The organism is Methanofollis sp. W23, from assembly GCF_017875325.1.
GTDB lineage: Archaea > Halobacteriota > Methanomicrobia > Methanomicrobiales > Methanofollaceae > Methanofollis.
The window spans coordinates 1-57,671 of record NZ_JAGGMN010000001.1 but is presented as its reverse complement, the minus strand read 5'-3'; the positions used below and the strand labels follow the sequence as shown (position 1 = coordinate 57,671).

Sequence of the window (57,671 nt, the reverse complement as noted above, 5' to 3'; positions counted from 1 at the left end):
GGAGTCCCTGCCATGGGGCAAAGTTCCCGACAAAGCAGAGATATCTAAAATCCTGCGAGAGTCCCATATGAGCCCGTGCATCGGCAGGGTCGCCTGGTCTGAAGAGGTCGGTGTTTGCTCCGTTTTCGATGACGCTGATCCGATCCGCTTCGGCCAGGCCTCCTTCCACGATCAGGCGCTTGATCCCCTCGGTGACCGCGACGACTCTGGCGGCGTGACCGAGGAGGTAGCGCTCTGACTTCTGGCAGATCTCAAGGTTGATCCGGTCTTTGATCGTGGTGGAAGAGCGGTTCTTGTTGATGAACTCTATTTCATCTGCAAAAAACCCATTTACCTCACATACTATCGGTTTTGCACCGAAAATTCTGGATATTGAAGAGGAGAGAGCCCCAAAAAGCGAAGTCCTCGAATATATCACGTCGACCTGGCCTGCACCAAACAGCCTGAAGAGTGCGCCCACGACACTGGCGTACATCGTGGTGAGGTTCGTATCGTCGATCGCAAGGCATGTGATAGATCCCTGGCCTGAGAACTCTGGTTCCTGCCCGGACAGGACATAGACCTGGTGACCAGAGCGTGCAAGCCCCCTGATGATCTCGTAGACATGGACCTGCCTCCCATTTATCGGGTCAGAGAGATCGAGCGGGTCGGCAATGAGGATCTTCAAGGGCTGACTCTCCTGGGATTTCATCTTCACCAGGCACCAATGCCCCCGACCTTCAGGTCGGGAATAGGATGCTCGATTCACCTCCGGTAGCGTTTTGCGATAGGGACCATGACAGAGAGGCGTACACACCATGGATGCCCCTCTTTCCTGGAGAAAACGGAACAGAGCCTTTTCCTGGCGCCAGAAATGCAGGTCTCCTCTTCATGCTGACCTCGCTGGAGTTTGAAAGATCGCCCTGGCAGGGAGCTTACCCGGCCAAAGAGAACTCTCTCATACGAGGGGGCCTCCAGGCCCGGGTCATCCAGGGTGGGGACGCACGCCGCCATAGGGGCAGGTCCGACCCATAGATGAAATACATAAAGCAATATATATATCTTATCCCATATACACTACGGTTCCAGGAGCCATATTCTGTTTCAAGATTGGAGAAAAATGCAATGGCCCTGGATGCGAGAATACGGACGTGTACTCCCTATAGTCGGTACAAGGCACCCGGACCGATCGGTCCTGCATCCTTATATGGTCTGGTGCACCAGGTGGGGGTTGATCATACCGGCTTTGTGGCTTCCTGACCAGAGAAAGAACTGGAAGAGAATGACAGATGCGTCTTGATATGGCCCATGGACTGCTCATCCTGATCATTGTCGTGCTCGCCCTGATGGTGGGCTACGACCTTCTCTCAGAGATCATCCTGTATGGGAGAGAGGAGAGACTGGAGAACGCGATCGTCATCGCCCCGGTCGGGTCTCCCTATGAGAACGAGGCTGCCTATCTCTGCGACGGGACCGACGATCAGGTCGAGATCAATGCCGCCCTTGAAGCGCTCCCCGAATCAGGGGGGCAGGTCTACCTGGTGGAAGGCACCTATCATTGCTCTGACTCGATACGGCCAGGGGCAAATGCGGTCCTGACCGGCGAGGGGGCCGACCTCACGGTGCTTCAGTTCTCAGGCTCGGCGTCGGTTGCGCTCACCAGAGGAGACAATGTCACCCTCTCCAGTTTTGGCGTGACCGGGAGCGGCCGGGTCTATATCTCCACCTCGCACAACCTGGTCGAGGACGTGGCAGTGACCGGGGTCGATGATTCCTATATCGCTTCATTCATGGTCTATGCGTACGACGAGGTGATCGAAGACGTCGCATTTGTCAATTGCGAGGCGGTCGACGGGGACAGATGGGGATTCGTCCATGACGGCGGGGGGACGACACATAGAGTCCGTGACATCACCTACACCGACTGCCGGGCCGTCAACTGTGGCCGATATGCCCAGTATTATGGGGAAGACCAGGAGCACACCGAGGCCTGGGATGTCGGGTTCGACGTTGCCGAATCACTCCAATCGGCAGAGAATATCACCTATATCGATTGTAGTGCAAGCGGATGCTGGGAATCGGGATTTCATGTCGAACCCGACACGGTGCTCCGTTCGATCCGGTTCATCGGGTGTGAGGCAAGAGATAATGGTCAGAAACAGAAGAGTGGCGGAGGGACTGCGGATTTCGGGGCGGGGTTCCTTATCAACGAGGAAACAACGCTGGAAAGATGTCTTTCAGCCGACAACCTGGTGGGGTTCGACTGTTCGGCGGCGGACGGGAGTGTCCTGGTCGAGTGCAAGGACGAGCGATCAGAAAAAGGGTTTCGGATCCACAGCATCGGTGAGAAGGGCCTGACACTCCGTTCGTGCCAGACCGAGGCTACCGAGTATCCGGTCTATATCTGGACCGGCACGACCAGGAATGTCCTGATCGAGGGGATGACAATCCACTCTGCGACGCCGCACCCTTCACCTGCCATCACCATCGACGCCCTTGCAAAGGACCCGGCCGAGATCCTGATCACCGGCTCCAGGATAGAGGGGTATGCCCTGGGGGTGAAGAATGAGGCAGAGATACGGGGACAGGTGAGGGTGGAGAATCTCATCATAGGGGAGGCGACAGAGGACTGCATCGGGTGCGCCGGCACCTCGATCCCTCTCTTCCCTGAGGCGGGAGGGCTGTAGGTCGTCTTTCACCGCCGCCCTGAACCCCGGCTTACAGGGCCGGGCTTTTTTTGGCGGGAGAGCGGGCAGGGGTTCACGCCATCGGCACAGAGTATTTTTCGATGAACATATCCCCACATCGCTCCTGGAGTGAGCATCTCCTCGGACCTCAGCGCCTCCTTCCAGATATTCCGGCGTTGTAGATCGCCTCTTGATGGTTCTCGCTACGGGGGGCTGGCCGCCTCCCGCACCCCCGCGAATGAAAATTGGCGGGGGAACCGCATCCTGTCTTCACGATCATCACTCTGTCCTCCCGCCCCATTCGCCATCCCAGAGGGTCAGGGGGCGCAGCGCCCCTGGCGCGGTGGTAGGGGAGGGCATGAACCCATAGGTGGGTAACGAATTTTCAGGGAGTGAGAAAGCAGGAGAGTGTTTGGATGACCTCCATAACCAAAAATTGCATTTTATGAGTACGATCCTGAGATCGGCTCATGACAGGGCCAAAAGACCGGTCTCAGGCGGTCGCCCCAGGAGCATTGACCTGAAATTCTGGGGACGAGATCCTGTACCGCCACACCGGACATATTTCGATGCAGCGCGGTTTTGCGCGTTATTCTTCATTTTTAATGCCCCCATTCACGTCCTTCCCCCATCCAGGACTGCATGACGATGTATTCGAGAAAAAATGATCAGTCGCGAGATTTAAGGGGCACTATATAATTCCCGAATTATACCCAAATTCCATCATATTTTGCATAATACTTACAGGGGATTGAAATATAAATTGGAATAATTTATATCCGATTAAATGATCAGATTATGTGCAATCATTCCATCAAAATTCCAGACAGCACGCCAGAAATCCACGAATTAACGGAGCATCCATGAAATCAGGACTGCAATTAATACTCATCATGTGCTCGATACTCGTATTGAGCCCGGTGAGTGCAATGGATGACTTTTCGCTCGTTGTTGCTCCAAACGACAGCAGCGGATTAGTAAAAAGTCAGGCTGACTATGTATGTACAGGAAATGACGATCAAAATGTCATCAACGCCGCGATTGCCGCCCTTCCCTCCACGGGCGGGAGCGTGCTCCTGAAAGAAGGCACCTATCACCTGACCGGCAACATCAAACCCAGGAGTTACATGACCCTGAAGGGTGAAGGTGACGAGAACACCGTCCTTCACTTCATTTCATCAGGGTCTGTGGGACTCACCACCGGACATGACGTGACCCTCTCAGACTTCCGGATCACCGGGACCGGCCGGGTGTACATCAGCACGTCCCACAACATCGTCAAGAATGTGACGGTCTATGATGTGGACAACTCGTACATGGCGGCCTTCATGGTCTATGCCTACAACGAGGTGCTCGAAGACATCCAGTTTATTAATTGTAATGCAATCGACGTCGACCGCTGGGGCTTTGTCCACAATGGGGGCGGGTCTCCAATGGCCGTCAAAGACATCACGTACGAGAACTGCCAGGCGATCAACTGCGGCAAGTATGACCAGTATTATGGCACCAGCCACCAGTACAGCGAGGCCTGGGACGTGGGCTTCGATGTCGCAGAATACCTTGACTATGCCCAGAACATCGTGTACATCGGGTGTATCGCAGAAGGATGCTGGGAATCTGGCTTCCATGCCGAACCTCCCCCGGCACTGAGCAGCATCAAGATGATCAACTGCATCAGCCGTGACAATGGCCAGAAAGAAAAGTCCGGCGCACCTTCGCCTGACTTTGGTGCAGGATATCTGGTCAACGAGAACACGTATCTTGAAAATTGTGTCTCTGAAAGGAACATCGTCGGTTACCAGTGCGACTTCTCCGACGGAGCGACCCTCACCGGGTGTACAGACACAGGATCACTGAAGGGCGTGCGGGTACTCGCGATCGGTGAGGCCGGGCTGACCCTTGAGGACTGCACGATCACAGACTCCCCTGACCCGGTGTACATCTGGACCGGCACCACGCACAATGTGGCGATCCGCGGGATGACCATCGACACCTCCACGCCTCGCTCCACGGCAGGCGTCACCGTCTACTCGCTTGCCAAGAACCCGTCTGAGATCACGATCGCGGACTCGACGATCTCGGGGTATGCAATCGGCGTCAACAACCTTGCCTCCTCGAAAGGCCTTGTCTCGGTCTACAATGTGGCCGTGAACGATGCCAGAACGCCGTTTGTCGGGTGTGATGTGGAGAACACCGGGCCAACCCCGACCCCCACACCAACGCCCATCCCGACACCGGACCCAACCCCAACACCCATCCCAACCCCAGACCCAACCCCGACCCCCACCCCGGTCCCAGGCAAGAATGTCCTCCTGGTCGCGGGCACTGCCGGCCTGAACTCTGGTGACCAGGCAATCAAGGCCCACCTCGAAGACCTCGGCTACGCGGTCACGGTCGTCGACGACGGGGCGTCTTCCACCTCTGATGCAGAGGGCAAGGATGTCGTCCTGATCTCTTCGAGCTGTGGCTATGGCGTCTATGACACGTTCCGTGACGTCACCGTCCCGGCACTGGTCTGGGAGGCCTGGGTCTTTGACGATATGAAGTTGACCGGCACGTCGATCAACAAGGACTATGGGGCCGTCGCCGCCCAGACGCAGGTCGAGGTGGTCGACAGCGGACACGAGATGGCGGCCGGGCTGAGCGGCACCGTGGCCGTGGCAACCACTGCAGGCTATGAGATGTTCGGGGCCCCCACGACAGATGCCGTGAAGGTCGCCACCATCGCCGGCCAGCCAGACAAGGCAGTCATCTTCGGCTACGAAGAGGGCGACGAGATGGCCGGCATGACCGCCCCGGCACGCCGCGTCGGGCTCTTCCTCTCCGACAACACCGCCGCCTCCATGACACCCGAAGGGTGGAAACTCTTTGATGCGGCACTCACCTGGTCGCTTGACGCGGGTACGACGCCCACGCCGACCCCAACGCCAACGCCCACACCAACACCGACACCCACACCAACGCCAACGCCAACGCCAACGCCGACACCGACACCAGATGAGGAGGGCACGGTCCTCTTCGTGACGCACAGCACCTCCCTGAATGCCGGGGACGCTGCGGTGAAGGCCCACCTCGAGGAGCAGGGCTACATGGTCATGGCCATGGATGACGATGCGGTCTCCGCCGCCGACGCAGACGGCAAGGACCTCGTGATCATCTCCTCCAGCACCTCGAACCTTGGCGCGACCTTCCGCGACGTGGCTGTCCCGGTCGTCAGCTGCGAGGCCTGGGTCTTTGACGACCTCAAGATGACAGGAGGCTCTCGCGGCACCGACTACTATGCAGAGGCAGACCAGACGCAGGTCTCGATCGCCGATGCAGGTCATGCACTTGCCGGCGGACTGAGCGGCACCGTCACGGTCACCGGCACTGCAGGCTGGGAGATGTACGGTCTCCCGTCCTCAGACGCCGTGAAGGTCGCCACCATCGCCGGCCAGCCAGACAAGGCGGTCATCTTCGGCTACGAAGAGGGCGACGAGATGGTCGGCATGACCGCCCCGGCACGCCGCGTCGGGTTCTTCCTCTCAGACCTCGTCGCAGACTCCATGACCACAGACGGATGGAAACTCTTCGACGAAGCCGTCGAATGGGCCACTGAGGAGCCAGGCGTACCGACGCCTCCACCCACAACGCCGGGTGACGGCACGGTCCTCTTCGTGACGCACAGCGCCTCCCTGAATGCCGGGGACGCCGCGGTGAAGGCCCACCTCGAGGAGCAGGGCTACATGGTCATGGCCATGGATGACGATGCGGTCTCCGCCGCCGACGCAGACGGCAAGGACCTCGTGATCATCTCCTCCAGCACCTCGAACCTTGGCGCGACCTTCCGCGACGTGGCTGTCCCGGTCGTCAGCTGCGAGGCCTGGGTCTATGACGACCTCAAGATGACAGGGGGCTCTCGCGGCACCGACTACTATGCAGAGGCAGACCAGACGCAGGTCTTGATCGCCGATGCAGGTCATGCACTCGCCGGCGGACTGAGCGGTACCGTCACGGTCACCGGCACTGCAGGCTGGGAGATGTACGGTCTCCCGTCCTCAGACGCCGTGAAGGTCGCCACCGTCGCCGGCCAGCCAGACAAGGCGGTCATCTTCGGCTACGACAAAGGCGACGAGATGGTCGGCATGACCGCCCCGGCACGCCGCGTCGGGTTCTTCCTCTCAGACCTCGTCGCAGACTCCATGACCACAGACGGATGGAAACTCTTCGACGAAGCCGTCGAATGGGCGTCAGGCAGGTCCTGACCTCAAAACTCTTTTTTTATTCTGGCCCTGAAGATCTGCCGCCCATAACGCGGACACACGCTTCAGAGCAATTTTCATCAGGAGCATATCCAGGAACATTCTCGGGGTGACCACCTCCTCGAACCCGAGTGCTTTCTTCCAGAAATTCGAAACCCTCTCCTCCGCCAGGGGAGCGTGCCGCCCCCCAGACCCTCCGCCGATGAAGGGTCGCGGGGGAGGCGACAGATGCAGGGGTCTCTTCATCAGTGAGGACGAGGGCGTGAGCGTTCTGGGATAACTCCCAGATAGACTTTGAACCCCCTGGTCGCAGAAACACCTGAAGAGCAGATCCCAGTCCTCGGCGCACCATCCCGACGCGGTGGGGAGAGGGCCAGTTCAGACACCCCTCCAGAAGAGGAATTCCTCTAGACCAATTTTTCAGGGACTCTGCCGTGTTCAGGGGGACAGACCCGCTACAATGCCCCGGGCCGCACGCCCCGGCATATTCATCGCAATATATTGTGGGAAAAATAAATATACCGGAATGATCATTTCTTCGACAATCCCATACGGGGGGGACGGCCTGGATGCACCACTGCATCGCGGCGCCATACCTGATCCACACCGTGACATTCCAGAGATATGGCCCGCTCCAGACCGGAATGCTTTGTCAGAGAAAAAAATCCCGCAAGACGTGGCCCCTTGGAGAGACCAGACCCTGATCCCCATCATGCGCGATCGCCCGCCCTGGCGGAAACCCCGGAGAAGAAGACCTGATTTCACCTCTCAGGGTTCTGGAATCTCTGCGCTTTAAGGGAAAACCCACCTTTCGGGGCAGAGGTAATGATCCATGAAGATCCTGCAATGTGTCCCATACTACCTGCCCTACCATGGAGGGCAGGAGTCATATGTCCACAACCTGAGCAAATCTCTCATCCAGAGAGGCCATGAAGTCGACGTGATCACCTCAGACTACCCTGCAGTCCGCGGCATGGACGAGATCGACGGCGTCCAGATCTTCAGACACCGGTGTCTGGCCCGGCCGTTACGCAACCCACTTACGCCCGGTTTTTTCCATCTTACCAGGGAATACAAAGACTATGACCTGGTCCACACCCACAACGAACATAGCACCGCCGCAATCGCCACCTCACTTGGCCGGATGTTCAACGACCTCCCGGTGCTCCTGACCTGCCATGGACGGTTGATCTTTGGAGACCACATCAGGGACCGCCTGGAACGACTCTACAGCCTCACTATCGGATGGAGCATCTTCGCCCGTGCCGACGGGATCGTGGTAAACTCTGTCGACGACCGCGCCTACGTGCTCTCGATCCATCCCCATGCCATGGACAAGATGTTTGTCGTGCATAACGCCGTCGACCCCAGACAACTTGATGCGGTCCCAGAAGAACCGCCGGCAGGCATGCCGTCCAGCGGGTTCATCCTTCTCTATGTCGGGAGACTTATCCGGCGAAAGGGGCTGGAATGGCTGATCCGTGCCATGGCCACCATCAAAAAGACCGACCCCACCACAGACCTGAGATGCATCCTGGTCGGCGAGGGAGAGGACCAGGACTATTTCACCGAATTGATCAGAGAACTCGGCGTATCAGATTCTGTTTTTCTCATGGGGGCGGTGACCCAGGCCGAACTCGTATACCTGTATCGTCATGCCGATCTCTTCGTACTCCCCTCGCTTTCAGAAGTCTGCCCGACGGTCGTCCTTGAGGCGATGTATTTCGGGCTGCCGGTCATCACCACCGACATCCCCGGGGTCCGCGACCACTTCTCGTGCTGCGCCTCCCTGGTCCCGCCGCGAGACGAACAGGCCCTTGCAGAAGCGATCCTGACCGTTTCTGGAGACCACGCCCTCAGCCAGCGGCTTTCCAGGATAGGCCAGAACCTGGTCAGGACAAAATACACCTGGGAGACAGTGTCGAAGAACTACGAGTCGATCTACCAGAAGGTCGTGAACGGGAAATGAAAATCATCATGTATACGACAGACTTTCCCTATAAACGCCCTTTCAACGACGAGATCCCGCCCGGAGGAGACTATGTGAGAAGCGGCGTCGGCGAAGTGGTCTATCACCTGGCCCTGGAGATGGACCGGAAAGGGCATGACGTCGTGATCTCCACCACCTCCGCAGACCAGGACGACCTCCATGACCGGTACCGGAATATTGCCGTCCTCAGGCATGGCAAAAATTTCAAACTCGCCGAAACCGACATCTCCCTGGACTATCTCTTCCACCCCCCTGACAGGGACGCCGACGTCATTCACCTCCATGCCGGGTCACCGCCTGCCACCATTGCCGCTCTCCGCTCGGCGCGACAGACCAGGACACCCCTGGTCGTCACCCACCATCTTGACCCCGACCGGGGGGCGGGGGGGTTGGCGCGGCGTGCACTGCTCTCAGGCTACACAAAACTCTACCTGCAACCCGCCTTCACACACAGTGCCCGCATCATCGCCCTTTCAGACGAGATGATCGCGTCTTCGCCCTACCTGGGGCCGCACCTGGAGAAGGTCAGGGTGATCCCGAATGGGATCAATCCTGCCGAGTTCCAGACCAGGTCGCCACAGGTGGCCTGCAGAACCGCACTTGGCCTCCCTGAAAATGACCCTCTCGTCCTCTTCTTCGGAAACCTCGTGCCGCGGAAAGGTCTGGCAGTCCTGCTCTCGGCGATGCCGGCGGTGCTCAGGTCGGTGCCAGACGCCAGGCTGGTGATCGCCGGCATGACAACACCGTTCGGGGAGAGACTCAGGGACACCGCAGAGACACTGGGGATTGCAGACTCGGTCATCTTCACCGGCGTGGTCAGGGAAGACGAGAAACCGGCCCTGTACCATGCCGCCGACGTCTTTGTCCTCCCCTCGTACGCAGAGGCATACCCGCTTACCGTCCTCGAGGCCGCCGCCGCAGGGGTGCCGGCGGTCGTGAGCAGCATCCCGGTCTTCAGGGCCCTGGTCCAGGACGGAAAAAACGGCCTTGTCTCGAAGACCGGGGACGCAAAGGACCTGGCGGCGCAGGTGATCAGGGTGCTCACAAACCATGAGGAGAGAGAGGCGATGGGGCGCCAGGCACGGGCGGGGGTGGAAGGGAGGTCGTGGGCAAAGGTCGCAGAACAGACCGAAGCCCTGTATCAGGAGATCGCATGAAGATATGTCTGATCGGTGCACTGTCAGGCGATCCTGACGAAGGCTACCGGAATGTCACGGGAAGACTCTCCCACCACCTGGCCCCCTCCCACGAGGTGCTCCCTCTCGACGGGCAGGACGTCCATACCCCCGGGTTCTGGCACCGCCTGCGGGGCTTCGACCCCGAGGTCGTGCACTGCATCTCGGCGCCGACCGTCCGCAGTTTCATCCTGTTGCGTGCCGCCAGATCGCTCTGCCAGGGCCACCCGTCATGTGTGCTCTCGGCACTCCATCCCCATGGACTCTCGCTCCTTGGCAGTCCCTGGTTCCAGCGCCTGGGTCCTCCCCTGGCGCCCGACCTGGTGCTGACACAGTCCAGACAGGCCGGCGACCTCCTTGCCAGGGCCAGAATGCGGACCGCCTATCTCCCACACGGGGTCGACCTCACAAAGTTTGCCCCGGTCTCGCCGGCGCAGAAGGCGGCACTGAGAGCGCAGTATGGTCTCCCAGAAGACCGTTTTGTCCTCCTGCATGTCGGCCACCTGAAACCTGACCGCGGGCTTGCAGTGCTTAAACAGGTCCAGGCAGAGGTGCCTGCATGCCAGGTGGTGGTCGCCGGGGGGTCCAGGTTCAGAGCGGACCCTGGGGCTGTCGAGCGGTTGCGGCAGGCCGGATGTATCGTATGGCACCGGTATTTTGCGCGGATCGAAGAACTCTACCAGATGGCCGACGGGTATATCTTCCCGCCCGGGACGACGCTGTTTCTCCCGCTCACTATTCTCGAGGCGATGGCCTGCGACCTGCCGGTGATCACGCACGGGTTTGACGGGGTCAGCCTATTTCTGGAAAAACACGAGGGAGTGACCATCGTCGAGGACGGGCAGGGCTATGCCGGAGCGGTCAGGGGCCTGATGGAGAGACAGGAGGAACATGTCGGGACCAGGCAGATGGTGCTCCCCTATGACTGGGACCTGGTCGCCGGCGAGGTCTCGGCGCTGTACACCGGGCTGCGGGAGGAGATGCAATGAGAAAAGGAACGATCATCTGTTTCACCGGGATCGACGGGTCCGGCAAGACCACGCTGGCACGAGACCTCGTCGAAGAACTGCAGAGCCGCGGCATTGATGCCGCATATGTATATGGACGCTACCAGCCCGTGCTTCTCAGGCCGGTGATGTATCTCGGGCGTCTCTTCTTTTTCAGGGACAAAGACGCCTTTTCCAACTATGGAGAGTACGCCGGGTCCAAACAGCAGGCATCCAGGGACCACACCGTGCTTGCGACCCTGTACCAGCGCCTCGCCCTCTGGGAGTACACCCTTCAACTCCTCGTCCAGGTCTCCCTCCCGGTCGCCTTCAGGCGGCGCACCCTCATCTGCGACCGCTATGTCATGGACACCGTGCTCACCGATCTTGCCGTCGACTTCCAGTACTCTGAGGAGGCGATCAGGTCGACGATACACAGGATGCTGGACCGGTTTCCAAGCCCTGACCTCACCTTTCTCATCGACCTCCCCGAGGAGGTCGCGTTGGCGCGCAAGACCGATACCCCGTCGGTCGAGTACCTGCGCGAGCGCCGGCACCTCTACCTCAGGGCGGCCGAGGCGATCGATGCGGTCGTCCTCGACGGGACGCGTCCACTCGACGAGATCAGGGCGGCCGTCATCGGCCACGCAGGAGGGGGGAGATGACGCGGCTCCTGGTCCTCGGGATCGACAGCATGGACGCCAGACTGGTCGACCAGTTCATCGACGACCTGCCTGCCCTGCAGGCGATGAAGGCGCGTTCATCTCCGTATTCTCTTCACTCGGTCTTCCCGCCCGACTCAGACACCGCATGGGCCAGCATCCATACCGGCGAGAACCCGGCCAGGCATGGGGTGGTGCATTTCGTCGACCCGCTGGAAAAGACCTCGATCTACCTGGGCAATCACCTTGACTCGTCCCTGCTCAGGGGCCGCACCTTCTGGGACACGGCCGGGGCCGCGGGCAGGAGGGTCTGCGTCGTCACCCCTCATATCGGCTTCCCGGTCTGGCCGGTCCACGGGGCCATGGTCGCCAGGAGCCCGGCCAACGACCAGGTCGAGACCTTTCCTGCACCCCTCGACCTCGGGACCGAGGCGACCGGGCTTCTGATGCCGACCCGCATCCCTGACTCAGGGCCCGAGTACCAGACCTTCCTGGACCGGCTCGGCGGGGTGGTGGACGCCGAAGTCGCATGTGCCAGACACCTGCTCGGCTCAGAGCCCTGGGACCTCTTCTTCTGGTACTCGTCGGCACTGGACTTTGTCCAGCACATCTTCTGGAACTTCTGCGACCCGGCAGACCCCACCTTCCCTGGAGAGGACAACCCCTACCGTCATGCCATCCGCGACTTTTATCGGCGCTACGACGCCGCCATCGGCACCCTGACTGCCGCCGCCGGAGACGAGATGGCGGTGATGGTGGTCAGCGACCACGGCCACATGATGCGCCCGATCAGGCTGGTAAATGTCAACGAGATCCTGCGGACCGCAGGATTCCTCGCCGCACGGGAAGGGGCCGTCACCCCCTTCCTGCGGACCGGCGAGAAGGCGAAGCGGGCGGCGGCCGACCTCGTCCAGAGGACAGGGCTGCGGGGGACCGCACTCCGCCTGCTCAGGAGGCACCCGGGGATCAAAGACCTGTACACCACCCCTACGTCCATCGATTTCGATCGGACCGTTGCCAGGTGCACCGACCTCTCAGGGATCAAGGCCTACAATTATGGCGGGATTCTCATCGAGAGAGCGCACCTCCAGAACGGCCAGGACTACGACGAGGCAAGGGCGGCGATCCTCTCTCTCCTCCAGGCCTGGACCCACCCCTCGACCGGGGACCCGGTCTTCGAGTGGGTGACCACCCGCGAGGCCCTGTATGCCGGCGAGTTCATCGACCGCTACCCTGACATCCTCTTCAAACTGAAAGAGGGCCTGGGCGCGGGCTGGGAGATCGAAGGCCCGGTCATCTCCACCTCCTCCACCCACAGTTTTTATCCTGGTTCCCATCGCGGCGACACCCCGGTCTTCTTCCTCAGCCTCCCTGACCCCCGCCGCCCTGCCAGGACGCACCTGGGCCTCATGGACATCAGCCCCACGGTCCTCGACATCCTGGGGGTGCCAGGGACCGGGGGGGACGACGGGACGAGCGTCTTTTCTCCTGAGGAGAAGGGGGGAACATAATGCCCGGCCCCCCCATCACAGACACCCAGGTACGGCCCCGCGTGGTCCTGGTGACCTCGCGCTGGTTCAGGAACCAGAACCTCTATTATACGGCCCTCAAACTGGTCAGGATCCTCTGCCCCCTCTCCAGGGACGTCACCTGGATCCTCACCCAGCAGCCTGACAAGACCTATCCTCCTGGCGAGTGCGCCCTGGTCCGTGTCCCTGACCTGGAGGTGGAACGGCCCTATCTTGCCAGGGCCTGGTACCTGGCCCTGCACCAGGCGCGGGTCACCCGCCAGATCCTCAGGCTGGCGCGGGACCAGGACGTGGTGGTCTTCGCCTTCGGGGCCGACTATTTTGTGCTGCCAATGCTTGCCGCGAAGGTCGCCGGCAAACGGGTTCTTCTCAGGACCGACGCCCGGACATCAGAGGTGATCCGGCGCTCCTGGCGCCAGAAGAACCCAGCACTCGTCTTCCTGTACCGGTGTATCGAGGCGGTCACCTATGCGGCGGCCGACGCGATCGTCCCTGAAAGCCCGGCCTTCATCGACCTCTACGACCTCACCCGCCACCCCCACAAGACCTTTCCAGGGAGCCTGTACGTGGACACGGCCAGGTTTACGCCAAAAAAGCCCCTGGCGGCGCGGGAATATGTCTTCGGGTATGTCGGGCGGTTCTCAGAAGAGAAGGGGACCAGGGAATATGTCAGGGCGCTTATCGCCGTCCTGGCGGCACACGAGGGCAGGGCGGTGGTCATCGGCGACGGCCCGCTCAGGGAGGAGGTCGAGACGAGGGTCGCCAGGGCCGGGATGGACGCCCGCATCGACCTCCCTGGATGGGTGGAGAATACCCGCCTGCACGAGCACCTCAACGAGATCCAGGTGCTGGTCGTCCCTTCGTTCAAGGAAGGTCTCCCCAACATCGTCCTCGAAGCGATGGCCTGCGGGTGCGTCGTGCTGGCAACCCCGGTCGGCGGGGTGCCTGACCTGATCACCGACGGAGTGACCGGGTTCATCGCCCCTGACAACGACCCTGCGACCCTCCGGCAGTGCCTGGAGCAGGTGCGGGGCCATGCAGACCTGGCAGGGATCGGGAGGGCGGCGCGCCTGACGATCGAAGAGGGCTATACCTATGAAGCGGCGGTCGGGCAGTACCAGAAGATCCTGCAGGCGGTCAGGGGGTGAAGACGATGAAACTCAAGGCGCAGACCGTCCTTTTTGGAGTGATCGCTTGCGTCATCCTCTTTGACCTCAGCACCAGGTTCGACCTCCCGGTCTTCAGGCAGGTCATCGGGTTTTTTGTCCTCTCTCTCCTGCCTGGCGGGCTGATCGTCGCCCTGCTCAGGTTAAAGGACGTCGGGTTCCTGGAGAAGGCCGTGCTCGCCTTCGGGACCAGCATCGCCCTGATGCTCGCGGGCGGGCTGGTGTACAACCAGGTCTTCCTCCTCGTCCTCGGGGTGTCCACCCCGCTGAGCCCCCGCCTCCTCATCGATGTCGTGGACCTTCTCATCATCGGGCTCGCCCTGGCATGGTACTGGCAGAATGCCGGCCAGGAGATCCAGGTCCAGGTCCCGCGGCTCACCCCCGCCGACAAGGTCCTGCTCATCCCGGCGGCACTCCTCCCCGCCCTCATCATCGTGGGGATGGACCTGATGAACACGACCGGGGACCACCGGATGCTGATCGCCGTCCTGATCGCTGTCCCGGTCCTTGCCGGGGTGGTCGCGTCCGCCCGTGCCCGCCTCTCTCGCGGGATATTTCCTGTCATGATCCTGAGCCTGAGCATCTCGTTGCTCCTGATGCTTGCCCTCAGGTCGAACCATATCATCGGGACCGATTCGCATATGGAATATTATACCTTCATGATGACCCTGGAGAACGCCCACTGGTCGGTGGTCGGGAGTGCGCAGCTCGACTCCTGCCTGAGCACCTCGATACTCCCGGCGGTCTATCACCTCCTCCTCAACCCCCCGCCAGAGATGCTCTTCAAGGTACTGTTCTGCCTGATCTTCTCGGTCGCCCCCCTGGTCGTCTATCTCATCTCGAGCCGCTACTTCGAGGAGGTCTATGCCTTTCTCGCCGCGGTCTTTTTCATGTTCCAGGCCCAGTTCCTCTCGACCGCCTCGAATGCGAGAACCTTCATCGCCATCCTGTTCCTGGCCCTCACCCTCATGGTGCTCCTGTCCAGGGAGATCCCTCCCCTCAAGGCACGGGTCTTCCTCTACCTCTTCATCGCCGGGGCGGTATTTTCACATTATTCCACCTCGTTTCTCTTTTTCTTTATCCTGCTGCTGGCCAGGATCGGCACCCAGGTGCTCGCGGTCAGGTACCCGCTCAGGCCGTCTCCTCCCCTTGACGTCCTGGCATACTTTTTCGGGCTGATGTATCTCTGGTATGCCCTGGTCACCGTGGTCCCGGCCGAGATGTTCGTCGACTTTATTCACAAGACTGTCGACTCTTCAGGTTATTTCCTGGACCCGACAGCGCGCGGAGACGATGTCCAGAAACTCTTCGGGTCCGCGGCCGTGGAGAAAGGAGGGCCGTACCGTGTGCAACTCATGCTGACCTGGGCCACTCTCGGCTATATCGGGATGGGGCTGCTCTCTCTTCTTGCCAGGTTCAGGGAGAATGTCGCCGACCAGAAGAGATGTATCCGCACCTCCATTGAAAAACGCCCGGCAGGAGGGTTGTTCATCACGCTCGTGATCATCTCGTTTTTGATCCTCGGACTGATGATCGTCATGCCCTATGTCTCGGCCGGATATGAGGTCTCCCGCGTCTTCCCGGTCTCAAACATCCTCCTCTCGGTCCTCTTTGTCGCGGGAGGACTCGCAATCTCCAGGGTCCTGATGGTCTGCTCCTCGGGCAGGCGCAGGGTCCAGGCCAGGTACGCCCTCTCCCCGTATTACCGGTTCCAGGCCTCGCTCGTCATCCTGCTCATCCTGATGGTCCCCTATTTTTATTCGGTCAGCGGCGTGGTCCACACGGTCTCGGGGGACCACCGGGACCTCCTCTTTCACGACGAGGGACCCCAGTACGAGATGAAATATGTCCACGACTCTGAATCAAGCAGTGCACAATGGCTGAAAGAGCACATGGACCCAGAACTCAAGGTCTTTTCTGACGGGTGCGGGGTCTCACGGCTGATGAGCCAGGGGCCCATGAACCATAGAGATGTGTCGTCGTTCATCCAGTACGGGTGGGTGCCAAAGAAGAGTTATGTGTATTTCCGGTACCTCTCGGTCGTCGACGGGGACCTGATCGATTATGACGGGATCTCCAGGCCGGTCTCGGAATATACCTACATCTTCGAGAAAAAACATAAGATCTTATCAAATGGAGGTTCGAGTGTCTGGGGGTGAGCCCGCGGACCCTGGAAAAATCCTCCATGGGGCGACCCATCTCTCCTGCCACGCTCCATCCTCGCTCCTGGCAAAGAGCACGTGAGGAGGAGAGCAGATGCGGCACAGGTCCTCCCCACCCACTACCGAGATGAGGGGGTCTACAGAGCCCCATCTCTGCAGGTGCAGGCTACTATTCTTCATCGGCTTTCGGGACGTAAAACATAGGAAATGTTTCTTTTAGGTGATATTGGGGCGCAAACAGATAATGACAATATAAATATATAGTGGAACGAATATGAGTATGCTTCCTTGGCAGGGATACTGGAATAAACGTAATAACGGGGGACACCGACGGCAGGAAGAGAGATTCTTGCAGAAAGAAGCAAGAGAGAAACTCTTTCATCTGGAACATGGGAGATCCCTGCTTGACTTTGGGTGTGGTTCGGCCGATCTCCTTGTATATTACACCCAGAATTTTTCTGATGTGGTCGGCGTCGATTTTTCCACGTCAATGCTTGCAAGTGCAGAGAGGCGCCTGGAAAAATTCGGGGTCTCAGATGTGACTCTGATAGAGGCAGACGACCGGACCATGTGGGAGCACCTTGACGGGGATACATTTGACCGGATTACTTCCGCCGGGGTCATCCAGTGCCTTGATCAAGACCGTCTGGAGAATTTTATCATCCAGGCACAGGACAGGCTCAGTCCTGAGGGATCGATTGTCCTTTTTGATGGCCTTGACCCGCGCATCTATCCGCTCTTTCATCTGGGCGTCATCAATCGTGAGGCCAGACGCGGCCCAGGTACGGCAATCCTGGCCTGGAAATACTCGGCCATGAAGGCGGAAATGATCAGACGCACACTCAGAGGGCTTTCAGAATATACGGTGGGTTATGCCCACCATCCCCAGACCATACAGGAGATCGCAAAGAGAAATGGATTGAGTGCTGAATTTGTCTCGTCCATGTATTATGAATACCGGTATCATGCCATATTGAAGGGTCTGTAGAGGGGCTCCAGGCACCCACTGGAAGATCGACCTGATGACATAGTTCCCGGGGGCTCAGGCAATATGGAGAAAAAAACCGGAGGTCCACAGAATGACCACAAAAATAGCCCTGTAGAACCAGGCATGAACCCCGGGTTCATGCATACGCGATTGAAGATGAACGTGGGGCTCCATGGGGTATCCTTGAGGGCAGGAGACGCTGTGAGACCCCCGCCTCGTGCCGCCCACCCCTCTCCTCTCTCCAGGGGGGTGCGGCACACCTGATTGATCACCACGCCTCCCTCCACGCTCTCGCCACCGCCAGGATGGCGACCGGAGTGGGAAGCGAGAACGCCGGTCCTGCTGAAGGCGTCTCTGTACTCTGCATATAATGCTCATACAAACCTGGAAAGAGGATCGCCAGGATCATTTTCATGGTACACCCTCTCTCCGGGTTCACGTAGGATTCACCCGCCTTTCCCCATGCCCGCACCAGGGGCAAGGAGGGGGCAGGAAAGGCATAATCGACGAAATCTGCCGTCCATGGGCCTCTCTTCGCGCCGGGCGGCACCCCCGCAGAAGGGGCATCACTCCAGGGTCCGCCAGAGGCCCATAATGCCGGGAGATCACCTTTAAAATGCTCAGAGGTCCTGGTGACGGGGCGTGATCTGCTCGGCAAGGTAGCGGTACACCTCCACAAGCACCTCCACCTCGCCCCTCTCAGGCACCTTCGGGGCATATCCGAGGCAGTCGGCCATCGCAAAGAACGCGGCCAGGTTCTCGCGCTGCTCAGGGCAGGCGGCAAGGGCGTCGTCGGTGATACAGATGGGAGTCCCGGTCCGCTCCTCGATGAGGAGGGTCATCTGTTTTGAAAGCAATTTTGCGGCTTCTCTGGTATCTCCTTCGTCCAGGGCCTGCTCCCAGGATGCAGACGAGACCGGGGCCACCTGTTCACCTCTCTCCTCCGGCACCTCCCCCTCCTCAGGGATATCAAACCAGGGCTCAGGGGTCCGCATCTCAGGGGCCGGATAGGTCCTCCTGCCCTTCAGATAATAATACCCGCCACCAAGGACGACCGCACCGCCAAGCAGTCCGACAAAGAGCAGGGGCGACAGCCCGCCGCCCTCTTCCTCGGGCCCGGAAGGTGGTGTCGGGGTCGTGGGGGAGGCGGTGGTCCGGGCGCTCGTCGGGGCGGTCGTCGGCGCCGGAGTCTCTGCCAGGGTCGTCTCCGGCGGGACGGTGGTCTCCACCAGGGCGAGCGTCGGCACCGAGAACCCGATGACCCGGTGGGCCGAGGCGGCGACGCCGAAGGTGCCGTCGGCGGTGATCGCCACGTCGTCGACCCAGCCGTCAAGGGGTTCTGTCCTGAGCACGTTCCCCTCGCCGTCAAAGAGATAGGCCTGGTTATCCATGGACCCGGCGATGACGCGACTCCCATTCTCAGAGACCCCGATGTCACGGAACCACCCGCCGGCGGCATGTTCCCAGAGCCGTGTTCCTGCAGCATCGAAACAGGTGATCAGTTTGTCCTGCGAACCGGCAAGGATGCGGGAGCCCTCAGGGGAGATCGCCAGCGCCGTGATCGGGCGGTGGGACTTCTCTTCCCAGAGGAGGGTTCCGCGCTCGTCGAAGAGACGGATGCCGGCGTCCGAGGCGACGGCGACCTCGTCCCCGCTTCTTGAGACGGCGACGGCGCTACCTCCGTCCAGTACGTCGTCATGGGCCCAGAGTTTCCGGCCGGCCCCGGTATAATAATAGATGCCCTGGGTGGAGACGACCGCGACATGGCTCCCCTTCCCTGAGAAGGCGATCCCCTGGATCGTGGTGACAGGGTCGTAGTCATCGTCGTCTGGGTCTCCCCTGGTATCGACCGTGGCCCTGAGCGTCCCCTCGGTATCATAGAAGCACACCAGCCCGGGGTCCTCGGCGACGGCAAGCCATTTTCCGTCAGGAGAGAGGGCCAGGCCTGCACAGACGAAGTCCAGGGATTCCTGCCAGAGGACTGTACCGTTCCCGGCAAAGAGCATGACTTCATATCCTTTTGCCCTGGCAATGGTCTGGCCGTCTGCAGCACAGTCGATATAGGTGGCAGAACTCTTGTCCCAGAGGTGCGTCCCGTCCCCGGCAAGGAAGCGGAGCCTGTCTCCCCCCACCAGGACATATGCCCCGTCAGGGGTCATGGCAAGCCCGTCGATCTCAGACGAGACCCCATGGTCCCAGAGGGCGCCGTCTCCATGCACGCCGGCCGGCAGGCTGAGAAGGAGCAGAAAAAGCCAGAGGATTGATCGTCGTCTATGCATGAGCATCGCACACCCTATCTGTCCAGTGTATTTCCAGAGATCAGACATAAAGATTCTGATTCCTGAATATAAGATTCATCCGGAAAAAAATCCAGATGGCGCACGCTCCTGGGATTTCAGATCTCCTCGTCGATGCCTGGTCCTGATCAATGCAAAACGACAATCCATCATCTGGTCTTGAGACAAACATTTAAGAGGGGCAGAATTTCTAAGGCAGGCATATATTACTTGAAGTAATACTCCTCTCTGCCTGAGGCGGGCCCGGGACCGTCCTGGCAGGAGAGTACACAAATGGCAGAATTTGTCCTAACGTCTGTCAACAAGACCGCGGTGCGAAAACTTGACGCACCGATCGCCGATGCCGCCGCCTTCAGCGGCATCATCGAGAGCATCCTCGCCGACAACCCCTGGGACTGCACGCCCTGGGAGGGTGTCGGTGTCGCCCATGACGGGGTCGAGAAGGTCAGAGAGGCCTATACGACCCGTATCGAGTATGAACACGGACCTGGCCGGACTGCCGGTACGGCGTCGGCACGCACCTCCTCCCTTGAGAGATTTACCGCCGCAAGGACCACCCTCCTCGACAACACCGTTCTGGAGTCTGCGCTCGGGGGGCGGGCGGGCGCCGACCCTGCCCGCGAGACCTATGCCTGCCGCCTGCGGTGCCACGACGCCAACGGCGAGATCTACTCTGTTGCCTTCACCCGCACCTCGGTGCGGGTCTCTGGTTTCGAGGACATCGAGATCCTCAGGGGCATCGAGGCCTGGGCAGACGATGTACCGGCCCTCGCCTGAGGGATATCCCCTCTTCTTTTTTGGATCTCCAGGAACCCTGGTCCTGACTCATACATAGACGATTGAATATTCGTGTGAGTCTCCAGGGGGTACAGATCCCTGTCCTGCGGTACCAGATCCCAGAGAGGCACCCCCCCATCCCTCTGCTCCAGGTCTTCGCGGCCCTCTGATGCGGCCGCCAGGCTCGTTCCTGAGAGACGGCACGGCATATCTACCCTGCCGCCAGACGAGTTATGAGAAGAAAGACCCCTCCTCTTACCAGGTGCACGAGGGGTCTGCAGTGGCAGAGGCGCCCGAGAGGCTCTGGACGGGCGAAGGGTTTGAGAAGGTCTGGTGTGTAATCCTCTAATGGTTCGGTCGCCAGGGGAGCTGCAAGAGAGGGATCAGATCTCGGTGGCTCCTTCGACAGAAGTCCCGCGGAGGCGTCGAGGTTCAGGGTTCTTGCGCATGGCAGAACGCCTCCGCGATCCATATGACCTCCAGATCTCTCAGCCCCTCCCGCTCTATGGCAGAGCGGTCTCCTGCCCTGAGGAGCGGTTTTTGTACGAGACCACCTGGGACTTCAACGCCTTCAAGCACCGCCTCGATGACTCTATCAGGGAGTCGACGATGCCATGAGGAAAACTCTGAGAAGTGCCGCCATCAGGACCACACTCCAGGAGATGACCGAGAGCATCTGCCTGATCCGACCGGGGCATGCACCAGGCTCGGGATTGTCAGGGACGGCATCTACAAGAGGATGGAATATGCCGTTCGAGGGTCTTTGACATCTGTGCGATGCTGAACACCGATCTCCGCCTCGGTGTCCCCGGCACTGACGAGGACATCGTCGACCACCTGATACGCCACGGTGTCCTCAGCAGAGCGATGCGCAAGAACCTCAAGGCGATGAAAGGGTTCAGAACCATCCATCATCCACCGCTCTGGAGCAATTCGACGACGCCCTCACGTTTGCGATCCTGCAGGAACACCTCAGAGATTTCGACCAATTCAGGCAGGAGGTCGAGTCCTTCCTGCGGGCGTCGGGATGTGGTGAGGAACTCCCTGCCTGAGGGTATGGCGGATAGATAGCCCCATAGAACCCCTCCAGGCCCTTTTCTAGACCGCCCCGGTCTTAAGCTTTGATCTCCTCTGTCTTCCCTCCCCGCCTCGGCGGGGATTTCACTCCCGGACCACCCGTGATGAAGATCGCTGAGAAGGCAAAGTCTAAGATCCCAGCGAAGGCCTTCCCAAAAGACCGCCTTCCACCATATCGTACTCATGCGTTTCTTCCCAGACCGGGAGCAGGAGGTTCCCTCTCTCCTGGGGGTGTCCGTGATCGCCATCGACGGGTATTCCTCACGCATAGTGATGAGGAGGTCGTGACACCGGCAGCCTTAAAAGATTATGTTCACAAAAATGAACATGTGTTCGGCAATACGAACACACTCTCCAGGACGTCATTTCTGGTGCTCCGATTCCTGGGCAGAAACTACCATCAAGGATTTTATGTCCGTGAAATCGCCAGGTTGCTTCATCTGGGAGTGGGAACGGCGAGTGAAATACTTGCCCGCCTTTCAGAGGCCGGTCTGCTCCACCGTGAGGAGAGGGGACGTCTTGTGCTGTACCAGGCAGCGATGAAGAACCCGCTCCTCAGGGAGATCAAGATCTGTGCCACGCTCATTGACATAAACCCGCTGGTCCTCCAGTTACAGGGAAAGGCGACACGGGCGATACTCTTCGGAAGCGCGGCAACCGGGGAAGACACCGATGAGAGTGATATCGATCTCTTCATCGAGACAAGGGATGTGCCTCGGGTGGCAGAGAGTATTGCAGCAGTTCAGGCCGGACTCGACCGGGAGATCTCAGCGATCATCCTCACGCCCGGCGAGTTCCGTTCTTTGAAGACCACAGATCGAGTTCTCTACGAGCGCATAATCGGAGGAAAAACTTTGCACGAGGAGTACGATGAAGTATCAGTTTGAGCAGTGTCTGCGACGAGGGAAGATCGTGCGCATCCCAATCGATGATGCACTGGTCGCAAAATAAGTGCAGGAAGCAGGAGAAGACCTCACTGCTGCCAGACGCTCCCTTGCGGAGGGGAACATGAAATGGGCGATCATCCAGGGGTACTATGCACAGTTTCATGCCCTTCGTGCACTGGTGTTTGCCAGAGGCTATCGAGAGAAGAGCCATGTCTGTCTCAGGCACGCCGTTGAAGCACTTTATATCGATGAAAACATTCTTCCGTCATCTGTACTCGAAGACTTCACCTTTGCGATGCGTACGCGTGAGGGCGCAGATTATGGATGTGTCTATTCTGAAGAGGATGCCCATGATGTGGTGAGATCAGCAGGGGCGGTGCTCGATCAGGTCGGGGCGATCTTCGAGTGAACGGTCCTGCGCAATGGGGCATGGGAGATGAGGACAGATCACCTACTCTAGAATCGTGGAAGAGATCTCCCCTATGATGATCCCTCCCGTGATCTGGGGCGGCGAGGTGATCAGATCCTTACGCAATGAAAATGATCGTCGTTCCCTGGAGCGCGTGGATCCCTGGCTCCCCCATTGGAACTTTGCTCCAGAGTGAGCCTCTCAGAAGATTCTTCTCCAGGCCGGGTTGACTGTCGAGGAGTTCCAGGCGCTCCTGTAATTCTTTTCTATCGAGTTGAACACTCGATCTCTCCATGAAGAGTATATTCGGCCCTATCTCCAGGCAGGGAGCGACCGGCCCCCTCTCATGAGGGATGAGAGTCCACATGGACCGGTGGCCCTGCCCCCCAAATACGTCCATATCGTCCCCGGATTCAAGGGCCCGCCTCCAGATCCAGGGCCATATCGAGCGTCGTTGCAGATCTCCTCGGAAAGACCATCTTTTCCCCTGTAGCCGGTGGAAACCACCCCTCTCCCGGCCCGGAGATGGGACGTATTATTGCAGGTAATGTATTCCTCCTCGCGCCGCGGTACGCCCCTGGAAAGGGCCAGAACAGAGCCTGGATCCTGGCCGGATTCCGGGGGATCTCCTGCCCAGAGATTCAGTGCCCCTTTTCATCATGGCAACCGATCTTTTTTCAGAGGAGAACCCTCATCTCCAGGACGCGGTCGCCGAGGGGTGCGGGTGCGACCCTGACCTCATCCTCGCCGACGTCGTGAAGATCGAGAACTCGCTCTTCAAGTCGGCATCCGTCCTCCTTGAGGAGGACAGATTCCCGGTCCTGGTCGAGACACGAGACGGCACCCTCCAGGAGATCGACTCCTTCTCGACCCTCACCTCCACCGGCACCCCACGCACGGTCTTCTACCTCTTCTGCCCTGATGCGCGAGGAGATGGACAGGCTGCGAGGAGAAGGCGGGTTCTGGATCGGTGATGAGTTGTACCAGGCGCATTCTTGTAGCGGCAGGAGAAGAGGAGGGGAGGAAGAAATAAAAAAAGGCTCTGTAGAAATCTTTTTGATGAGTCTCTGCGGCATGGGGCTTGCCACTCGAAGATCAGAGATCTTCCCAGGGCGGCATTCGCCCCCGGTGAGAAGTTATACGAAGGCGAGGGGGACGCACATGCTCCCCACGACAGATGAGGGTTTCTACAGAGCCTTGAAATCAAAAAACCCATATTCCGGCTCTGTAGAAATCCTCAGGACAGGTATCTTTGACAGGGGGCGTGCCGCCCCCCGGACCCCGCGCGCGATTAGTGGCAGACGGCATTACGCTCTTCATGACGATTGAGTGTGCCTTCCCGGCCCTATCTTCATCCCGGGAGTCCGGTGCATTCGATGTGGGAAGGCGCTTGAATCGCGCTCACACCAAGAATTGGTACGGGTTTCTACAGGGCCCATATTCCACTGTTTTATAGATTTTTCACTCCAGCCCCAGGTCATTCTTCTTTGTTGAACGGGTTCACTATCTCAAGTGTACATATCCTGGAAAAGTCATCCTCATTCCGGGTGACAAGTGCACAGTCATGAACCACTGCAGTGGCCGCAATAACAGCATCAGCAAGTCTCATCCCATATGTTTGACGCAAATGGATAGAAGTGTCCGCAATTCTTTCTGTCAGAGGGTATACCTCTGCAGATCGGATGAACTCTTCAGCCACCTCGTAGCCTGCCGGGGTGTGTTTTTTCCATCCAAGAAACTCAATCTTTGTGATGATCGAGATGCGAAACGAAGAGGTCAACATATCCTCAACCTCATCCAGGCTCTCAGATGGTATGGCATCTGCAAGATAATAGATAAGAATATTGGTATCGAGGAGGAAACGTCTCATAGTCGGTCCCATTCATCACGCATCTTTCGAAGTTCATCTTTCAGATCGACCTTGAGGGATCGATATATTCCTCGATATTTTTCTGGTTCCCTGATCCCGCACTCTTTTTCTACAGATTTTTCAATACCCAGCGAGTACCAGAGATCGATAGGTACAATCACTCCAGTCCTTCGTCCCTCTGCATCATAGATATACTGCACCCGCATGCCTGGTTCCTCCTCAATTATAGGGCAATAGTTCTTCCATGCTGATTATCATATCCCATGGTGAATCAGAAGAGGAGCCAGATCGTACTATCTTCCATTGAACGCAGATCCCAGATACACTCAAAGTCGATGATATCAAGGATACCGTGACCTTGGGATATCGTTCAGGGAGATGCTGGACATAGACTTGCCGCAATTATGTATAGGGAGCCGCATGTCCAAGAAGAGTCAGATGAGATTGAAATCTGATCAAGAGAAGAACTGGCCGGGGAGGTGTACAATTGTACAGAGAGATGCCTTCTAGATTAAACAGATCTCAGAGAAGGCAGGGAATAAAGACCAGGCTTTGTGACCTCTTTGGTCCAGGAGAGCGGGAGGAGAATGGATCAACGATCTTCATGACTCTTCCCTTAAGACGGCTGAATCCTCTCTGACGAGGGGCGGCAAGCCCCCGGCCAAAGAGGGGGGAAGGTGGGCGAGTCACGCGTGCACTGGAAGAGATGATGGTTTCTACACAGCCGATATTAATTCTTTTTATCGGCATCCGAGATAGTATTCGTTCGATGAGCGATTCAGATAATAATCCTGCCATCACGAGGATCATCTGCGCCAGTCCACCTGTCCTTCATCCTCCTCTCCTCACCACTGAGACCGACGTGAGCAATCGCCGACGCCGAAACACCGCAGACAAAAACCGCAACCCTCATCCTCTCCCGCGCCCAGATCCTACCGACCCTCCATGAAGACCCTCATCCTCTCCCGCGCCCAGATCCTACCGACCCTCCATGAAGACCCTCATCCTTGCCGGCGGTTTGGGCATGCGACCCGTCCTCCCTCTTCAAGAAGACATCTACTCACTCCTGCACTTTTTACCCCCTGAATTTCTTGAATGAATCCCCTTCCCCTGAGAAAAATCCAAATCTTTATCGAAACCCGCATGAAAAAGACTCCGCATCTAATCAGGAGCAAGATCGTTCGCACAAAATCTTCATTGAGAGAAAGAGTCCGTCACCGCCGCCCTCGACCCAGGTATGATCGTCCAGGATGCATAGAGACACAGATGACCTTGAGGGGTGGTCCTTAGGTTGTACTCACGTACTTCTTGTAATAGAAGACATGAATCGATACACATTCAATAACAAAGACTCAACATATCCCCCAAGTTTACTGATCGAGAATTTTAACCTTCTTTCATTTGAGGACTGACCGTGCAGACCAATACCCAGACCAATCGACGATTCGCCGCCCAACTCCCCAAAAACCTCGCGGCAAACATTGCCTACTTCCTGGCAAATGTCGTCATCGGGGTGCTGCTGGTCCCGTACTTCATCAATACCCTCGGGGTCGCCGCCTACGGGCTCATCCCGCTTGCGACCTCAGTCACCGGCTATGTGGCGATCGTCGTCCAGTCCCTCAACACCGCGGTCTCCAGGTTTCTCACCGTCGACCTCCAGCGAGAGGACTATGAAGCCGCGAACAAAACCTTCAACACCGCTCTCCTCGGACTCACCGCCGTTATCCTCCTGATGGTCCCAATCGTCCTCGCGGTCGCATACTTTGCCCCATCGATCTTCCATGTCCCTACAGGGCAGGAGACCGGTGCGATCCTCCTTTTCCTTGGGGTCTCGGCTGCCTTCCTGATCCGCTCATGGAGTGGGAACTTCACGGTCCAGCTCTTCGCCTACAACCGCCTCGACCTTGGCCCTGTCAGCGATCTATCGCGATAACGGAGGAACTCGATCTGATCATTTCACTATCCCAGGTAGAGAATGCGAGATGCAGTGGCGCAAACATTTATTGGTAGATAAAATCATATTTTGGCGATAACATATAGTGATGATGCATGGGAATTAATTTAATTAACCATTTTAGATCTCAAATCTTAGTAAATAGTCTTCAGAAAAATACATGGTTAAGCACTCAACAATTACAATTATTACAGGAAAAGAAACTACGCAAGATTCTGCACCATGCCTATCACAACGTTCCCTATTACAATAAATTATTTCATTCTGCAAAGATTCTCCCCACTGATATCAAATGCGTTGATGATCTGAGAAAATTACCTATAACAACAAAAACGACGTTAAGATCATTAAGTACGTCTGCCCATGCAAAAAATTATGATATAAATAAGTGCAGTCATCATAAAACAAGTGGTTCAACAGGAATGCCACTAGAAATAATTTATGATAATTATGCCGCTGCATATGCATCTGCAAGTTATGAGATGGCAAGGAGAGAGAATGGATATAACCCTCATAGAGATGTATTCCTCAATTTTTCAGGCCAGAGCAACCGCCCCTCATGGCTGCAGAAGTTAGGACTGAATAAAAGGTATTCACTAAATGTATGCCAACCATTGGTTAATCAGATAAATGTGATGAGAACAGTCAACCCTACCGTTCTATGGGGTTATCCATCTGCAATGCAAATAATAGCTCAACAGATCGAACAAAATGGTATTGAAAGTGCGGTTAGACTTGTCTTTACCGCATCTGAGATAAACCCTCCAGATGTGAAGAGATATATATCATCTGTATTTAACGCTGATGTTATTGATGTGTATGGCTCTTGGGAAACAGGATGTATTGCGTGGGAATGTAGTAACCACGAGGGATATCACATATCAATGGATAATGTTGTTATTGAGTTCATAGATCGTAATGGTGATCCTGTTGCTCCCGGCGAGAGGGGCAAAGTGGTTGTTACTAATCTTAATTCGAGTGCAATGCCCTTTATTCGATATGAACTAGGAGATATCGCAGTTCCTACAAACGATGAGTGTTCATGTGGTCGTGGAGGGTTTTTGATGAAACATGTTGAAGGCAGATATGATGATTTTATCAAAACCCCATCCGGAGATAAAATATCACCTAGAATATTTACATTGACTTTCCGCACCATACCCGATATTTCTAAATTCCAAATTATCCAAGAAAGATTGGATTTGATACATGTGTTTATTGAACCGTTTGCCAATGCTGACAGATCTCAGATACAATCGAAAGTAACTAACAAACTGCACCAAGTTTTTGGAAGCGATATGAATATTGAGGTTACTTTTGTGGAGACCATAAGTAGAGCAAACAGTGGGAAGCTTAGATCTATAATTTCAAAAGTTTAATAGGGCTTAAAAATCGCATATAAACCCAAATAATAGCCATATAAGATATTGGGAGGGATATCATCAGATATGGACGAGATTATCCCAAACGCTTAGAGATTCTGGAATCATCAGAGAAATTGGAGTGGCTAAGTATGAGATTTCTACCATCTCGATTACTAACTGGACCAGACTCTTGAATTCGATTTTATTTCTGCAGATATATCAGCATTCAGGGGGGATCTGGAGGCGTCTTAAGACACTATGTTTATCAAAAGACAGTACAGAAAACTAAAATGGTACCGAATGTAAAACTCTCAATACACCTCAGTCATCCCATAGGAACACAACATGAGCACAACCCCCCTTGATATCAAATTCACGCAGAGACTCCCGAAGAATTTCATATCAAATATCATCTACTTTGTTCTAAATATTGCCATTGGCCTGATGCTGGTCCCCTTTTTCTTGGACACACTGGGAACAGCAGCATATGGTCTGATACCCTTAGCCACCTCAATTACAAGTTACATCACTCTGGTCATTGACTCACTAAACACGTCAATTTCCCGTTTTCTGACGATTGATCTCCAGCGTGCAGATTTAAAGCGTGCAAATGAGACATTCAACACAGCATTGTTTGGCACACTGGGTGTCATCCTACTTCTGATACCCTTTGCTCTCGCAGCAGCATGGTATGCTCCAGTATTTTTCAATATAGGCAACCAGTCAGCAATAGATGTATTCCTGCTCTTTGCTCTTATATTTGGCTCGGTGCTCATTCGTGCATGGAGCAGCAACTTCATGGTAATCCTGTTTGCATATAACAGGCTGGACCTGCGGAATTATGTGAATTGCACCAATCTCTTCACACAACTTGTGCTGGTTTTAACCTTATTCTTGTGCCTAGGTCCGTCGCTGGTAATGGTTGGCCTCTCCTATGCAGGATCTGCTGTTGTAACATTTGCAATGGCATTCATTCTTTCAAAATGGACATGCCCCTATCTGAAGATCTCACCAGCATCATTTGTACGATCACGACTCAGGGAAATCGGAGGAATGTCAGCGTGGGTCTTAATCAACAGTATTGGTTTACTTCTCAATACCCAGATCGCTCTGATCATAGTAAATAAATTATTTGGGGAGGTGGCAGGCACTGAATATTCTCTTGCTGCGATATGGAGTACGCTCCTGATAAGCATTGCAGCCTTAGTCACAAATTTGTTCACACCGATGACATATTCATATTATGCCAAACGGGATCGAGAAGGATTGATTCACTTTACATCGACGACGATTAAGACTGTAGGGCTTTTTATGGCATTACCGATTGCATTAGTCTGCATATTCTCATCTCAACTCCTAACAATCTGGGTCGGTGTAGAATTTGCACATCTTGCTCCACTCATCTGGATTTGTGTTGCACCAGTCATTCTGCAGATAATGGTCTCCTGCATATCTCCAATTACAGTAGCCTATAATCGTGTTCGAAGTTTAGTAATCCTGACACTACCTATGGGTTTTCTAAATATCATATTGGCACTACTTCTCCCCCATATCTTTGATATCGGCATGTATGGTGTCGCCCTGGCAGGACTCATCACCCTCCTTCTCCGATACGGAGTGATTAATCCACTCTTTATTGCCTCAGTCATACAAATTCCCATATTCACCTACCTGAAAAAGATGTTGTATGGAGTTGGAGGAGTACTTGTCTTGTCCGTGGCTGGGATTGCAACATTATCGGTCTTCACCATTTCTACGCTTCCAACTCTCATCCTGGCAGGATGTGGGATTACGGTAGCGTATCTGCTGTTTATACTGAATATCGTTCTTCATCCAGAGGAGAGAGAGATGATCCGCTCATGCCTCCCTAGAGTATGCCAAAGAAGGATTCCGTCATGGCTACTGTGATTGAGATCGTTGTACAAAACAACCTCTGCATCGGGTGCGGCCTCTGTGCCGCTCTCTGCCCGCAGCATGTCCTCTCAATGCAGTGGAATCGGTACGGTGAGCTTAACCCGGTCGAGATCACGCCCTGCACCACAGAGTGCGGGCTCTGCCTGAAGATCTGTCCCTTCGCCGACCACGAAGAGAACGAAGACACGATCGGAAGAGAACTCTATGGCAATGTGCCAGGCATCCAGCACCGCTCAGAGACCGGCTATTATCTTGCCACCTATGTCGGTTACTCTGAGAGGCACCGCCAGACCTCAGCCTCAGGCGGTATGGCCACCTGGCTCCTGGAAGCACTGCTCACCCAGGATGTCGTCGACCATGTCATCTGCGTCGCCCCTACCGGCGACCCGGAGAAACTCTTTGCCTTCCGCGTCTTCGACACCTCTGAGGATGTCCGCACCGGCGCTGGTTCGGCCTACTACCCGGTGGAGATGTCGGAGGTGATCAGGCATGTCCTCGACGTGCCGGGGCGCTACGCTATCACCGGCCTCCCCTGCTTCCTCAAGGCGGTCCGGCTTGCTCAGAGACGGAACAGAAAACTCAGGGAGCGGATCGTCGTCACCGTGGGTCTCACCTGCGGGCAGTTGAAGAGCACGCACTTCACCGACTATGTCGCTGCCCTTGCAGGGGTACAGGGAGAGGTGACAGCGGTGCGCTATCGTGGGAAGAGTCCGGACCACCCGGCGAGTAATTACCACTATGCTTTCACGACCGCAGGCGGCGGGGAGCGCAAAATCTTCTGGAACGAGGGGATCGCTGAGGCCTGGACGAACCGGTGGTTTACGCCAAACGCTTGTAACTACTGCGACGATGTCTTTGCCGAGTGTGCGGACGTGACGTGCATGGACGCGTGGTTGCCTGAATACTCAAAGGATAGTCGGGGGACGAGCCTTGTGCTGGTGCGGTCGCCGGCGGTGCGGGAGGTGCTTGAGCGAGGACAGGGGATCTGTCTTGATCCTATTGCTGTTGAACAGGTGGTGCAGAGTCAGGTCGGGGTTGTGGCGATAAAGAGAGAGCAGTTGGCATACAGGCTGTATCTTGATCATGGAGCGAAGATGCCGAAGAAACGGGTGGCAGCGGAGAGGTCGAAGAATCCCTTCCTGCGGCAGGAAGTTGACCTGAAGGAGAGTATGAGGGCTTTGAGCCGCAAACTCTGGAAGGCCGAGGAGCGGGATGGTGAGCGCCTCCGGGAGGTAATGGGGCCGGATCTGAGACGACTGGCAGTCGGGAAGCGAATATCAAAGATTATTACGTTCCCGATACGAACTCTACGATATATTCAGAGAAAAGCATAGGGCTATGAACATGGATGAAGAGAGACCGTTATTTATTCTGGCCGGGAACGGCCCGTACGCAAACCGGGGGTGCGAGGCGATCGTGCGGGGGACGACAAAGATTCTCCGAGAATACTTCAGGGATCCCCGTTTCCTCTGCCTCAGCCACTTCCAGAGTGAGGATCAATTCAGGAGACAGTGCCAGGAGGAGCCCGACCCTGCCATCACCCATCTCTGTTCATACCGGATGAATAAGAGAAAGGCTCTCCTGAATGTCTGGAGACCTGAAACATGGTTATATGTGTACCGACATCTCTTCGATCAGAGAGCGCTCAGATATCAGATATACCACGAGATGCTCCCGCACTTAGATGACGCGGCTGCAGTTCTCTCAGTCGGCGGGGACAACTACTCCCTTGACTATGGTGTACCCTCGCTCTTCACCGGCCTTGACGAGATCGTTCTTGAGAAGAAAAAACCTCTGGCTATCTGGGGCGCCTCGGTCGGCCCATTCGATACGATGCCAGAGTATGAACGATATATGAGCCACCACCTCCGGAAAGTCACCGGGATCTTTGCCAGAGAATCAGCCACGACTGACTACCTCAAAGGCATTGGGGTAACTGAGAACGTCTACCCTGTCGCGGACCCTGCGTTCCTCATGGACCCGGTCAAACCAGAGGGGATCGAGGACGTGCTCCCCGTCGACGAGGAGGCGATCGGTCTCAACCTAAGCCCCCTGATGGCGAAGTATGTCACCGGTGGCGATCTCAAAGCATGGACCGGCATGGCGGCATCGATCATTGAAGGTGTGGCAAATAAGACCGGGATGCCGATCTACCTCATCCCCCATGTGACCACCCCGACCTCAAATGACCACACATTTATGCAAAACGCGCTCTCCCTCATCAAAAATCAAAACAATACCATAACCCTACTTTCTCCGGAGTACAACGCCGCAGAGACGAAGTGGATCATCAGCCAGATGGATCTCTTTGCAGGGGCACGGACGCACTCGACGATCGCCGCCCTCTCGTCCTGCGTCCCGACCCTGAGCTTCGCCTACAGCATCAAGGCCCAGGGGATCAACCAGGACATCTTCGGGCATACTGACTACTGTATGGACCCGGCAGATCTGAACCCTGAAGTGGTTGCCGAACGGATCACCTCCATGCTCGATGAACGCACCGCAATCAGGAACGATCTGACAGAGCGGATCCCGGGGGTTCAGAGGTCTGCATTGAATGCCGGAATAGAACTGAAGAACCTTCTCGGAGAAAATTGAAATGACAGACATACCAGCAGTCTCAGTCGTCATCCCCCTCTACAACAAAGGCCCCTATATCGCCCGCGCCCTGAACTCTGTCCTCGCCCAGACCTTCCAGGACTTCGAGGTGATCGTGGTGGACGACGGCTCCACCGATGAGGGGGCAGAGGTCGTCAGGGGGTTTGATGATCCAAGGATCCAGTTGATCCAGCAGGAGAACCGGGGGGTATCGGCCGCGAGGAATCGGGGGATTGAGGCGGTCCGAGCGGAGTTGGTCGCGTTTCTAGATGCAGATGATGAGTGGTCAACGGAACACCTCAGGACATTGTTGAGATTACGAGATAGTTACCCTGAAGCGGGGGCATATGGGACAGCATACCTTGTAAAAGAGAAGGATTCAAAAGTCCATGTCGCATCATTTAGTGATGATATACCCCAAGAACCATGGGAGGGTCTGCTCCCCAGTTATTTTAAAGCTGCCACCTTCGGGGATCCACCGATATCAGCATCAACAGTTGCCATCCCCATATATATCCTAAAAGAGATGGACGGATTCAGCACAGAGGAGTGGATGGGTGAAGATGTTGACCTCTGGGGGCGAATAGCTCTGAAATATCCCATCACTTTCAGTTGGAATAGCAAAGGAATCTATCATACCGAAGCCTCAAACAGAGCATGTAATAGAGTTGAACCTCTTGGAGAAGCTGTTTTCGTTCGCATAGCCAAAAAGGCGATAGATGCAGGAAAAGTATCGCCCGCGATGCTGGAAGACCTTCGAGAATACATCGCTCTAAGACAGATTAGAAGAGCTTGGGGGAATATCCACGCAAAAAGACCAGACATTGCACGAAATCTATTAAATAACTGTGTTACAAGGAAATTTATTAGAAAGAAATATTGGGCCATTTTTTGGGCATGTATGCCGTCCAACGTTTATAAATCCTTAAGAAGTACAAAGAAGATTTTCACAGAAACCATGCATAAAGCACAAAAGAATTGCTTGAATATATTCAAGGACCGGAGAACATACAAAAAAACTGAATGAAGTCATATCAAGAGCACGCCCTAAATCGCCCACCGCTCATATGGTTGTTCCTGCCACATGATCGAGTAAACCATAGTTGCGATAAAATGATCCCCAAATATCTCGTCCCGTCCACCAAAGACTTGTTTGACAGGTTCTGTTGAAACGCACATGAAGGGGCTTTCAAGCCAGCACCATGAATGATCCTGACGATTACTCTCCGGATTTGCATGAGAATTTGAACCAGCCTTATATCGTTGAAGATGGTATGCAGATGATAGATGCGCCTTCAGCATGATCGGCGTTCTGCCTTCCCCACCCTATCTTCATCCCGGGGATCCAGGGGCAGCGCCCCCGGCCGATGGTGTGGGAAGGCGTGATGATCAATCAGGTGTGCCGCCCCCAATCGTAGAATCTTTCTTGGAATCTCGCGCTGGAGGTTGCACCCCCGGACCCCCCCGCGGTGAGGAGAGGTGAGGTGCGGCAGGTGAGTGGTGTTCCCCCGATGGTGTCCTGCTCTGTTTCCACAGGTCTTCAATAGTAACATTCTTAATAGTAATATTACAAATATAATTTGTGGTTATATGAAAACTGTAATTCTTGCTGCTGGAATAGGACAGAGATTACTTCCATTAACTGAAAAAACTCCGAAGACTTTGCTCAGTGTAGGTGAATATCCAATATTGCACTATCAATTGAAAGCGTTAGATAGCCACATCAATAGAAATGATATATTTATTATTACAGGACATGGGAGCGATTATATTAAAGAATTTGCGACAGGCTGCAATATTGTATACAACGAAGAGTATAACTCATGCAACAATATTTATTCGCTGTTTTTGGTGAAAGAAATTCTTGATGAAGAATCATTTATTCTCCTCAACTCAGATGTTTTATTTGACAAAGCATTGTTAGATAAATTAATCTATACAAGGTTTGAAAACTCCCTAATTATTGATGATTATAAAAACCTCGGCGAAGAGGAAATGAAGGTCAAACTCAATAAAAGAAAATTAACAGATATTAATAAAACCATGGATCCAAAATCATCTTCTGGAGAATATATTGGATTGGCAAAGTTTTCAAAAAATGGTGCAGATAAACTGTTCAAAAAAGTTGAAAATATTATTGAAGATGGAAAAGTAAATGAATGGTATGAAAGAGCAATAAAAGAAATCTGTAATGAAATGGATATATATGGAATTAGTACTGATGGTTTACCTTGGATAGAGATTGATAACCATCAAGATCTTCAAAAGGCACACGATGTGCTTAATCAGATAAAATACAATAAAATATGAATCTTTGGCTCTGTTGAATCGGGCATGAACCCCGGGCTCAAGCATACAGGATGAAAAACTCGAAATATGATCTGGTTTCTTTGGCGGTTCATGGGGAGAGAAAGCTGTCGAGTTTGTGGGATCTGAATCCTGTTGTAGTATCTAGCTTTATGTCCATTTAAAAAGCATACGTGCGTCTTTGAACGCGAATGGTAAATTGCCTTTGAGGGACATTTCTCTCCCCTAGGAGAGGCCCATGTCACTTCAACGAAGTAAAGTTTGTGGGATCGATGTCCACAAGACCTTCTTTGTTGCTGCTGTTCTCTCGAACTCTGGAGAGTTCTGGATCAAACGTTTTCCAGATGATCGCCCCGGTCTTCTTACATTATACCTAACTTTGCCAGTCGAAAAAAACTAAGTGTGTTCTTAGTAATGCTTGAATCGACCAAAATGCAAACAGAACTAAGAACTATTCAGATTGAGCCCAATGAAAATATATCTTTTCCCATTGGAACCCTCTTTGCCGTTACCCGACTTTATGAGATTCTCAATTTCACCGAGATTTTCGGGAAACACAAAAAAATGAGATAGATCTCAACAAACTCCTCAAAGCTCTTGTTAGCTATAAACTGACTGATAACTTCAGCATAAAACGGTCTCACGAATGGATCAACCGTCCTGAAGTTCTTGCTGAATTTGATCTCCCCCCATTCAGCGAAAGAACACTGTATCGTGTCCTTGAAATCCTTGGTGCTAACCGGGATGAAATCATCTCTGACATCCAGGACGTCCTTTTTGAGCGATATAATTTTGAGCATACCAACATCAACATGGACTGGACCAGCATCGTTCTTCATGGCACTGAGGCTCATCTTGGAAAATATGGCTACAGCCGTGATCATCGGCCGGACAAAAAACAGATTACGGTCGGTGTCACCGAACTTGCCGATCCCATCAATATCCCGATTGGGATGACGATCGAACCCGGCAATCTCAATGATCAGAGCCACTTCAAGAAGACCCATCGACAATCAAGCGGCAGACTCAGAGAGAGATCTCTGGTCATATTCGACAAAGGAGCGAATAGTGTCGCCAATACCCGGATGATTCGGGCAGATAATCTGCAGTACATTACCGGAAAGAAACTCAACAAGAGTGATGACAAGATCATTGCTGAATTTGAAACGTATGGCCCTCATGTTATTGATGCGGAATCAGGAATTCGTGGGATAAAAATTGAGAAACCAAACAGTACCAATTATCTCTACTTCTCAGAAAAGTTACAGAAAGAACAGTTGGAATCCAGAGCCAGAAAAATTGTGTGACAGATAAAAGAAGCGAAAACCATTCAGGAAAGTATTGAGAAGAATAAGAGTCTCCCAAAGCGATTTCGGATTAACAACTTTCTTGTTGATGTGGACTACTCCATTCAGACCAAACTGGTTGAACTCTCGGAAAATGATGCCATCAAACTCCTTGAAGAGAAGTTCATCATCGGCAGAGAGGGGTTTTTCTGCCTGAAATCAAGTAAGAATTTGACACTTACTGAAGCCCTTCTCACATACCGAAAAAAGGATTCAATCGAGAAGATCTTCAACTCGTTGAAGAATGAGATAGAGATCAAACCATTGCGGGTATGGACAGATAACAGCATTTACGGTGCGTTAATCATAGGGTTTATTGCGCAGTTATTTGTCTCAATGATCAGATTTGAGATCCCGGAACTGAAGCATACGTCAACAAAATTCATCAAAAAGGCGCTATTGAATTTGACAGTTACCATAGATTCGTGGAAGAGAAAGACAAAAAGGTTCATTCACTCGAATTTTGATGCCATCAACACGATGATTTTGTATCATAAGTGGGCGATTTCATGAAATTTTGAGGGGAAATTCTTCAACTGTCAAATACAGTATCCAAGTGAAATTCTGGAAAATGTAGATCACAAGAGTGGATGAGCTCATTGGGTGTTTGAACCCAAAGTGGCAAACTTAGGATGATAGTAACCGTTGAATTGCCCTCGAAGGCTGAACTGCGACTTTGATCGCGTATGGAAAAAAGACCGCCACAGACATTCATCTATCCCATCATTTTCAGAAGAAACTGGATATGACCGCGCCGTACCAAGTTGCTGCTGGCCAGGATGTACCAATCTGCGAACCATACTGTAAACTGTTCGATCACAAAACGGGGTTCAACAACATGCCAGATGGATCATGAACCAGGTCGCTCATGCTGCAACACGAGCACAAAAAAATGTTCTTCGAGAATGGTATGAAGCAAAGAAGCACGTGATTGGAGCAAGCAAAGCGATCATCGCTCTGGCGAGAAAGATAATCACCATCATCTGGCACCTGATCGTCAATGATGAAGAATACGTCGATAGGTAAACTCAACCAGAAGAAAAACCTCAAACAGAGAATTTTCATACCATCAGAATCCCTGCATCGCCGCATTACACCTTCGAAGAGGTCATTACTCTCGTAGCAGATGCACTCGCTGTCCTCAAGAAACGCGATCCGGATCCGGTCTAAAGAGAACAGACACGCCTGATCTCGTCAGGTCGATCCTTGAGCGAAAGCGATCGAGCACAAACTCATTCTCTATTGGAAATTGATGCGTTTCGTATCCGCGAGAGGTTCTAAGGGAGGAAGATGAGAGATCCAAGATCCCTCAGACTGTAAATCAAAGAGAACTCAGAACAGATTTTAGTTAAGAGCTGAAGGAATTTGGATGGAAGGGGGTTTTCATGGAAAAACTTTTCATGCGGTATGCCTGAGGCGTGCTCTCGACTCATGCCTGATTCAACAGAGCCTTGTTATCAGTAATTGTCTGAGGCACTACCCAATCATTGAGATCTCACCTTGTATAGGATCTGTTCCCAGACTCTTTCACATGAATTTCCATCTTGGAATTGGTTAATTAGATTATTGACAGTTTTTCTCTCTTTTTCATAGTAATCTGGGTTTGAAATGCATTTCTGGATTTCTTCGACCAGCGTTTCGATCGTAGTAACTTTTGGTCCTGGCGCCCAAAAATCGTAAGGTTCAAGCGAAAAACCTCTATTTTGCCGATATTGTTCCAAATCAAAAGCAAAAAATATTATAGGCCTATTTAAAAGTAGAAAATCAAAATATATCGAAGAATAATCTGTAATTAAAATATCAAAATCCTGAAGTATCTCATATATACTTGTGAGATGATTATCAAGACACTCTGTTTTCAGTATAACAACATTTCTGTTGCATTGTTTAACTTTATCCTGAGAGAATGGATAATATTCCTCGGATGGGTGCATCTTCAGAACAAACAATATATTGTTATCTTCCAAAAATTTGTTAAAAGATTCGGACATCAAAATATCCAAATGTTCAGGTATGCCGTCGACCCTACCATAACCAACTCGGAATGTTGGCATATACAAGAGTAATCTACGGTATTTTGATAAATCCATTTCCAACAAGCGAGCTAATCTATGCCTCTTATCAGCCTTCATAAAGAGATAATCGTTACGTGGCTGACCAGTGACAACTATCTTTCGCGGATCGGTAAGAAAACTAGCCGCTAGCGCATTTCTAGTAGTGCTTGACGTCGCAACTAGCATATCATTGGCATCTCCCCCTATTTTAACATCCTTTAGCACATCATCTGTTGCTGAATCCATCATATATCCCATAGACTTAAGAGGCATCCCATGCCAAAGGTTTATTTGGTATTGATTTTTCACCTTAACACGGGAACCATGATTATGAGTTCCGATGATATATTTTGATCTGAGAAGGCAGCATAACCCACAGATACTCATATTGAGATGAGCATTTATTTTCTCTTGATTTAATATTTGCAATATCTTGGGATCGTTAACTAGCCAGATAATGTCGTACTGAAGATGTTTATGGTTTTTTACGACATATTCATACAGCGCTTTTGCGTTGTCTGAGTAATCAGGTACGCTTGCGAAAAGGATCTGGTTATCCTTCTTTGGAATAATTGCATTTAGGGTTCGTAGTGTCCTAAAAAAAAGACCTTTTAGGGCATTACGAACTGAAGATTTCCAAACTCTCTGTGTGCTACATAGATTGGACGATTCGGACAAAATAAACACCAGTTTATGTAATTATATATTGACTTGCATGATAAGTTTAACGAAATTATGTAGAATTGAACATTAGCCCCCTCCAAAATCTCCCCTCCCTTTATGCCCCTCCAATGCGCCAATACTCCATTTAATTATTGAAATATTCGCCACCTAGAAAATCACATCCAAAAATATTCCCCTTCCAGAAAATGTACCGATTAAAATCGTAAAATTGATCGTAATCAAAGTAGGAATCATATTTGATGAACAAAATGAAAGTTAGTGTCTCAGATCTTCTGTAATTTGTCTGATCCCTGTCTCCTTGCTTGATCATCCCTTCTCCATCGTCAAAATACCTTCTGCCAGTCACCCACTCCTCGTTGATGTCCATCAAGATAGATCCTGCCAGCCTGAGAAGTGAATTTTCGTTTGGAAATGCTCCTACAACTTTTGTTCTCCTCTTCAGTTCCTTGTTGATTCTTTCCATCATGTTCATTGTTCAAATCCGTTTTGCGTGTTCTTTCGAGAATATCGTGCAAATAATGAGTCCCATAAGGGATATCTCGATGATATTCACTGATTTCCGATATCCTCGTTTATTCTGATCATCTGCGACCGACCTTCTGAAGTCCCTCTTCGTTCCCACATGCCTCCTTCAAACTCTCGGCAACTTCTTTCTGATGTTTCCTGGGAATATTTCTCAAAACCGCGCGAGTATAGTGGACCGAACACATCTGCCATGATGCACCGAGGAAAGCAGTTTCTGCTGCTCTCAGGATCCCTGCATGACCATCTGAGACGATCAGTTTGACACCAGTTAATCCTTGTTCTTTGAGTTCCTCGAACAGACCGAACCAGAACTCTTCATTCTCACATTCTATGATTCTGGCCCCCAGGGTTTTTCAGCAACCATCCACCTGCACGTCAGCGATCACCAGAAGAGCTTTGGTGATGTACTGGGGTCCATCTCGGATTTTGAAATAGGAGGCATCGACAAAGATATAGGGAATTTCCTCTTCAATTGGTCTCTGGAGAAATGCATGGATCTGTAGAGGTCGTGTTCCATCCGAGAAACAGAAACAAGGGGAGAGTTGATCAATCTCCAGATGAACAACGATTTCCTGGATCCGGCGATTTGAAACACCCTGAAGATAAAATTCGGAGATCGCGTTCACAAGGGCTTTCTCAACCCGAGAATAACGTCCAAACACCTGAGTTTCGAAGGGAAATTCACGAAACAGAGGTTTCTGGAGAACGAGATCGCCATAGCGAGTTTTCAGAAAGCGACTCTTGTACCCGTTCGGTGTACCTGCCGCGCATCAGTTCGTTCATACTGCTCGGCTCCAGCCTGCTGAGCGCCTCCAGCAGCATCACCTGGTTGAGGTACCACGTGATAAGATTCTTCATGCCACTCTCACATTATCGGAAAGATAATCTTCGATAAAAGATAAAGGATTCATGCCCTGTTTCACCTTTCTGCAAATCTAGGTTGGAGGCAGGGCCTGATAAGTTTTTACAGAAGATTCGTTACACTATCCTCCTGAAAAGAAGATTTCTGTGATTTTATTGGAAAAATTCGAGAAGAGAACCCAGAGAAAAACATCGTGATCATCCTAGACAATTTCCGATCTCATCATGCACATGCTACGATGGAATGTGCCATGAAACTGAACATAAATCTCGTCTACCTGCCCATTTATTCTCCAGATCTGAATCATATTGAGTTCATTTGGAGGGGAATGAAGCGCATTGTCTCTCGAAATTTTATCAGGGATCTCGATCATCTCAGAGAACCGATCAGAGGGAAACACTGCTTCATTGCCGCCCCGCCTATTCTCGTCGTGGGGGGTTCCGGGGGCAGAAGCCCTCCAGCGCGCGAGAGAGCAGGAAAGATTCGGTAGTGCCCCAGAATAGAACTGAAAATCTATTTCTAAAAATCTGACTGAATTCCATCGAGCAGTGATCGGTATTCATAACAGAAACTCGCACAGAGAGGGGGTTTTTGTTATCAGTTATTGCCAGGGGCACTACCAGAAAATCGACATATCACCTTTGGTTGCCCTCAATATCGTAGATCTCAATATCACAATTGTCATAGACTTTAGCGTCAATCGACTGATCATTCCTAAACCGAGAGTAATCTCCCGCAGTATAACGCCCTAGCTCCATGTACCCAGGAACTTTCTGATACAAGAGTTCATCAAGAGTCAACAAGACAACATAACTCTGCTCGCCGTATTCCAAATTTATGTCGGCAAAAGACCTATAAGAGGAGCCATAGCCAAAGTGATTTGGTGGTATTGGGATACGATTGTCAGATTCCCCATCATCAAACAGTGCATGGAACCTCCCAATCTGACTCAGAGGAACAATGATGTTCTCACCCTCCCTTGCCTCATAAAACCACTCCATGCCCTCTACTTCGTTATATGTTAGAGCCACATTGGTCCTGAAAATATGAGGAGAATCAAACGTCCCGAAAAGACTCAGACCCCATATGCCTCCCAAAAGAATGAGGAGGAGTATCATCACCCTCCGGTTGAAAAATTTTGATTTTGCAAATAGAACAGAGAGAGCAATCACAAACAGTGGTATCTGAGCATAAACCATGAAATTTAAATTTGTCAACCGATCGGGCTGATGAGAAAACATAGGGTTCAGGAAGAGAACCGCCTCAGCGACCAGGAACATGATATAGAATATCAAAAAGAAATGCATACGGTTTTTTAAGAACTGAGAGATCTTATCACGGTTAAGATAAACCACTATGAGTGCAATACCGATGATGATCAGGGGGATAAAATACCGGCCGTAATAAACAAATAGCAGTTTTGTCATTTTGAATAGATCAATATTGATACGAGCAAGTTTATCTGCGGTTTCTAGCAGGACAGGTTCTGTCGTTTTCTGGAGGTAACACCGGTAACTCACCCTCAAATTACCCAGGAGTGTATCACAGTAAATAAACCACGAGAAAAACCCAATACACAACACAAGGAGGGGATGGGTAGCACGCCAATAATTTCCCTCAATAAACCAGTTCAATACCCCCCTAAACACGATCAGAACCAAAAGGAGCGCAAATACAAAGAGAACAATAAACGGATGCATAAAGGGGACGAGAATAGTCGTGATGAGGATCAGAAAAACATTTGCAGAGTCAATATTTTTGATATACCTGCTCAGTACGAAGATAAAGAAGGGCATGTACGCAAAGAAGAGAGCATGGGGGACGTTAAGAAAATTGTAAGGCCCAAGGTAGAAGATAAAAGATGAAAGGACCGCAATATTCACCAATTTTTCCTCTCTCAGGAAAAAACGACAGCACAGGCACAGTCCGCCGATGAAAATAAACGAGAAGACAAACGGTACCACAAAAGCCGCACCATTTGCAGGGATCCCAGATATTATTGAAAGAGTGGCACCGAGAATGAGACTTCCAGGGTAGATATCCCACCCATTGATGGCACCTGTATTGCTGATATGAACATATTCGCCAATATATGACATATCATCTGCCCGGCCCATAGAGTAGTAGCCAAGCATATAGGGGATCATAAGAATAGTAGCGTGGTTGAGGATCAGCAGTAAGATGCCATATTTTTTCGCACTGCCCCTGTTCGAGAGTAAAACAAGGGAACTGATGAGGTAGCAGAGTATCGAAGCACCGTAAAAGGAAAGCGGGAGGACTGAGTAGATATCCACAACATAGCCCTGGGGTTGGTGGGAATATAAGATAAGAAAATTATGGATGATAAGGATAAACCCAAAAGTAAGAAGGATCTTTGAATATTTTCCACCCGAAAAAAACTCTGGAATATTCATTCGGTCTTGGGCCTTCACGTCATACACACTATATACTTCATCTGAAAGAAGATATCTAGATTCTTATTTTGCAGGACACTTGATCTATAGAATTCCACTACCAATGATCCATCTGTCTATTGATCGACCTATGGGGATGAGGGATAAACCCTACCATAGTTTGCCTCGAATCTACTTAGTTATTCATTCGTGGGATTTCAACATTCATTTTTATTCTCTTTGCCAAGTATGTTCCACAGAGGATCTCCCCACAGGTCTTTGATCTTCACGAACATTTCCGCCATCTAAATAGCACTGCAAAAATCTCTCCGCCGCCTGCTCCCAGGTAAATCTCTCCTCCACTGTCTTCTTCGCGCATCTCCCAAGCCGCTCCGCATACTCCCTATCCCGCAGAAGAAGACCGATCTTCTCCGCAACCTGCTCCGCCTCCGGCGCAACAAGGAGCCCGTTCTTTCCATCAGTGATCGCCTCAGGGATCCCGGCAATAGGCGTCGCAACGATGGGTTTCCCCATTGCCATCGCTTCAAGGAGGGCCAACGGTAGCCCATCACCCAGCGTGATGTGCGTATACAGATCGCACATCTTCAGCGGCACAAAGGGGTTCTCCACATCGCCTGTAAAGACCACCCGCTCCTCCACACCTACCTCACGTGCGAATGTCTTCAGCTCTTCAGAGTACTTCCCCTCACGAGTCGCGATGAGCACAATATTCGGATAGGTATCCCACAAGATCTTGACGGCCCGGATCAGCAGCTTCAACCCCTCAGCTTTGTAGGGGAGGGCGGTCATGCCAATGGCCAGGAGAACAATCGCATCTTCACCGATCCCATACTGCTCACGGAACCGCTTGATCTCTCCTTCCGTGACCTCACCAGCTCGCACCCCCGCATAGGTGATCGCCGTCTTCGAAAACGAAAGTCCTTCAACCTCGACAACCCGCTCCTGCAGTTTCTTCGAGACAAAAGTCACGCAGTCGCAGGCGTTCAGGAGGCTCTGGAAGAAGACCCTCGCCGGGAGCGGCAACCCCCTGTCAGGCTCGGTGTGGAAGGTGTGAACCAGCGTACACCCGTGGAGTTTTTTGTAGAGCACACCTGGGAGGAGACAATACCAGGTACCCTGGGAATAGATCACCTCAGGGCGGATCATTTTGAGTTGCCGGTAGCAGACGAAGGGGAAGGCTATCTTATTCTTCCCACCACAGGAGTGCTCAGGATCGTCACCCCATCGGAAGATCACATCGACATCGGCGCCTCTGTTTTTCAGGGCGTCGACAAGGTTCACCAGATAGGTCTTGACCCCGCCGCCATCGCTGTTCTTCCAGTAGTTTGTAATAAGTGCGATCTTCATCATGATCTCATCCTTAATACCTGATCATACACACACATGACCTCCTTTGCGATATTTTCCCATGTAAAACGCTCTGCATACGTGAGGATCGCTTCTCGATCCCATTTGCAATCCAGGGCCACCAGGATCTTCTCCGCCAGATCCTCAGGATCAGCGGGCTCGACCAGCAGGCCGTAATCATCCGACGTAATGACCTCAGGCACTCCCCCGACCTTCGTCCCGACAAAGGGCTTCCCGCAGCCGAGGGTCTCGAACATGACCGTAGGGTTGCCCTCGTTGAGGCTTGGCAGGACAAAGAGATCACAGGCGTTCATCCAGAGGGAAATTTCGTCGTGTGGCTTTCCACAAGCGAGCATAATATAATCCTCAAGGCCAAGTGAGTGGATCTGACGTTCGAGGGACGCGTGAAGTTTCCCGGCACCGACGATCACGCACAAGACATCCTTTCTTTCCCGAGTGATCCTCCAGATGGCTTCGACAAGATACTTCTGACCCTTGACATGCTCCAGGTTCCCCACCGTAAGGATGATCTTCTTATCTTGAGGGAGGTTAAGCGCTCTTCTGCACTCTGAAGTGTCACGAGGGTAGAAAAGATCGCTCCTGAACCCGTTGGGTATGACTGTGACTGGTGTGGAGACGTCCAGTTTTTTTATGCACGCAAGATTACTCTGGCTGACGGTGATAATGTGATCTGCGGTGTTGAGCACGTATTCGATCTTTGCTCGCCATTCAGCGTCCTTGAAGGGAAGGGAGTAAATGTCATAGCCATGTGCTGTGACTACAAATGGGACATCGTGTTCCTCCTTGAGGCGGGCACCGACATAGCCTGCGGACCAAGTGTGGTGCGCATGAACTATACCTCCTTTTAGATCATTTCGACTGACATATCCACATATCTTCCTATAATGAGTTTTGCCAAGTACTTTGTAATTATAATCAAGAGGTAGATAATATAGAGGAGTTGGAGTTATATGGACATTTGCCGGAAGATCCACAATGCTAACACGCCGATCTAATCTAAAAGTATCTAGATCTCTAAAGGGCCAGATCGCCGATAGTTCAGCGAAAGGGTTGTACCGAACAAAAACCTGTATATTTTGAAAGTAACGAGAGATTGCTTCAGTCTGATCCTTAACAAAAGTAAAGTATTCCGGTGCGATAATCAATAAATTATTGAGCATCTCAAATCATTCCCTATTATAACTTCCATATATTTTCGTAGGGAACAGGTGCAACCTGTATGCAATTTCAATGACAGATTGTAACTTGCAGACCAGAGGATAGTATGAATCAAATTCAGACTGGGATCCTGGTTCAGAATTAATTATCTCCTCAAACTCTTCAAGACTAATGCCGAATTTATTACAGAGATAATGAATATCCTCTTTAACCATATCATCACTACAGGCGGGCGATTTCAGTTTAATCAACGCTTCTTCCCGCGTCATTTGATTGGATCGAACTAATGCTGAATAATGAATTTTCCTTTTATCGATGCCAAACTTCTTTGGAAGCAAATATCCCTGTACAAATCGGGTGTATACGGATTCATGATGGCTTGCCCCATAATCTATCCACCCTAACTCTTTTTCCAGAAGTTGCTTTACGTCTTTCTTAACATATGGCAAATAGTATAGGGGCTTAATTATCTTTACTCTCTTGAATATAAAATAATAAAGATAATCGATGAGCATTAAATTCGGGAACGTTTTCAAACTTGTACGGCCAAAACAAGCATGAATGGATTTTAAGTATTTCCCATCACCATAACTCCATCCCGGCGGCATCTTCCCTTCCGTTCTAAACGAATTGCCGACGAAAATGTATTTTATCCCAAACTGCGCGGCACATTTATATAACGACGCAGTTATTGCCATATCAGGAGGGGTTTCCACATCTGGAATAGATGCTTTAAAGAAAGATAATTCTAGATCAGCGAGTTCTTTGGCATCAATTTTTACAGTGAATAAATCAACGTTTAATATATTTATCGCAGATTGGACATTGTGAATAGATACTTCTGTGTCACATCCATCATCAACATGCAACGCCAGTGGGTTAAGACCATATTTGCGCGCAATGTAAAGGGTATAGATGCTATCTGTTCCCCCACTGACGCCAATAAGACAATCATATTTAGAATTCCTTTGATTTTTCTTAATATTATCAGCAATCTGCTGAAATTTTTGCTGGGTAGCCTCACTTAAGGGAAACTCTTGTTCGATGAGATCGTAGTTTTTGCACAGACTGCATACTCCATTCTCATCAAAAGATATTCCCGGAATGCTATCGTCACAAACACACCTTGTACAAACTCGTGAGCCAGTCATAATAAAACCCTTAATGAAAATCGATACCTTCGAATGCCAATACAAAAATCTGCAAGTTCCAAAAGGATCTTGATCGAGAAGGACTCTGCAGAGGTCATTGATGTTGTTCTCACAGGGGAGGACCATGATCGCAACCTTTGCCCCATAGAGGCACGTGCTGATCTACCTGAGGCTCCTCTCTGCAGGTTAACAACGTGCATATTCATGAGATCTCACCGGAGATCCCGATTAAATGATACAATTCTGTGACAACATGGCTAAACAGATGACCAACAGGAGGACCCACATATGCAACAGCACTCATAACGCATCCCTCCGAGTTGAAACACAGGAGTACTGCACCTTTGGATGTTCCTTCATCTCCGCAAAACTCCGGGGATAGTTTTCAATGAACCAGACCATGAAAGCCGTCAGATCAATCTTTTCATGCAGTAAAGGCTCCCTTCTCCTGGCCCATTCATCCTTAAGGTTCGGAAACTTGAGCAATTCACGCACTTTCGAGAGTACCGAAGGTCCATCCCTACAGTTATAAATGAGGTGATAGCGCTCCTCCAACTCGACAAAATTTCCCATATCATTCTTGCCCACGAAGCTATTGCAACGTACAGCAGGGGTTCCCAGCAGAGCCGCTTCTGTGGTCATGGTCTGCGAATCGGAGACGAAAATCTTCGCATAATGGAGGAAGTCGTGCATTCTCTCCGGAGGGATGGGGAGACGGTACTTCTCAAACTCTGGAGGCAACGGAGACTCTGAAGATATGAAAACACGACACGATTGTTCAAGTTCCCTGATCAGGGCATGTTTATCCTCCAGCGTGAGCCCACCCTGCCCCATGTCATGATAGGCATCCCAGGCAACAAACCGGACCAGGGCATAGTCATCTTCTGGAGTCAGCCCTGCAATATCTAAGACATCAGGGTTCGGAGAAAAACGGAGTGGATGGAGGGAAGCGAGTTCTTTGTAACTATTGACACGGACTTCTTTTTCCCCATAATCGTGCTGCACTGAGGAAAGGGTGAGGATGACGTCGGTGAAGGGCAGCGTAATGGTATCGGCAATCGGGTACTTCGCGATCTCAGGTTCTGAATCGGTAAAGGTGACCGACACCTTCCCGAGGAGCCGCGCCGCATGGGCCGTTGCAGGGTTCAGCACCCCAAGGAGAATATCTGGATTGAATTTTCTTGCGATGCGAACAATCTCAAAATCCCTGAATGTCCACTCCTTTATCAGGTTCAATGATCCCGTGCCTTTTTTGCCCACAGGAATATATGGAATATTGTACGCCTTCAATAACTGAGTAACGACGTCTTTATCACGGGCTGTAACAAGAACCCGATGCCCTCTTTTCTCCATCTCCCAGATAAAATTCTTAAAGAGATGAACATGGGCTGGATGTCCCATATCAATAAGAATCCTCATTTTACCCCCATCAGCACCTTACAATTACAGAAATTACCATTAAGACTTACATTCATGAACTCTGCTGCCCATTCGCCTGCATATCAAAAAACATCGCAAAGAACAGACACTGCGCCCCGAAGACAAACACCAGGAACGAGAGCCCTCCATGCACGAAGAGCACCGGATACCCCATCGCAAACTTCTCCCAGAGGGCGACGAGCCCCCCGAGAACCCCAAGCGGCGTGAGCACCGCCCCGGCGGCATAGAAGAAGACGAGGGGGTGGAAGCTCATCTGGACGTACTTGGTCTTGAGGCGGAAGAGGAAGTTGCCGAGGAGGAGGCGCGAGACCTTGGGGATGTAGGTGGAGTAGCGGATGCCCGACTTCTCCTGGCCGTACCTCGCGGGGATGGCGACGTCTTTTACGCTCATGCCGTGGATGTTCATCCAGACCAGGAGGTTGTTGCAGTAGCCATAGCCCTGGTAGACGTGGTCGAGGGGGAGGGTCGCAAGGGCCTTCGTCGAGACCGCAGTGTAGCCGTTCTGCGGGTCCATCATCTGCCAGTAGCCTGAGGCGATCTTGGTGAGGAAGGTGAGGACCGAGTTGCCAAGGCTCCGCCATTTGCTCATCCCGGTGCGGTAGTCCTCGCTGATGAGGCGGTTGCCCTTGGTGTAGTCGGCCTTGCCGTCGACGATGGGGTCGAGGAGGGAGGGGAGGTAGGTCGGGTCCATCTGGTTGTCCCCGGCCATGACGGCGACGAGGTCCATCTCGTCCTCGACCGCCCGGTGGTAGCCTGAGGTGATCGCCGCCCCCACGCCGCGGTTCGGGTCATGGTGGATGGGGACGATGCGGGGGTCGTGCCTCGCGTAGAGGTCGATGATCGCCCCGGTCCGGTCGGCAGAGCCGTCGTCGACGGCATAGACCTTCTCGACGTACGCAGGGATCCCGTCCAGGGTCTCCTTGATCAGGGTCTCCTCATTATACGCCGGCACCACGACCGCGACCCGCTTTTCGCGGTACCGCGGCGCTCCATCTCCTGCGACCGACACCGCACACGGGTCGTCAGTCGCACCCCCGCCCGAGAGAGCCACGCTCTCTGTTCCTATTGACATCCTCCCTGGTTCCACAGACTCACACTCACATCTGCCCCCTCCAGCGCACACGCTTATCTTCCAGGAACCTCGGATCACCCGCACGACGAAATACGGCTTAAAGGGAGAGGAACGTGGAGTCTGGGGGAGCACCACAAAGATTGGTGATAATTATACTTGCCACATAATATAGGTTGTGGCAGAGGGAGAGGGGAAAAGCGCACAAATTCAGAAATTATAAATATTGCGATATCAGGGTTGGGGGGACAGGAGGAGGGGAGAGGGGGGATTTGGCCGGGGGCGCACAGGCGGGATCAGGGGGAGAGCGCCCTCCTCCTTCTCCTCTGAGAGGACGACGAGGACGCGGCGCCCAGAGGACCGTCACGCACCCGGGCTTCGACCTGACCAGGCAGACCGACGCTCAGGCTCTTCTCCCTTTTCAAAGAGGAGCACACGATCTGGAGAGTGCAGCCCTCACAATCTGCCAGGGCGGCCCGGCCCGGCCCCATCTGGACCAGGTGAAGAGGGGGGCGCAGGGTGCCAGGGCCTCTCTGATCTGATGGGCGCCCCGCGGGGTCGCCTCCTCCAGAGAGGGGCATGGCCCCAGGGCAGGAAGGCCCAGGAAAAAACCGGACAGGAGCGGTGCAGAGGGTATAATCGCAAAAAAAAGGTGGAGTGAAAGGGCGGTACAGAGAGATCCATGATATCCAGAGAGGAAACCGGGGGTCCATGCGCATTCGGAGAGCAGAGAGGCGGATTCGCAACATTAATCCGGGACGATGAAGACGTATGAACGCAATGCGCGACGCCAGATATATCGCCGCATGGGCACTTGCCCTCTGGTTCGGGATCGTCGCCTTCTTCATGGTCCTCAACCGGGCACTCGACCTTGAGGTCTATTTTGTGCTCGGGCTGATCGGGCTTTTAGTCCTGGTGGTGCTCATCGACCCGCCCTATGTCCAGCCGCAGGCCATGCGGCGGGTCAAGGCGCTCGTGGCAGTCGGCGTCGCGGTCTTTGGCTATATCGTGGTCCTGAAGATCATGGAGATCCTTGCCTCATGAAACGAATGCTCCTTGGAGTCCTGGCCGTCGTCTGCCTGGCGCTGGTCCTCTTCCATGCGCAGCAGCCCCTGCTCTATGCCGCAGAGAACATCAGTTCAGAGGGAGAGGTCGACCTCTCGGTGGCCGAGCCGATGGACCCGAAGAAGGGGGAGGCCGTGCTGCCCCTTCTCCAGGACCTCCTCGGGCAGGGCGAACACGTGGTCCTCTCGGTGAAGGTGAAGGACTGGGAGAGTGCACAGAGGGAGCTGGACGAATATGCCGAGATGACCAGGTCGATGGACAACCTGGTCGTCTCCCTCGACCTCTCTGAGACCGACCTCGACGAGTTCAGGCAGAAGAGCCGGGAGAACCAGGGCGCCCTGGAAACCCTGGTGAACGGCACCGAACGCCTCGACCACCTCAAGGAGCTGGAGATCACCTACCGCGACAGCGACGACCCCTCGCGGTATTACTCGGTGGTCTACGAGGGCGAGACGCTCAAGAAACACCTGGATGAGTCCTATACGACCTATGCCTCGGGAAGCCGCGGCCTCGCAGAGATCGGGGAGCGCTACGAGGCAGAGACAGAAGGGACCAAGAGGAGTGTCGAGACCTTCCGCGAGGTCGTCGAGGAGACGACCGGGTTTGAGCAGGGGCCTGGGGAGCCGGGCTCGCAGATCTCGATCGCCCTTGACCCGGCAGAGGCGGCGTATGGCGAGGTCGTGCGCTGGCATGGCACTCTCACGAGCCAGGAGGCGGGGGCGGCGCTCAAGACCTATCTTGACAGCTCACTCTATGCGAGCGGGACGACAGGGGAGGGCGGGGACTATGGGTTCTCGTACGAGGTGGGAAAGATCAGGGCAGGGACACACCTCGTCTATGTCTCGTCAGGGCGGCTGGTCTCTGACCTTGTCTCCTTCACGGTCGGCCCCTCGCCCTCCAGGCTCAGCCTGCAGGCCACCGTCGAAGGGGAGCGGGGCGTCTGCCAGGGGAGGCTCACCTGCGGAGACCTGGGGGTCGCCGGGGCAGGGGTACACCTCATCGCCGACGGCGAGGTCGTGGCGACCGGGGTCACCGGAGACGAGGGCGAGTATGAGATCGAGACCGTCCTCGCACCAGGCGAACACCTCCTCCAGGCCGAGTTCACCGGCGAGGGGTTCCCGCTGGAGCACTCGGCCAGCGAGAAGGTCACCCTCAGGGTCAGCCCCTCGCTCCTCTCCTCCCAGACCCTTCTCACCGCCGGCGGGGCGCTGGCCGTCGGGGTGCTGGCAGGGGCCGTCTTCCTGCGCTGGTCGAGGCGGGGACGCCGCCAGGACGAAGAAGAGAGAGAGATCATCCTCCCGGTCGAGACGGTCGTCGGCGACGACGAGGAAGAAGAAGAGGAGGAGATCCCAGAAGCCCCTGCACCCGCCACCCCGGAGGAGGCGGCGGGCAGGCTCTGGGGCGACCTTGCACGGAGCGCCGGGACAAAGGCGCAGACCCCGCGCGAACTCGCAGAGGCACTCAAAGAGAGCCCCGCGGCAGAGAGTGTCAGGGCATTTGTCAGACTCTACGAGCGGGTGCGCTATGCCGGCGACCGCTGCACCTGGGACGAGGTCAGGACGCTTGAAGGTCTGCTCAAAGAGATCAAAGACTCTCGAGTTCCCTGAACTGGAAGACCACCCGCCACTCCTGCTGCTCGCGCAGCATCGCCTCGTCGGCCTGGCCGAGGAGCGAGCAGAGGGTGGACATATCCTCGGCCCCCCTGATCGCAAGGGCGATGGACGAGAGGCGAGTAAGTAATCTGGAGGCCCGCTCGGCATTCTGGCGGTACTCGCGCTGGGTCCGCACCGCCCCGAGGGCCGACGCCACCACCGGGAAGAGGAGGGTCGCCGCCGCAAGCACCGGGGCGTAGCCGTGCCCCACCCCTGAGGCATGGGCGGCGGCGGCGATGAGGGTGGCGATGAAAAAAAAACTCGCCGGCATAAAGGAGGCGCTCGAACCAGGCCCTATTTTTCCGCGCCTTCTCGGCATACCAGGCGACCTGGTGGTCGATCCAGGCAGAGAGGAGGAACTCCTTGAGGGGACCGAGGGGCATCGAGAGGTGGCAGTACTCGAGGGGACGCGTCGCCAGCAGTCCCCCAAAGAGCCTGGACATCCAGTCTTCTGAGGGATGCGAAAGGGTGAGGCCTGGGTGGGCGCCTGGGAACTCGCACCTGATACAGACAAAACAGAGGAAGAGCGACGAGCGCATCCGTTCGGCAAGGACGCGGTAGTCAAGCCACTTGCGGTGCCAGTCCAGGGTGCGGGCGGCGATGAGGAGGAAGAGGGCGGCGGCGATCTCGGCCACCTCCAGCCAGATCACCTCAGGGCGGTCTGGGAGAAAGAGGACCTGGAGGGCGACGGTGGCGATCGCCGCCGCGGCCAGGACATAGACGGCGGTCCCGGCCCAGAGGTGGCAGCGGCGGTAGCGGTCGGCAAGGAGCCTGGCCCTGATATAATGCGGGAGAAGAGAGCGGTTCAGGGGCTCGAAGAGCGCAGACGAAAGCCCGGCCTTCCGCAGGGCGGCACGGACCCCTGCCGACCAGGCGGCGACCCCCTCGTCGATCTTTTGCGGGCTGACAGGTTCGGCATTGAAGGCGTCATAGGCCCTGAGGCCCTCGAGGGCGCGGTCGGTATGGGGCTCCACCCGCACCCGGCCCCCAGGGGAGAGGAGGAGGGCGGTGCGCCCCATCGCCCTCGCGACGGCGAGCGGAGTTTCAGAAGGGCCAGAGATGACGAGGAGGTCGCAGGCCCCGACAAGGTCGTCGAGCGAGGCGACCTGCCGGTGGGCCCTGGTGCCCTCGAGGGAGAGGGTATGATAGGCATGCGGGGTATGGGAGAGGAGCCCGTCGAGGCGGGCAAGCGCCGGCGTGATGTCGCCCTGCCCGACGACCCCGAGTTTGAGCGTGAGGGGGACGACGAACCGGTCCATCTCAGGGACGGCCGAGGGCGTCTCGCAACGCCCGGCGGACTGCGCCAGAGGGTTCGTCGGCAAGGGCCTCTTCGAGAGCCGCCTCGGCCCCGCCGATCTGGCCGAGGGCCGTCGCCGCCGCCTTCCGCGCCGGGGGATTGGGGTCGCGGAGGAGGGGGAGGAGAGGCGCTCTGGCCGCAGGGTCGGCGATCTGGCCGAGGGCCCTGGCGGCCATGTAGCGGACATGGTCCTTCTCGTCGGCGAGCGCCCTGATCAGCGGGGCGACGGTACGCCGCTCGCCGAGACGCCCGAGCCCCTCGGCGGCACGGTAGCGCACCCGCCAGTCGGGATCGCGGAGGGCGGCAAGGAGGACAGAAAGCCCCTTCTGGCCGCAGGCGACCAGGGCCTGCATCGCCCCGGCCCGCACCCCCTTGTCGGGATCGCGAAGCCCTGCCGCCAGGGCCTCGACCGATGATGAAGACCCTCCTGCCTGTCCAAGGAGGAAAGAGGCCATCCTCCGGATCCTGGCCTCGTCGGCCCCGCCGAGGGCGAGGGTGAGGGCTTCCTCGGCAAGGGCATTCTGCTCATGCGCCATACCCACCTATCGTCTCCTGGAGGTAAAGAAGGCGTCGGGGAGATCCTGAAGGACCAGACCCTCACGAAGAAGACCTGGCAAGGGGCGTCACCTCCTGCTGTCCTCTTCCTCAACGCACCTATTGAGTCGATCACAGACGAGTGGTTTTTGTGCCGGGATCTCGTGAACACGCACATCCCGGACGATCTTCAGGTCCACACGAAAATAGGCATGGATGAGACAGTCCCGCATCCCGACCATACTCCTCCACAGACCTTCGGGATAAGAGCGCGGGAGGTGCTTCGCCACCTCACCGGTCACCTCAATGCTCCAAAACAGACCATTCATGGACTGCTCCTCTAGAAAGGTCATCTCATCCACGATCTGATGGGAGGATACTCCCTTCACGCCTCACACCAGATCACCTCATCTTCCACGTACAGGCGGAGATAAGGATCAATCCCTGTAGTGGTGACCAGGTCCACCACCCTCCGACCGAAGAGGAGTTCGAGATACCGGATCAGATCCATAAAGTTCTGGAAAGTAGCCTGTCCCTGCGTAAATTCGACGAGAATATCAATATCGCTTGAAGGTGCCTCATCTCCCCTGGCAACAGAACCAAAGACGCCGATTCGCTTCACACCAAAGTGCTCCCTGATCCAGGCCAGTCGCTCCTGCAGCCGCACGAGGTCGTCGGGCTTGAGGGGAACCTGAAAGATAGCGACAGAGAGAGAGATTTGTGCCGTCTCCCCGGTGCAGAGGCACTGGAGACCGACCCATAGGTCACCAGAACAATCTCGCAAAAATGGTACGACGCCCAGGACGGAATTCGAATCCGTGTCGGTGCCGTGACAGGGCACCATGATAGGCCGCTACACTACCTGGGCATACAGCAAGATCCCGCCTCCCGGATTCGAACCGGGGACATCGCGGTAGCCGCGCGGTCACCATGACAGTGAACCAAACTACAGCCGCGCACTCTACCAGTCTGAGTTAAGGCGGGTTTGTTGTGCTACATAGGTGGGTCGATCTCAGTATTAAAGGTATCGGCGGCGTCTGATCCCCCCGGGCGCACCTATATATACCGACACGTCACTTTCTGTGTATGTCTCGCAACAACGCAGGCACACCAACACCAAGGGGGTATCGTTTTCTTTGCCCCTGGAAACGCGCGTAAAACAATCGCTCTTTTTGACACCACCCTGAGAGACGGCGAACAGACGCCAGGGGTATCATTCACGACCGGACAGAAGGTCGAGATCGCCAGGCACCTCGCAGAGATCGGAGTGACGGCCATCGAGGCCGGGTTCCCGGCATCCTCGGCAGAGGAACGCGAGGCCGTGAAGGCCGTCGTCGACGCCGGGACCGGGGCGACGATCTGCGGACTGGCACGGATGCGTAAAGAAGACGTCGACGCCTGCCTTGACTGCGGCGTCGAGATGGTCCACCTCTTCATCCCGACCTCAGAGGTCCAGCGCGAACACACCGTGCGGATGCGCATGGACGAGGTGCTCGCGGCCACGGCCGAGGTCGTCGGGTATGCCCGCGCCCATGTGGACCAGGTCCTCTTCTCGCCGATGGACGCCACCAGGACCGACTGGGACGACCTGGTCAGGGTCTGCCAGGCGGCGGTCAGGGCCGGGGCGACGGCGGTGAACATCCCTGACACCGTGGGGGTGATGACCCCGTCGGCGATGAAGGAGCTGATCACCCGGATCGTGAAAGAGGTGAAGGCCCCAATCGACGTCCACTGTCACAACGACTTCGGGCTCGCGGTCGCCAACACCCTCGCGGCGGTCGAAGCCGGGGCCTCGCAGGTCCAGGTGACCGTGAACGGGATGGGCGAACGGGCCGGGAACGCCGACCTCGCCCAGACAGTGATGGCCCTGGAGGCGGTCTACGGGATCAAGACCGGGGTCGAGACCGCACGCCTGGTCGAGACCTCGCGCCTGGTCTCGCGCTATGCCGGACTCCCGGTCCCGCCGGCCCAGCCGGTCGTCGGCGAGAATGCCTTCGCCCATGAGAGCGGGATCCATGCCCACGGGATCCTGGAGCACCCTGAGACCTTTGAGCCAGGGGTGATGACCCCTGAGATGGTCGGGCACCGGCGCCGGATCAAGTTCGGCAAACATGCCGGGCGCCATGCGGTCGCCCAGATGCTCGCCGACGTGAGGCTCACCCCGAATGACACCCAGCTCGACCAGATCTTAGAGCAGGTCAAGGCGATCTCAGGGCGCGGCCGACGGGTCACCGACGCCGACCTCTATGCGATCGCCGGCGAGGTGATCGGGATGGGCGACGTGACCCCCTCGGTCCAGGTCTCAGACATCTCGGTGCTCACCGGGAACCACACCCTCCCGACGGCCTCGATCCGGATGGTCGTCGACGGGACCGAGAAGGTGGCGTGCAGCACCGGCAACGGCCCGGTGGACGCCGCGATGCGGGCGATCCTGGGATGCCTGCCTGAACCGGTGCACCTGAAAGAGTTCTCCATCGAGGCGATCACCGGCGGGACCGACGCCATCGGCCATGTGACCATCGCGGTGGAAGACCCCGCCGGACACATCTTCGACGCCTCGGCCTCCTCAGACGACATCGTCACCGCCTCGGTCGAGGCGATGGTCAATGCCGTGAACCTGGTCAGAAGGACAGGGAAAGAGGGATGATAGGTATTCCATCCTCTGACACTTTTTTGGGCACATACGGGCCCTTACAACTCCTCTGAACCGATTGTGGCCCCACGCCCTCTCGCTCCTGGCGAGAGGCACAGGGAGTCTGGGGGCGGCACTCGCCCCAGGCAGGAGCGAGGGAGAGGGGAGGGAGTTCTGGGATGACCTCTATGAAAAAACTCACCAGATCCCCCTGAATCGGCCCTAGACCGATAGGATAGAACCTCCCTCATGGTGATCGGCGACCCTCGCTTCATCCCAGGAGGGCATCCCAACACGCTCCTGCCCTCCCCCACCCAGAAGAGAGCAGGAGATATGGTGAAGGAATCCTCCCTTTTCCTTATGGATCCATGCATGCATGCCTTCCCCCCGGTGGAGGAGAGCGGGTAGAATTTCTGGAAGGATGCACTTCAGGTCGAGGAGATCTTCACCCCAGGAGAGTTTGGGGATGTGCTCCAGGGGCATCAGGGCGGCACGCACCGCAGAACCTTCACCCTCGTCTCGCGCCAGGGGGTGCCGCCCCCCAGATATGGCCATTCTGCCCCCCGATCCCGGGACAGGGGTCCAGATCCAGGGCCAGATCAGGCCCCTTTTCAGATCTGACCGGAGCGAGGCGATCTTCCCCAACAGGAAGAAAATCAGGAGACCCCAGGGCACCTCAGACCCCCCATATTACTACAGATGATATCGATCACCATAGCCGCAGAATGCGCCCCTGGAAAGGGCGAGATCAGACGTCAGATCAGGGAGGGATTTCAGGGACATATGGCGCCCAGAATCACCGGCATATAACCGGACCTTATGGCATGGGGAGACGACGTCCGGCCCGGGCCCTGCCAGACTCATATTGGCCCTGGATCTGGGAACAGGGCATGCATTTCCAGGTCAGAACGCCCCCATCTCTGATCTGGCCAGAACGACGAGATCTCCCCCAACGCAGGGAACACCACAGGACCACCTGCCCCCCAGAACCCCGATATGATCGAGAGTGATATTTTCCCCATGGCCGCGGCATAACCCCCATGGAAGGGAGGGAATAGGAGCGAGCATAGGGCCCGGATTTACGGAGGCCCAGGCAGCGCAGAGACCCATAGGACCGCCATCAGACACGCACCACATACATCAGAAGAGAACACGACCAAAAAGCACCGACCTCTCCCGCACCCCCGACCCAGGAGGGCATGACAGAACTGCGAAAATATTCCTGAAAAAACGACTGTGTAGAAAGCCTCACCTCTTCGAGGTGCAGGCGTGGGGGGGGGGGGGGGGCCCCCCCCCCCCCCCCCCCCCCCGCGGGGGGGGGGGGGGGGGGGAAAAAAAAAAAAAAAAAAAAAAAACCAAAAAAAAAAAAAAAAGGGGGGGGGGGGGGGGGCGGGAGGATGA

General features: G+C 54.4%; 45 protein-coding genes, 2 tRNA genes and 2 pseudogenes (1 of these 49 running past the window's edge). 29 read left to right on the top strand and 20 right to left on the bottom strand.

Going from position 1 to position 57,671, the window contains the following annotated elements:
* A protein-coding gene (locus J2129_RS00245) for a glycosyltransferase family 4 protein (protein WP_209628508.1) crosses the window boundary here: on the bottom strand, nucleotides 1-667 show its 5' portion. The gene continues 578 nt to the left of window position 1, outside the view; 667 of the gene's 1,245 nt are visible here — the first part of the coding sequence; its start codon is at nucleotides 665-667; its stop codon lies off the left edge, out of view.
* Between the two features lie 601 nt (nucleotides 668-1,268).
* Between J2129_RS00245 and J2129_RS00240 the strand changes: the two genes are divergently transcribed.
* From J2129_RS00240 to J2129_RS00195, 10 genes are all read left to right on the top strand, one after another.
* Complete coding sequence (locus tag J2129_RS00240; RefSeq protein ID WP_209628506.1) at nucleotides 1,269-2,666, top strand: glycosyl hydrolase family 28-related protein; 1,398 nt, start codon at nucleotides 1,269-1,271, stop codon at nucleotides 2,664-2,666.
* Between the two features lie 929 nt (nucleotides 2,667-3,595).
* Nucleotides 3,596-6,910 carry a glycosyl hydrolase family 28-related protein gene (locus J2129_RS00235; protein WP_209628504.1) on the top strand — a complete coding sequence of 1,105 codons (3,315 nt, stop codon included), beginning with the start codon at nucleotides 3,596-3,598 and terminating at the stop codon, nucleotides 6,908-6,910.
* Nucleotides 6,911-7,739: 829 nt separating this feature from the next.
* Nucleotides 7,740-8,876, top strand: a complete 1,137-nt coding sequence (locus J2129_RS00230; protein WP_209628502.1) for a glycosyltransferase family 4 protein — start codon at nucleotides 7,740-7,742, stop codon at nucleotides 8,874-8,876.
* Between the two features lie 8 nt (nucleotides 8,877-8,884).
* Nucleotides 8,885-10,054 carry a glycosyltransferase family 4 protein gene (locus tag J2129_RS00225; RefSeq protein WP_209628500.1) on the top strand — a complete coding sequence of 390 codons (1,170 nt, stop codon included), beginning with the start codon at nucleotides 8,885-8,887 and terminating at the stop codon, nucleotides 10,052-10,054.
* Nucleotides 10,051-11,061, top strand: a complete 1,011-nt coding sequence (locus J2129_RS00220; RefSeq protein WP_209628498.1) for a glycosyltransferase family 4 protein — start codon at nucleotides 10,051-10,053, stop codon at nucleotides 11,059-11,061. Before J2129_RS00225 ends, J2129_RS00220 begins: the two co-directional genes overlap by 4 nt.
* Complete coding sequence (locus J2129_RS00215) at nucleotides 11,058-11,723, top strand: adenylyl-sulfate kinase (protein WP_209631202.1); 666 nt, start codon at nucleotides 11,058-11,060, stop codon at nucleotides 11,721-11,723. The genes J2129_RS00220 and J2129_RS00215 overlap by 4 nt, the downstream gene beginning before the upstream one ends.
* A complete protein-coding gene (locus J2129_RS00210; RefSeq protein WP_209628496.1) occupies nucleotides 11,720-13,231 on the top strand; it encodes an alkaline phosphatase family protein in 1,512 nt (503 codons plus the stop codon). Before J2129_RS00215 ends, J2129_RS00210 begins: the two co-directional genes overlap by 4 nt.
* Nucleotides 13,231-14,397 (top strand): glycosyltransferase family 4 protein, encoded by a 1,167-nt coding sequence (locus tag J2129_RS00205; RefSeq protein ID WP_209628494.1) that lies wholly within the window; start codon nucleotides 13,231-13,233, stop codon nucleotides 14,395-14,397. Before J2129_RS00210 ends, J2129_RS00205 begins: the two co-directional genes overlap by 1 nt.
* Before the next feature lie 5 nt (nucleotides 14,398-14,402).
* Complete coding sequence (locus J2129_RS00200; protein ID WP_209628492.1) at nucleotides 14,403-16,574, top strand: DUF2206 domain-containing protein; 2,172 nt, start codon at nucleotides 14,403-14,405, stop codon at nucleotides 16,572-16,574.
* Between the two features lie 277 nt (nucleotides 16,575-16,851).
* Nucleotides 16,852-17,565, top strand: a complete 714-nt coding sequence (locus tag J2129_RS00195; protein WP_348632267.1) for a methyltransferase domain-containing protein — start codon at nucleotides 16,852-16,854, stop codon at nucleotides 17,563-17,565.
* Between the two features lie 620 nt (nucleotides 17,566-18,185).
* On the opposite strand, the gene J2129_RS00190 is transcribed toward J2129_RS00195, so the two are convergent.
* On the bottom strand, nucleotides 18,186-19,844 hold the full coding sequence (locus tag J2129_RS00190) for a WD40 repeat domain-containing protein (protein ID WP_209628488.1): 1,659 nt from the start codon (nucleotides 19,842-19,844) through the stop codon (nucleotides 18,186-18,188).
* A 291-nt stretch (nucleotides 19,845-20,135) separates the two neighbouring features.
* Between J2129_RS00190 and J2129_RS00185 the strand changes: the two genes are divergently transcribed.
* The 6 genes from J2129_RS00185 to J2129_RS00160 all read left to right on the top strand — a co-directional run bounded on the left by J2129_RS00185 (nucleotide 20,136) and on the right by J2129_RS00160 (nucleotide 23,012).
* Nucleotides 20,136-20,639 carry a hypothetical protein gene (locus J2129_RS00185; RefSeq protein WP_209628486.1) on the top strand — a complete coding sequence of 168 codons (504 nt, stop codon included), beginning with the start codon at nucleotides 20,136-20,138 and terminating at the stop codon, nucleotides 20,637-20,639.
* Nucleotides 20,640-20,808: 169 nt separating this feature from the next.
* Nucleotides 20,809-20,988, top strand: coding sequence for a hypothetical protein (locus J2129_RS00180; protein ID WP_209628484.1), 180 nt, complete (start codon nucleotides 20,809-20,811; stop codon nucleotides 20,986-20,988).
* Nucleotides 20,989-21,086: 98 nt separating this feature from the next.
* Nucleotides 21,087-21,257, top strand: coding sequence for a hypothetical protein (locus J2129_RS00175; RefSeq protein ID WP_209628482.1), 171 nt, complete (start codon nucleotides 21,087-21,089; stop codon nucleotides 21,255-21,257).
* 78 nt (nucleotides 21,258-21,335) lie between these two features.
* Nucleotides 21,336-21,710 carry a HepT-like ribonuclease domain-containing protein gene (locus tag J2129_RS12950; protein WP_348632266.1) on the top strand — a complete coding sequence of 125 codons (375 nt, stop codon included), beginning with the start codon at nucleotides 21,336-21,338 and terminating at the stop codon, nucleotides 21,708-21,710.
* 110 nt (nucleotides 21,711-21,820) lie between these two features.
* Entirely contained in the window at nucleotides 21,821-22,603 is a 783-nt protein-coding gene (locus J2129_RS00165) for a MarR family transcriptional regulator (RefSeq protein WP_209628480.1), read from the top strand.
* 64 nt (nucleotides 22,604-22,667) lie between these two features.
* A complete protein-coding gene (locus tag J2129_RS00160) occupies nucleotides 22,668-23,012 on the top strand; it encodes a HEPN domain-containing protein (protein WP_209628478.1) in 345 nt (114 codons plus the stop codon).
* Between the two features lie 118 nt (nucleotides 23,013-23,130).
* On the opposite strand, the gene J2129_RS00155 is transcribed toward J2129_RS00160, so the two are convergent.
* Nucleotides 23,131-23,412, bottom strand: a complete 282-nt coding sequence (locus J2129_RS00155) for a hypothetical protein (protein ID WP_209628476.1) — start codon at nucleotides 23,410-23,412, stop codon at nucleotides 23,131-23,133.
* 259 nt (nucleotides 23,413-23,671) lie between these two features.
* Between J2129_RS00155 and J2129_RS00150 the strand changes: the two genes are divergently transcribed.
* Nucleotides 23,672-23,986, top strand: coding sequence for a hypothetical protein (locus J2129_RS00150; protein WP_209628474.1), 315 nt, complete (start codon nucleotides 23,672-23,674; stop codon nucleotides 23,984-23,986).
* A 503-nt stretch (nucleotides 23,987-24,489) separates the two neighbouring features.
* On the opposite strand, the gene J2129_RS00145 is transcribed toward J2129_RS00150, so the two are convergent.
* The 3 genes from J2129_RS00145 to J2129_RS13085 all read right to left on the bottom strand — a co-directional run bounded on the left by J2129_RS00145 (nucleotide 24,490) and on the right by J2129_RS13085 (nucleotide 25,795).
* Nucleotides 24,490-24,882, bottom strand: coding sequence for a type II toxin-antitoxin system VapC family toxin (locus J2129_RS00145; protein ID WP_209628472.1), 393 nt, complete (start codon nucleotides 24,880-24,882; stop codon nucleotides 24,490-24,492).
* Nucleotides 24,879-25,088: a hypothetical protein gene (locus J2129_RS00140; RefSeq protein ID WP_209628470.1), complete on the bottom strand. Its 210-nt coding sequence runs from the start codon at nucleotides 25,086-25,088 to the stop codon at nucleotides 24,879-24,881. Before J2129_RS00140 ends, J2129_RS00145 begins: the two co-directional genes overlap by 4 nt.
* 572 nt (nucleotides 25,089-25,660) lie before the next feature.
* Entirely contained in the window at nucleotides 25,661-25,795 is a 135-nt protein-coding gene (locus tag J2129_RS13085) for a hypothetical protein (RefSeq protein WP_281069778.1), read from the bottom strand.
* Nucleotides 25,796-26,296: 501 nt separating this feature from the next.
* Here J2129_RS13085 and J2129_RS00135 point away from each other — a divergent pair.
* The 9 genes and pseudogenes from J2129_RS00135 to J2129_RS00095 all read left to right on the top strand — a co-directional run bounded on the left by J2129_RS00135 (nucleotide 26,297) and on the right by J2129_RS00095 (nucleotide 37,391).
* Entirely contained in the window at nucleotides 26,297-26,815 is a 519-nt protein-coding gene (locus tag J2129_RS00135; RefSeq protein ID WP_245320511.1) for a hypothetical protein, read from the top strand.
* Nucleotides 26,816-26,931: 116 nt separating this feature from the next.
* Complete coding sequence (locus J2129_RS00130) at nucleotides 26,932-28,215, top strand: AMP-binding protein (RefSeq protein ID WP_209628467.1); 1,284 nt, start codon at nucleotides 26,932-26,934, stop codon at nucleotides 28,213-28,215.
* 330 nt (nucleotides 28,216-28,545) lie between these two features.
* A complete protein-coding gene (locus tag J2129_RS00125) occupies nucleotides 28,546-30,108 on the top strand; it encodes a polysaccharide biosynthesis protein (RefSeq protein WP_209628465.1) in 1,563 nt (520 codons plus the stop codon).
* On the top strand, nucleotides 30,096-31,448 hold the full coding sequence (locus J2129_RS00120) for a Coenzyme F420 hydrogenase/dehydrogenase, beta subunit C-terminal domain (protein WP_245320509.1): 1,353 nt from the start codon (nucleotides 30,096-30,098) through the stop codon (nucleotides 31,446-31,448). Before J2129_RS00125 ends, J2129_RS00120 begins: the two co-directional genes overlap by 13 nt.
* Nucleotides 31,449-31,458: 10 nt before the next feature.
* Entirely contained in the window at nucleotides 31,459-32,712 is a 1,254-nt protein-coding gene (locus J2129_RS00115; RefSeq protein ID WP_209628462.1) for a polysaccharide pyruvyl transferase family protein, read from the top strand.
* Nucleotide 32,713: 1 nt separating this feature from the next.
* Nucleotides 32,714-33,739, top strand: a complete 1,026-nt coding sequence (locus tag J2129_RS00110; protein WP_209628459.1) for a glycosyltransferase family A protein — start codon at nucleotides 32,714-32,716, stop codon at nucleotides 33,737-33,739.
* Nucleotides 33,740-34,302: 563 nt separating this feature from the next.
* Nucleotides 34,303-35,022: a phosphocholine cytidylyltransferase family protein gene (locus J2129_RS00105; RefSeq protein ID WP_209628457.1), complete on the top strand. Its 720-nt coding sequence runs from the start codon at nucleotides 34,303-34,305 to the stop codon at nucleotides 35,020-35,022.
* Nucleotides 35,023-35,451: 429 nt separating this feature from the next.
* A pseudogene (locus J2129_RS00100) lies at nucleotides 35,452-36,878 on the top strand (IS1634 family transposase).
* A gap of 339 nt (nucleotides 36,879-37,217) precedes the next feature.
* Nucleotides 37,218-37,391 carry a hypothetical protein gene (locus tag J2129_RS00095; RefSeq protein WP_209628455.1) on the top strand — a complete coding sequence of 58 codons (174 nt, stop codon included), beginning with the start codon at nucleotides 37,218-37,220 and terminating at the stop codon, nucleotides 37,389-37,391.
* 458 nt (nucleotides 37,392-37,849) lie between these two features.
* Here the strand turns inward: J2129_RS00095 and J2129_RS00090 are convergent, their stop codons facing one another.
* The 8 genes and pseudogenes from J2129_RS00090 to J2129_RS00050 all read right to left on the bottom strand — a co-directional run bounded on the left by J2129_RS00090 (nucleotide 37,850) and on the right by J2129_RS00050 (nucleotide 49,093).
* A complete protein-coding gene (locus tag J2129_RS00090; protein WP_348632263.1) occupies nucleotides 37,850-39,106 on the bottom strand; it encodes a CDP-glycerol glycerophosphotransferase family protein in 1,257 nt (418 codons plus the stop codon).
* Between the two features lie 325 nt (nucleotides 39,107-39,431).
* Nucleotides 39,432-40,539, bottom strand: a pseudogene (locus J2129_RS00085) (IS256 family transposase); the annotation flags it as partial.
* Nucleotides 40,540-41,125: 586 nt separating this feature from the next.
* On the bottom strand, nucleotides 41,126-42,931 hold the full coding sequence (locus tag J2129_RS00075; protein ID WP_348632262.1) for a hypothetical protein: 1,806 nt from the start codon (nucleotides 42,929-42,931) through the stop codon (nucleotides 41,126-41,128).
* A 183-nt stretch (nucleotides 42,932-43,114) separates the two neighbouring features.
* Nucleotides 43,115-44,251 (bottom strand): glycosyltransferase family 4 protein, encoded by a 1,137-nt coding sequence (locus tag J2129_RS00070; protein ID WP_209628451.1) that lies wholly within the window; start codon nucleotides 44,249-44,251, stop codon nucleotides 43,115-43,117.
* Nucleotides 44,251-45,432 carry a glycosyltransferase gene (locus tag J2129_RS00065; RefSeq protein WP_209628449.1) on the bottom strand — a complete coding sequence of 394 codons (1,182 nt, stop codon included), beginning with the start codon at nucleotides 45,430-45,432 and terminating at the stop codon, nucleotides 44,251-44,253. The genes J2129_RS00070 and J2129_RS00065 overlap by 1 nt, the downstream gene beginning before the upstream one ends.
* A gap of 6 nt (nucleotides 45,433-45,438) precedes the next feature.
* Nucleotides 45,439-46,581, bottom strand: a complete 1,143-nt coding sequence (locus J2129_RS00060) for an N-acetyl sugar amidotransferase (RefSeq protein WP_209628447.1) — start codon at nucleotides 46,579-46,581, stop codon at nucleotides 45,439-45,441.
* Between the two features lie 300 nt (nucleotides 46,582-46,881).
* The gene (locus J2129_RS00055) at nucleotides 46,882-48,000 is read right to left on the bottom strand and encodes a DUF354 domain-containing protein (RefSeq protein WP_209628445.1); all 1,119 of its coding nucleotides are present in this window, start codon (nucleotides 47,998-48,000) and stop codon (nucleotides 46,882-46,884) included.
* 52 nt (nucleotides 48,001-48,052) lie between these two features.
* A complete protein-coding gene (locus tag J2129_RS00050) occupies nucleotides 48,053-49,093 on the bottom strand; it encodes a glycosyltransferase family 2 protein (RefSeq protein ID WP_209628444.1) in 1,041 nt (346 codons plus the stop codon).
* A gap of 768 nt (nucleotides 49,094-49,861) precedes the next feature.
* Here J2129_RS00050 and J2129_RS00045 point away from each other — a divergent pair.
* Nucleotides 49,862-50,134: a hypothetical protein gene (locus J2129_RS00045; protein WP_245320507.1), complete on the top strand. Its 273-nt coding sequence runs from the start codon at nucleotides 49,862-49,864 to the stop codon at nucleotides 50,132-50,134.
* Nucleotides 50,131-51,762 carry a DUF4129 domain-containing protein gene (locus J2129_RS00040; protein ID WP_209628442.1) on the top strand — a complete coding sequence of 544 codons (1,632 nt, stop codon included), beginning with the start codon at nucleotides 50,131-50,133 and terminating at the stop codon, nucleotides 51,760-51,762. The genes J2129_RS00045 and J2129_RS00040 overlap by 4 nt, the downstream gene beginning before the upstream one ends.
* On the opposite strand, the gene J2129_RS00035 is transcribed toward J2129_RS00040, so the two are convergent.
* The 6 genes from J2129_RS00035 to J2129_RS00010 all read right to left on the bottom strand — a co-directional run bounded on the left by J2129_RS00035 (nucleotide 51,678) and on the right by J2129_RS00010 (nucleotide 54,622).
* The gene (locus tag J2129_RS00035) at nucleotides 51,678-53,129 is read right to left on the bottom strand and encodes a hypothetical protein (RefSeq protein WP_209628440.1); all 1,452 of its coding nucleotides are present in this window, start codon (nucleotides 53,127-53,129) and stop codon (nucleotides 51,678-51,680) included. The genes J2129_RS00040 and J2129_RS00035 overlap by 85 nt on opposite strands.
* A complete protein-coding gene (locus J2129_RS00030) occupies nucleotides 53,068-53,640 on the bottom strand; it encodes a HEAT repeat domain-containing protein (protein ID WP_209628438.1) in 573 nt (190 codons plus the stop codon). The genes J2129_RS00035 and J2129_RS00030 overlap by 62 nt, the downstream gene beginning before the upstream one ends.
* 87 nt (nucleotides 53,641-53,727) lie before the next feature.
* A complete protein-coding gene (locus J2129_RS00025; protein WP_348632260.1) occupies nucleotides 53,728-54,027 on the bottom strand; it encodes a HepT-like ribonuclease domain-containing protein in 300 nt (99 codons plus the stop codon).
* A complete protein-coding gene (locus J2129_RS00020; protein ID WP_348632328.1) occupies nucleotides 54,024-54,305 on the bottom strand; it encodes a nucleotidyltransferase family protein in 282 nt (93 codons plus the stop codon). The genes J2129_RS00025 and J2129_RS00020 overlap by 4 nt, the downstream gene beginning before the upstream one ends.
* Nucleotides 54,306-54,433: 128 nt before the next feature.
* Nucleotides 54,434-54,506 (bottom strand) — tRNA-Asp (locus J2129_RS00015).
* Between the two features lie 11 nt (nucleotides 54,507-54,517).
* A tRNA-Tyr gene (locus J2129_RS00010) sits at nucleotides 54,518-54,622 on the bottom strand.
* 178 nt (nucleotides 54,623-54,800) lie between these two features.
* Here J2129_RS00010 and J2129_RS00005 point away from each other — a divergent pair.
* The gene (locus tag J2129_RS00005) at nucleotides 54,801-56,285 is read left to right on the top strand and encodes a 2-isopropylmalate synthase (RefSeq protein ID WP_209631196.1); all 1,485 of its coding nucleotides are present in this window, start codon (nucleotides 54,801-54,803) and stop codon (nucleotides 56,283-56,285) included.
* Nucleotides 56,286-57,671: the final 1,386 nt, after the last annotated feature.

What these genes read in the sequence shown, in the direction of transcription:
- J2129_RS00240 (WP_209628506.1), top strand. Translation starts at nt 1,269, where the DNA reads ATGCGTCTTGATATGGCCCATGGACTGCTCATCCTGATCATTGTCGTG.
- J2129_RS00235 (WP_209628504.1), top strand. Translation starts at nt 3,596, where the DNA reads ATGGATGACTTTTCGCTCGTTGTTGCTCCAAACGACAGCAGCGGATTA.
- J2129_RS00230 (WP_209628502.1), top strand. Translation starts at nt 7,740, where the DNA reads ATGAAGATCCTGCAATGTGTCCCATACTACCTGCCCTACCATGGAGGG.
- J2129_RS00225 (WP_209628500.1), top strand. Translation starts at nt 8,885, where the DNA reads ATGTATACGACAGACTTTCCCTATAAACGCCCTTTCAACGACGAGATC.
- J2129_RS00220 (WP_209628498.1), top strand. Translation starts at nt 10,051, where the DNA reads ATGAAGATATGTCTGATCGGTGCACTGTCAGGCGATCCTGACGAAGGC.
- J2129_RS00215 (WP_209631202.1), top strand. Translation starts at nt 11,058, where the DNA reads ATGAGAAAAGGAACGATCATCTGTTTCACCGGGATCGACGGGTCCGGC.
- J2129_RS00210 (WP_209628496.1), top strand. Translation starts at nt 11,720, where the DNA reads ATGACGCGGCTCCTGGTCCTCGGGATCGACAGCATGGACGCCAGACTG.
- J2129_RS00205 (WP_209628494.1), top strand. Translation starts at nt 13,231, where the DNA reads ATGCCCGGCCCCCCCATCACAGACACCCAGGTACGGCCCCGCGTGGTC.
- J2129_RS00200 (WP_209628492.1), top strand. Translation starts at nt 14,403, where the DNA reads ATGAAACTCAAGGCGCAGACCGTCCTTTTTGGAGTGATCGCTTGCGTC.
- J2129_RS00195 (WP_348632267.1), top strand. Translation starts at nt 16,852, where the DNA reads ATGAGTATGCTTCCTTGGCAGGGATACTGGAATAAACGTAATAACGGG.
- J2129_RS00190 (WP_209628488.1), bottom strand. Translation starts at nt 19,844, where the DNA reads ATGCATAGACGACGATCAATCCTCTGGCTTTTTCTGCTCCTTCTCAGC.
- J2129_RS00185 (WP_209628486.1), top strand. Translation starts at nt 20,136, where the DNA reads ATGGCAGAATTTGTCCTAACGTCTGTCAACAAGACCGCGGTGCGAAAA.
- J2129_RS00180 (WP_209628484.1), top strand. Translation starts at nt 20,809, where the DNA reads ATGCGGCCGCCAGGCTCGTTCCTGAGAGACGGCACGGCATATCTACCC.
- J2129_RS00175 (WP_209628482.1), top strand. Translation starts at nt 21,087, where the DNA reads ATGGCAGAACGCCTCCGCGATCCATATGACCTCCAGATCTCTCAGCCC.
- J2129_RS12950 (WP_348632266.1), top strand. Translation starts at nt 21,336, where the DNA reads ATGCACCAGGCTCGGGATTGTCAGGGACGGCATCTACAAGAGGATGGA.
- J2129_RS00165 (WP_209628480.1), top strand. Translation starts at nt 21,821, where the DNA reads ATGAAGATCGCTGAGAAGGCAAAGTCTAAGATCCCAGCGAAGGCCTTC.
- J2129_RS00155 (WP_209628476.1), bottom strand. Translation starts at nt 23,412, where the DNA reads ATGGACGTATTTGGGGGGCAGGGCCACCGGTCCATGTGGACTCTCATC.
- J2129_RS00150 (WP_209628474.1), top strand. Translation starts at nt 23,672, where the DNA reads ATGGCAACCGATCTTTTTTCAGAGGAGAACCCTCATCTCCAGGACGCG.
- J2129_RS00145 (WP_209628472.1), bottom strand. Translation starts at nt 24,882, where the DNA reads ATGAGACGTTTCCTCCTCGATACCAATATTCTTATCTATTATCTTGCA.
- J2129_RS00140 (WP_209628470.1), bottom strand. Translation starts at nt 25,088, where the DNA reads ATGCGGGTGCAGTATATCTATGATGCAGAGGGACGAAGGACTGGAGTG.
- J2129_RS13085 (WP_281069778.1), bottom strand. Translation starts at nt 25,795, where the DNA reads ATGAGGGTTGCGGTTTTTGTCTGCGGTGTTTCGGCGTCGGCGATTGCT.
- J2129_RS00130 (WP_209628467.1), top strand. Translation starts at nt 26,932, where the DNA reads ATGGGAATTAATTTAATTAACCATTTTAGATCTCAAATCTTAGTAAAT.
- J2129_RS00125 (WP_209628465.1), top strand. Translation starts at nt 28,546, where the DNA reads ATGAGCACAACCCCCCTTGATATCAAATTCACGCAGAGACTCCCGAAG.
- J2129_RS00120 (WP_245320509.1), top strand. Translation starts at nt 30,096, where the DNA reads ATGGCTACTGTGATTGAGATCGTTGTACAAAACAACCTCTGCATCGGG.
- J2129_RS00115 (WP_209628462.1), top strand. Translation starts at nt 31,459, where the DNA reads ATGGATGAAGAGAGACCGTTATTTATTCTGGCCGGGAACGGCCCGTAC.
- J2129_RS00110 (WP_209628459.1), top strand. Translation starts at nt 32,714, where the DNA reads ATGACAGACATACCAGCAGTCTCAGTCGTCATCCCCCTCTACAACAAA.
- J2129_RS00105 (WP_209628457.1), top strand. Translation starts at nt 34,303, where the DNA reads ATGAAAACTGTAATTCTTGCTGCTGGAATAGGACAGAGATTACTTCCA.
- J2129_RS00095 (WP_209628455.1), top strand. Translation starts at nt 37,218, where the DNA reads ATGAACCAGGTCGCTCATGCTGCAACACGAGCACAAAAAAATGTTCTT.
- J2129_RS00070 (WP_209628451.1), bottom strand. Translation starts at nt 44,251, where the DNA reads ATGAAGATCGCACTTATTACAAACTACTGGAAGAACAGCGATGGCGGC.
- J2129_RS00065 (WP_209628449.1), bottom strand. Translation starts at nt 45,432, where the DNA reads ATGCTCAATAATTTATTGATTATCGCACCGGAATACTTTACTTTTGTT.
- J2129_RS00060 (WP_209628447.1), bottom strand. Translation starts at nt 46,581, where the DNA reads ATGACTGGCTCACGAGTTTGTACAAGGTGTGTTTGTGACGATAGCATT.
- J2129_RS00055 (WP_209628445.1), bottom strand. Translation starts at nt 48,000, where the DNA reads ATGAGGATTCTTATTGATATGGGACATCCAGCCCATGTTCATCTCTTT.
- J2129_RS00050 (WP_209628444.1), bottom strand. Translation starts at nt 49,093, where the DNA reads ATGTCAATAGGAACAGAGAGCGTGGCTCTCTCGGGCGGGGGTGCGACT.
- J2129_RS00045 (WP_245320507.1), top strand. Translation starts at nt 49,862, where the DNA reads ATGAACGCAATGCGCGACGCCAGATATATCGCCGCATGGGCACTTGCC.
- J2129_RS00040 (WP_209628442.1), top strand. Translation starts at nt 50,131, where the DNA reads ATGAAACGAATGCTCCTTGGAGTCCTGGCCGTCGTCTGCCTGGCGCTG.
- J2129_RS00030 (WP_209628438.1), bottom strand. Translation starts at nt 53,640, where the DNA reads ATGGCGCATGAGCAGAATGCCCTTGCCGAGGAAGCCCTCACCCTCGCC.